At 49.5% G+C, this 57,671-nt stretch carries 55 protein-coding genes and 4 pseudogenes (1 of these 59 running past the window's edge); 38 read left to right on the top strand and 21 right to left on the bottom strand.

The window, feature by feature from the left end; genetic code table 11:
- The 5 genes from B5G03_RS07985 to B5G03_RS07965 all read left to right on the top strand — a co-directional run.
- Positions 1-171: the end of an iron-siderophore ABC transporter substrate-binding protein gene (locus B5G03_RS07985; RefSeq protein ID WP_087181199.1), read on the top strand. Its footprint begins 894 nt before the window's first position; the window shows 171 of its 1,065 coding nt (coding positions 895-1,065); its start codon lies beyond the left edge, outside the window; the stop codon is at positions 169-171.
- Positions 168-1,166, top strand: a complete 999-nt coding sequence (locus B5G03_RS07980) for a FecCD family ABC transporter permease (RefSeq protein ID WP_087181198.1) — start codon at positions 168-170, stop codon at positions 1,164-1,166. The genes B5G03_RS07985 and B5G03_RS07980 overlap by 4 nt, the downstream gene beginning before the upstream one ends.
- Positions 1,163-2,182, top strand: a complete 1,020-nt coding sequence (locus B5G03_RS07975) for a FecCD family ABC transporter permease (protein WP_087181197.1) — start codon at positions 1,163-1,165, stop codon at positions 2,180-2,182. Before B5G03_RS07980 ends, B5G03_RS07975 begins: the two co-directional genes overlap by 4 nt.
- A gap of 219 nt (positions 2,183-2,401) precedes the next feature.
- Positions 2,402-2,752, top strand: coding sequence for a TnpV protein (locus B5G03_RS07970; RefSeq protein WP_071432524.1), 351 nt, complete (start codon positions 2,402-2,404; stop codon positions 2,750-2,752).
- A gap of 13 nt (positions 2,753-2,765) precedes the next feature.
- Entirely contained in the window at positions 2,766-3,041 is a 276-nt protein-coding gene (locus B5G03_RS07965) for a DUF6809 family protein (protein ID WP_002596150.1), read from the top strand.
- A 66-nt stretch (positions 3,042-3,107) separates the two neighbouring features.
- Here the strand turns inward: B5G03_RS07965 and B5G03_RS07960 are convergent, their stop codons facing one another.
- Genes B5G03_RS07960 through B5G03_RS07950 form a run of 3 tightly spaced genes read right to left on the bottom strand, consistent with a single transcriptional unit; the run spans position 3,108 to position 5,933 of the window.
- On the bottom strand, positions 3,108-4,136 hold the full coding sequence (locus tag B5G03_RS07960) for a virulence RhuM family protein (RefSeq protein WP_087181196.1): 1,029 nt from the start codon (positions 4,134-4,136) through the stop codon (positions 3,108-3,110).
- Positions 4,133-5,053, bottom strand: a complete 921-nt coding sequence (locus B5G03_RS07955; protein WP_087181195.1) for a DNA gyrase inhibitor YacG — start codon at positions 5,051-5,053, stop codon at positions 4,133-4,135. The genes B5G03_RS07960 and B5G03_RS07955 overlap by 4 nt, the downstream gene beginning before the upstream one ends.
- A 31-nt stretch (positions 5,054-5,084) precedes the next feature.
- On the bottom strand, positions 5,085-5,933 hold the full coding sequence (locus tag B5G03_RS07950) for a hypothetical protein (RefSeq protein ID WP_087181194.1): 849 nt from the start codon (positions 5,931-5,933) through the stop codon (positions 5,085-5,087).
- A 261-nt stretch (positions 5,934-6,194) separates the two neighbouring features.
- Here B5G03_RS07950 and B5G03_RS07945 point away from each other — a divergent pair, with 261 nt between their 5' ends.
- The 8 genes from B5G03_RS07945 (at position 6,195) to mobQ (ending at position 13,322) form a co-directional block, all read left to right on the top strand.
- Positions 6,195-6,398: a transposon-encoded TnpW family protein gene (locus B5G03_RS07945; RefSeq protein ID WP_007885061.1), complete on the top strand. Its 204-nt coding sequence runs from the start codon at positions 6,195-6,197 to the stop codon at positions 6,396-6,398.
- Position 6,399: 1 nt separating this feature from the next.
- Positions 6,400-8,319, top strand: coding sequence for a recombinase family protein (locus B5G03_RS07940; protein WP_087181193.1), 1,920 nt, complete (start codon positions 6,400-6,402; stop codon positions 8,317-8,319).
- 68 nt (positions 8,320-8,387) lie between these two features.
- Positions 8,388-9,008 (top strand): CHC2 zinc finger domain-containing protein, encoded by a 621-nt coding sequence (locus tag B5G03_RS07935; protein WP_087181192.1) that lies wholly within the window; start codon positions 8,388-8,390, stop codon positions 9,006-9,008.
- Entirely contained in the window at positions 8,986-10,365 is a 1,380-nt protein-coding gene (locus tag B5G03_RS07930) for a DNA primase family protein (RefSeq protein WP_087181191.1), read from the top strand. Before B5G03_RS07935 ends, B5G03_RS07930 begins: the two co-directional genes overlap by 23 nt.
- Positions 10,366-10,559: 194 nt before the next feature.
- Positions 10,560-10,745, top strand: a complete 186-nt coding sequence (locus B5G03_RS07925; RefSeq protein WP_087181190.1) for a hypothetical protein — start codon at positions 10,560-10,562, stop codon at positions 10,743-10,745.
- 20 nt (positions 10,746-10,765) lie between these two features.
- Positions 10,766-10,975 carry an LLM class flavin-dependent oxidoreductase gene (locus B5G03_RS07920; RefSeq protein ID WP_430661831.1) on the top strand — a complete coding sequence of 70 codons (210 nt, stop codon included), beginning with the start codon at positions 10,766-10,768 and terminating at the stop codon, positions 10,973-10,975.
- Between the two features lie 4 nt (positions 10,976-10,979).
- The gene (locus B5G03_RS07915) at positions 10,980-11,186 is read left to right on the top strand and encodes a hypothetical protein (RefSeq protein ID WP_002596142.1); all 207 of its coding nucleotides are present in this window, start codon (positions 10,980-10,982) and stop codon (positions 11,184-11,186) included.
- Between the two features lie 429 nt (positions 11,187-11,615).
- Positions 11,616-13,322, top strand: coding sequence for a MobQ family relaxase (gene mobQ, locus B5G03_RS07910; protein ID WP_087181189.1), 1,707 nt, complete (start codon positions 11,616-11,618; stop codon positions 13,320-13,322).
- A 19-nt stretch (positions 13,323-13,341) separates the two neighbouring features.
- Here mobQ and B5G03_RS07905 read toward each other — a convergent pair whose 3' ends face one another.
- The 5 genes from B5G03_RS07905 to B5G03_RS07885 all read right to left on the bottom strand — a co-directional run bounded on the left by B5G03_RS07905 (position 13,342) and on the right by B5G03_RS07885 (position 22,374).
- On the bottom strand, positions 13,342-16,497 hold the full coding sequence (locus B5G03_RS07905) for a type III restriction-modification system endonuclease (protein ID WP_087181188.1): 3,156 nt from the start codon (positions 16,495-16,497) through the stop codon (positions 13,342-13,344).
- Between the two features lie 6 nt (positions 16,498-16,503).
- Positions 16,504-17,022 (bottom strand): hypothetical protein, encoded by a 519-nt coding sequence (locus B5G03_RS07900; protein ID WP_009860794.1) that lies wholly within the window; start codon positions 17,020-17,022, stop codon positions 16,504-16,506.
- 7 nt (positions 17,023-17,029) lie between these two features.
- Complete coding sequence (locus B5G03_RS07895; RefSeq protein WP_071432510.1) at positions 17,030-18,979, bottom strand: site-specific DNA-methyltransferase; 1,950 nt, start codon at positions 18,977-18,979, stop codon at positions 17,030-17,032.
- Positions 18,963-19,529 carry a hypothetical protein gene (locus B5G03_RS17040; protein ID WP_140401657.1) on the bottom strand — a complete coding sequence of 189 codons (567 nt, stop codon included), beginning with the start codon at positions 19,527-19,529 and terminating at the stop codon, positions 18,963-18,965. Before B5G03_RS17040 ends, B5G03_RS07895 begins: the two co-directional genes overlap by 17 nt.
- Before the next feature lie 175 nt (positions 19,530-19,704).
- Complete coding sequence (locus B5G03_RS07885; protein WP_242962349.1) at positions 19,705-22,374, bottom strand: SNF2-related protein; 2,670 nt, start codon at positions 22,372-22,374, stop codon at positions 19,705-19,707.
- 237 nt (positions 22,375-22,611) lie between these two features.
- Here B5G03_RS07885 and B5G03_RS07880 point away from each other — a divergent pair, with 237 nt between their 5' ends.
- Entirely contained in the window at positions 22,612-23,400 is a 789-nt protein-coding gene (locus tag B5G03_RS07880) for an ABC transporter ATP-binding protein (RefSeq protein ID WP_087181186.1), read from the top strand.
- A 496-nt stretch (positions 23,401-23,896) separates the two neighbouring features.
- Positions 23,897-24,328: pseudogene (locus tag B5G03_RS18175) on the top strand (transposase); the annotation flags it as partial.
- Between the two features lie 73 nt (positions 24,329-24,401).
- Here the strand turns inward: B5G03_RS18175 and B5G03_RS07875 are convergent.
- The 4 genes from B5G03_RS07875 to B5G03_RS07860 form a co-directional block, all read right to left on the bottom strand.
- The gene (locus tag B5G03_RS07875) at positions 24,402-25,214 is read right to left on the bottom strand and encodes a class I SAM-dependent methyltransferase (protein ID WP_087181185.1); all 813 of its coding nucleotides are present in this window, start codon (positions 25,212-25,214) and stop codon (positions 24,402-24,404) included.
- A gap of 301 nt (positions 25,215-25,515) precedes the next feature.
- Entirely contained in the window at positions 25,516-26,031 is a 516-nt protein-coding gene (locus tag B5G03_RS07870) for a hypothetical protein (RefSeq protein ID WP_087181184.1), read from the bottom strand.
- A gap of 232 nt (positions 26,032-26,263) precedes the next feature.
- Positions 26,264-26,488: a peptidase M50 gene (locus B5G03_RS07865; protein WP_087181183.1), complete on the bottom strand. Its 225-nt coding sequence runs from the start codon at positions 26,486-26,488 to the stop codon at positions 26,264-26,266.
- 43 nt (positions 26,489-26,531) lie between these two features.
- Positions 26,532-27,251: an L-2-amino-thiazoline-4-carboxylic acid hydrolase gene (locus B5G03_RS07860; protein WP_087181182.1), complete on the bottom strand. Its 720-nt coding sequence runs from the start codon at positions 27,249-27,251 to the stop codon at positions 26,532-26,534.
- A 430-nt stretch (positions 27,252-27,681) separates the two neighbouring features.
- Here B5G03_RS07860 and B5G03_RS07855 point away from each other — a divergent pair, with 430 nt between their 5' ends.
- Positions 27,682-28,131, top strand: coding sequence for a zinc ribbon domain-containing protein (locus tag B5G03_RS07855; protein WP_087181181.1), 450 nt, complete (start codon positions 27,682-27,684; stop codon positions 28,129-28,131).
- A 181-nt stretch (positions 28,132-28,312) separates the two neighbouring features.
- Here B5G03_RS07855 and B5G03_RS17030 read toward each other — a convergent pair whose 3' ends face one another.
- The 3 genes and pseudogenes from B5G03_RS17030 to B5G03_RS07845 all read right to left on the bottom strand — a co-directional run bounded on the left by B5G03_RS17030 (position 28,313) and on the right by B5G03_RS07845 (position 30,514).
- A complete protein-coding gene (locus B5G03_RS17030) occupies positions 28,313-28,492 on the bottom strand; it encodes a hypothetical protein (protein WP_132587393.1) in 180 nt (59 codons plus the stop codon).
- Between the two features lie 132 nt (positions 28,493-28,624).
- Positions 28,625-29,426: pseudogene (gene zupT / locus B5G03_RS07850) on the bottom strand (zinc transporter ZupT).
- 701 nt (positions 29,427-30,127) lie between these two features.
- On the bottom strand, positions 30,128-30,514 hold the full coding sequence (locus tag B5G03_RS07845; protein ID WP_087181180.1) for a metal-dependent transcriptional regulator: 387 nt from the start codon (positions 30,512-30,514) through the stop codon (positions 30,128-30,130).
- A gap of 231 nt (positions 30,515-30,745) precedes the next feature.
- Here B5G03_RS07845 and B5G03_RS07840 point away from each other — a divergent pair, with 231 nt between their 5' ends.
- The 13 genes from B5G03_RS07840 to bioA all read left to right on the top strand — a co-directional run bounded on the left by B5G03_RS07840 (position 30,746) and on the right by bioA (position 43,123).
- Positions 30,746-30,958, top strand: a complete 213-nt coding sequence (locus tag B5G03_RS07840) for a FeoA family protein (protein ID WP_087181179.1) — start codon at positions 30,746-30,748, stop codon at positions 30,956-30,958.
- A 115-nt stretch (positions 30,959-31,073) separates the two neighbouring features.
- The gene (gene feoB / locus B5G03_RS07835) at positions 31,074-33,077 is read left to right on the top strand and encodes a ferrous iron transporter B (RefSeq protein WP_087181178.1); all 2,004 of its coding nucleotides are present in this window, start codon (positions 31,074-31,076) and stop codon (positions 33,075-33,077) included.
- Positions 33,077-33,253: a FeoB-associated Cys-rich membrane protein gene (locus tag B5G03_RS17025; protein ID WP_140401656.1), complete on the top strand. Its 177-nt coding sequence runs from the start codon at positions 33,077-33,079 to the stop codon at positions 33,251-33,253. The genes feoB and B5G03_RS17025 overlap by 1 nt, the downstream gene beginning before the upstream one ends.
- A gap of 267 nt (positions 33,254-33,520) precedes the next feature.
- Positions 33,521-33,886, top strand: a complete 366-nt coding sequence (locus B5G03_RS07830; RefSeq protein WP_058964343.1) for a metal-dependent transcriptional regulator — start codon at positions 33,521-33,523, stop codon at positions 33,884-33,886.
- A 42-nt stretch (positions 33,887-33,928) separates the two neighbouring features.
- A complete protein-coding gene (locus tag B5G03_RS07825) occupies positions 33,929-34,849 on the top strand; it encodes a helix-turn-helix domain-containing protein (RefSeq protein ID WP_087181177.1) in 921 nt (306 codons plus the stop codon).
- 172 nt (positions 34,850-35,021) lie between these two features.
- The gene (locus tag B5G03_RS07820) at positions 35,022-35,294 is read left to right on the top strand and encodes a DUF6110 family protein (protein WP_058964341.1); all 273 of its coding nucleotides are present in this window, start codon (positions 35,022-35,024) and stop codon (positions 35,292-35,294) included.
- A gap of 69 nt (positions 35,295-35,363) precedes the next feature.
- A complete protein-coding gene (locus B5G03_RS07815) occupies positions 35,364-37,475 on the top strand; it encodes a heavy metal translocating P-type ATPase (protein ID WP_087181176.1) in 2,112 nt (703 codons plus the stop codon).
- A 107-nt stretch (positions 37,476-37,582) separates the two neighbouring features.
- Entirely contained in the window at positions 37,583-38,380 is a 798-nt protein-coding gene (locus B5G03_RS07810) for an alpha/beta fold hydrolase (RefSeq protein WP_087181175.1), read from the top strand.
- A 310-nt stretch (positions 38,381-38,690) separates the two neighbouring features.
- A complete protein-coding gene (locus B5G03_RS07805; protein ID WP_087181174.1) occupies positions 38,691-39,659 on the top strand; it encodes a biotin--[acetyl-CoA-carboxylase] ligase in 969 nt (322 codons plus the stop codon).
- A gap of 19 nt (positions 39,660-39,678) precedes the next feature.
- Complete coding sequence (locus B5G03_RS07800; protein WP_087181173.1) at positions 39,679-40,233, top strand: biotin transporter BioY; 555 nt, start codon at positions 39,679-39,681, stop codon at positions 40,231-40,233.
- Between the two features lie 10 nt (positions 40,234-40,243).
- Entirely contained in the window at positions 40,244-41,212 is a 969-nt protein-coding gene (gene bioB, locus B5G03_RS07795) for a biotin synthase BioB (RefSeq protein ID WP_087181172.1), read from the top strand.
- A complete protein-coding gene (bioD, locus tag B5G03_RS07790; RefSeq protein WP_087181171.1) occupies positions 41,205-41,909 on the top strand; it encodes a dethiobiotin synthase in 705 nt (234 codons plus the stop codon). The genes bioB and bioD overlap by 8 nt, the downstream gene beginning before the upstream one ends.
- Entirely contained in the window at positions 41,906-43,123 is a 1,218-nt protein-coding gene (gene bioA / locus B5G03_RS07785) for an adenosylmethionine--8-amino-7-oxononanoate transaminase (RefSeq protein WP_087181170.1), read from the top strand. Before bioD ends, bioA begins: the two co-directional genes overlap by 4 nt.
- A gap of 26 nt (positions 43,124-43,149) precedes the next feature.
- On the opposite strand, the pseudogene B5G03_RS07780 reads toward bioA, so the two are convergent.
- From B5G03_RS07780 to B5G03_RS17835, 3 genes and pseudogenes are all read right to left on the bottom strand, one after another.
- A pseudogene (locus B5G03_RS07780) lies at positions 43,150-44,100 on the bottom strand (recombinase zinc beta ribbon domain-containing protein); the annotation flags it as partial.
- Positions 44,096-44,296, bottom strand: a pseudogene (locus B5G03_RS17840) (hypothetical protein); the annotation flags it as partial. The pseudogenes B5G03_RS17840 and B5G03_RS07780, both read right to left, overlap by 5 nt.
- Entirely contained in the window at positions 44,245-44,703 is a 459-nt protein-coding gene (locus B5G03_RS17835) for an ABC transporter permease (RefSeq protein WP_343286894.1), read from the bottom strand. The gene B5G03_RS17835 and the pseudogene B5G03_RS17840, both read right to left, overlap by 52 nt.
- 856 nt (positions 44,704-45,559) lie before the next feature.
- On the opposite strand from B5G03_RS17835, the gene B5G03_RS07765 reads away from it, so the two are divergent.
- Positions 45,560-46,057, top strand: a complete 498-nt coding sequence (locus B5G03_RS07765; RefSeq protein WP_087181168.1) for an alpha/beta fold hydrolase — start codon at positions 45,560-45,562, stop codon at positions 46,055-46,057.
- Positions 46,058-46,360: 303 nt separating this feature from the next.
- Here B5G03_RS07765 and B5G03_RS17020 read toward each other — a convergent pair whose 3' ends face one another.
- Positions 46,361-46,618 carry a hypothetical protein gene (locus B5G03_RS17020; RefSeq protein ID WP_140401655.1) on the bottom strand — a complete coding sequence of 86 codons (258 nt, stop codon included), beginning with the start codon at positions 46,616-46,618 and terminating at the stop codon, positions 46,361-46,363.
- Between the two features lie 206 nt (positions 46,619-46,824).
- On the opposite strand from B5G03_RS17020, the gene B5G03_RS07760 reads away from it, so the two are divergent.
- The 8 genes from B5G03_RS07760 to B5G03_RS07725 all read left to right on the top strand — a co-directional run bounded on the left by B5G03_RS07760 (position 46,825) and on the right by B5G03_RS07725 (position 55,983).
- Positions 46,825-49,500, top strand: a complete 2,676-nt coding sequence (locus B5G03_RS07760; protein ID WP_087181167.1) for a sensor histidine kinase — start codon at positions 46,825-46,827, stop codon at positions 49,498-49,500.
- Positions 49,493-50,191: a response regulator gene (locus tag B5G03_RS07755; protein WP_087181166.1), complete on the top strand. Its 699-nt coding sequence runs from the start codon at positions 49,493-49,495 to the stop codon at positions 50,189-50,191. The genes B5G03_RS07760 and B5G03_RS07755 overlap by 8 nt, the downstream gene beginning before the upstream one ends.
- A 306-nt stretch (positions 50,192-50,497) precedes the next feature.
- The gene (gene kdpF / locus B5G03_RS18170; protein ID WP_140401662.1) at positions 50,498-50,575 is read left to right on the top strand and encodes a K(+)-transporting ATPase subunit F; all 78 of its coding nucleotides are present in this window, start codon (positions 50,498-50,500) and stop codon (positions 50,573-50,575) included.
- A gap of 21 nt (positions 50,576-50,596) precedes the next feature.
- On the top strand, positions 50,597-52,339 hold the full coding sequence (locus tag B5G03_RS07745; protein WP_087181164.1) for a potassium-transporting ATPase subunit KdpA: 1,743 nt from the start codon (positions 50,597-50,599) through the stop codon (positions 52,337-52,339).
- 12 nt (positions 52,340-52,351) lie between these two features.
- On the top strand, positions 52,352-54,412 hold the full coding sequence (gene kdpB / locus B5G03_RS07740; RefSeq protein WP_087181163.1) for a potassium-transporting ATPase subunit KdpB: 2,061 nt from the start codon (positions 52,352-52,354) through the stop codon (positions 54,410-54,412).
- 18 nt (positions 54,413-54,430) lie between these two features.
- Positions 54,431-55,072: a potassium-transporting ATPase subunit KdpC gene (gene kdpC / locus B5G03_RS07735; protein ID WP_087181162.1), complete on the top strand. Its 642-nt coding sequence runs from the start codon at positions 54,431-54,433 to the stop codon at positions 55,070-55,072.
- A 20-nt stretch (positions 55,073-55,092) separates the two neighbouring features.
- Positions 55,093-55,503, top strand: a complete 411-nt coding sequence (locus B5G03_RS07730) for a hypothetical protein (protein WP_087181161.1) — start codon at positions 55,093-55,095, stop codon at positions 55,501-55,503.
- A 93-nt stretch (positions 55,504-55,596) separates the two neighbouring features.
- Positions 55,597-55,983, top strand: coding sequence for a hypothetical protein (locus tag B5G03_RS07725; protein WP_140401654.1), 387 nt, complete (start codon positions 55,597-55,599; stop codon positions 55,981-55,983).
- Between the two features lie 351 nt (positions 55,984-56,334).
- Here the strand turns inward: B5G03_RS07725 and B5G03_RS07720 are convergent, their stop codons facing one another.
- Together B5G03_RS07720 and B5G03_RS17405 are read right to left on the bottom strand one after the other, a co-directional pair.
- Positions 56,335-57,195 carry a hypothetical protein gene (locus tag B5G03_RS07720; RefSeq protein ID WP_087181159.1) on the bottom strand — a complete coding sequence of 287 codons (861 nt, stop codon included), beginning with the start codon at positions 57,193-57,195 and terminating at the stop codon, positions 56,335-56,337.
- A gap of 227 nt (positions 57,196-57,422) precedes the next feature.
- On the bottom strand, positions 57,423-57,671 hold a 249-nt coding region (locus B5G03_RS17405; RefSeq protein ID WP_087181158.1), incomplete at its 5' end, for a DUF6809 family protein.

Genomic DNA, 57,671 nt, shown 5'->3' with positions numbered 1-57,671 from the left:
CAGGAAGATGCCTTGATGTCGGAAATTCCTGCTATTAAAAATGGCGCTGTAGTGCTCATAGATAGTTCTTCCCGTCTTGCAGCATCCACAACACCGACCATTTTGTCTATTCCGGCAACCATTGACGAATATCTTGCTGTTTTGGCACAAGCTTGTGAGAAAGTGAAATGAGTAAAAGAAAAAGCCCAGTTATTTTATTCATGATGATAGTCCTTTTGCTTTTTTGTGCGATCGTATCGCTTGCCTACGGAGTAAAATCCGTAGGCATTCGCAGCGTTATAGGCGCATTTTTTTCAAATGATGCCCCATTATTAGAGGTCAATATTGTCAGCGCTCGCATACCAAGAACAATATTCGGCATCCTTGCTGGTGCAGCACTTGGTGTTTCAGGGCTGCTGATGCAGTCGATTACCCGAAATCCCATTGCTGACCCAAGTATATTGGGCGTAAATACTGGTGCATCTCTTTTTGTTGTATGTGGCATCGCTTATCTGCATATCAACAATGCAAACCACTACATTTGGCTAGCATTCAGTGGAGCTTCACTTGCAGCACTTGTTGTGTACGGGCTTGCCTCCATTGGTTGCGGGGGGGCAACGCCTATCCGGCTGGCTTTGGCCGGTGCCGCTGCCTCAACAGCGCTACAGTCCCTTGTCAATACAGTTATGTTACCGAACTCACAGGTTATGGATCAGTTCCGCTTTTGGCAGGTTGGCAGCATTGGAGGTGCATCTTTTGAGGATATCCGGGTGGTGTTGCCCTATCTGATAGGAGGATTTTTGTTGGCATTTTTACTTGTGCCATCGTTAAACGCTATGGCGCTGGGCGATGATATGGCTACCGGACTTGGCGTGAATGTTGCATTGGTTCGTGCACTGGCGGCGTTTAGCGGTGTACTTCTATGTGCATCGGTCACAGCACTTGCAGGGCCTATCAGCTTTGTTGGTCTTATGGTCCCGCATTTGGTTCGTATGCTTGCTGGCCCTGACCTAAAAAGGATTATGCCGTTATCAATGCTTTGTGGGGCTTGTGTACTCTTATTGTCTGATGTTCTCGGAAGAATTGCCGGAAAGCCCGGCGAACTGGAATCCGGGATCATCACATCCTTGATTGGTGCCCCTATTTTTGTTGCAATTATTCGAAGGGTAAAGGTGCGTTCTTTATGACCGATAAAAGCATACCTGTGATTGGATACTATAAAAGAAAAAAACGATACTACATCACGGTGTTCGTGTTGCTTATATTGGTACTTATGCTTGCCTGTACGATGATGATTTATGGAAACACAATATATTCCCCCAAAATAGTTTTGGAAGTGCTAAAAAGCAACGAAACAAAAGGGGCCGCATTCACCATAAAAACGCTTCGGTTACCCCGTATGTTTGCAGCTCTCTTTTGCGGAATTTCTTTTGGCCTGGCTGGCAATACCTTTCAGAAACTGCTTGGAAATCCCCTTGCCAGCCCGGATATCATTGGTATCACTTCTGGGGCAAGCGTTGCTGCGGTATTCGGTATCCTCGTATTAAAATTGAATAGTAGTATTGTATCGGTTTTAGCGGTTATATCGGGATTGCTCGTTGCTTCTACCATCTATTTTTTAGCACACGACAACCGTTTTTTCAACGAAAAATTGATCCTTACTGGAATCGGAATACAAGCTTTTTTAAATGCTCTCATTTCATGGATGTTGCTGAAAGCGTCAGAATATGATGTGTCTAGCGCATTAAGGTGGCTTAGCGGGAGTTTGAACGGAGTAACTTTAGAGCAAATTCCACCACTTGCAGTGGTGGTGTGCATCGTATTTGGGGCCATGTTACTTTTGAATCGGCATTTGGAAATCCTGCAACTGGGAGACTCCCATGCAAAAGTGTTGGGGTTGAACATCACAGCGGTGCGGCTTGGATTGATTTTATGTTCGCTGCTTTTGATTGCATTTGCCACTTCTGTAACGGGACCGATTGCATCCGTAGCATTTCTATCGGGACCAATTGCATCCAAAATGTGTAGAGGAAAGAACAATCTCATTACTTCAGCATTGATTGGGGCGATTCTTGTTATGATTTCGGACATGATCGGGCAATATGCCTTTCCCTCTCGTTATCCTGTAGGCGTTATTACAGGAATTCTCGGTGCCCCATACCTGATTTGCCTTCTTGTTCGCATAAATAGAAAAGATGTTTAAGAAACGCTGTTTTTAACAAACGAATCGGATATTTGCAAAAATAGGAGTCTTACAAGATGAAGTCTCATGATGTAATGTATAGAGGGTGGAATACACCAAAAAACATTACATCATGACTGGCGGCTCATTTGTGGCGAATGAAAAGACAGTTATGATAAAGGAGGGATGCCCTCAAACCTACCATAACTGTCAATCACATTCCCTCGAAAGGAGCTTTGTATGGAACTGACTTATACCCAATGCGGCGACTATTTCATCCCCGATCTTGTGTTATCGGACACCAAAGAGTATCATATCGGGAAATATGGCCGGTTGCGCCGTGCCTACTTAAAAGAACACCGGCCCATTCTGTATACCGATCTTATTGTCACTGAAAAGCTGTTTCCCCATTTGGAGGAAATCGACACCGCCTGCCGGGAGCGGCTGGAAATTATCGAAAAAGCCATGATGCAGCAAGAGGGCGTCACAGAAGCCCTGAAATCTGCCGACCAGATGGCATGGGTGCGCTCCATGAACTCCATCCACAACAGGGCCGAGGAAATCGTCCTGGCGGAGTTGGTCTACTGTTGAGGGAGGGAACGCAATGATTTTGGAAGCCATGTATAACGGGGAGTTTTATCCCTGTGAAACCGTTGTTCCCACATCCCCGGAATACCGCAAGGCGATCCAAACCTGTGCGGCGTTGATGGAGCAGTTATCCCAGCGGCTCAGCAAAGAGGACTATGCGCTGGTGGAGGAACTCCGGGCGCAGAACGCTATCGCCCAGTGCGAGGAAAGTGAAAGCCATTTCAAGTATGGATTTTCGGCGGGGTTGATTGTCCAGCAGGAAGCCCATGAACAGCTGCAAAACAAGAAATAAGCGATGGCCCAAAAAGCCCACGCAGCCGGAAAGAGAACCGGAGGCGTGGGCTTTCTGTGTATACGGTTATTCTGTCTGATCAGCCGAAGTCTCTGCAACCAGTCGGTCAAAGTCGCTCTGATAGGTCCGATCCTGCAATACCCGGAACTTTTCAAACTCTTTCTCGGCAAAGGCTTTGGCAATGGCAGCGGTCACCTTGCCTTTATCATGCAGAATATCTTCCTCGTTGAACTGTAAAAATGCGTCAAGCCGCTTGACCCAATCGGCCATATACATGACATTTCCCCGGCGGGCCTGCCGTTCCGCATAGTCAAGGTACATGGTGACAATTTCGTTCAGGTTCCGCATTTCTGTTTCGTTCAGATAGTTTTTGGCAACGGTGACATCGGATTTGCGGATGCGGCCTTTGGGGGCGTTTTTCCATGTGGTCAGGCCCATATTGGGCTTGGTGCTGTCGGCACGGCCATATACGATCTCGGCAGCTGTATGGTGGGTGACCGCATAGTGGAGCTTATTCTGCACCGTTGCGAAAAACTCCTTTGTGATGGGGCTTTCCACATCGTAGTCGGCGCTGCACTGGGAATAGATGTCCGTGATTTTCTGGTAAAATCTTCTCTCGCTGGCCCGGATGTCCCGGATACGCTCCAGCTGTTCCTCGAAATAATCTTTGCCGAAAAAGTTCTCCGGCTCTCGCAACCGTGCGTCATCCATCACATAGCCCTTGATGATGAACTCTTTCAACACCCTGTTCGCCCAAATGCGGAACATGGTCGCCTTTTTGGAGTTCACACGATACCCCACAGCGATAATGGCGTCCAGATTGTAATAGTTGGTCTGATACCGTTTCCCGTCCGCCGCAGTTGTTTCCATTTTGGAAACAACTGAATCCTCGCTCAGTTCGCCGGATTCAAAAATGTTTTTCAGATGCTTGGAAATGGCCGCTTTCTGTACCTCGAACAGCTCTGCCATTTTTGCCTGTGTCAGCCAGAGATTTTCCTGAAAGAGCAGGATTTCCACCCGCACTTCTCCGTTTTCGGTCTTGTAAAAGAGGATTTCTCTGGTTTCATACGGGGTCAGTCCCTGTTCCTCACTCATTCCTCGTCACCTCCATCCGTCCGGTTCTTTCCCCGGCTCTTGTAGACATTGTACTGGTTCTTGCACCGTGGGCTGCAAAAGGCGGCGTTGGACCGGCTGCCCAGGAACACCTTCTGGCAGTGCTTGCACAGGCGCAGGGGCTGGTCACCGTCCACCAGCATGAAGCTGAACATCATCTGGATGCCCAGCAGCAGGGAGTGAAAGTCCCAATAAATAGTGGGCTTATCCAGCAGCTCGATGTGGTAGCTGGGGGCGATCCCACCGAACGCAGCCATAGCCTTGCGATACAGCCCCCGTGCGTCCTCGTCGATGGAATCATAATCATTGTAGTATAAAATGGCCGTGGTCAGCGTAAAGGCCCAGTCCTTGAACTGCTGGGCAACCCAGTCATAGGGTTCCGCATATTCCCGCTGGAAGCTCATGTTTTTCGCCATCGGCTCGTCCATGAAAGTCATGGTCAGGGCAACCATCGTCCGGTCACCGGACACATTCCACGTGGATTCTATGCCTTTCTTCACCAAGTCCAGCTGGTCAAAGGGGTAAAACAGGGACAGATATTGGTCCGTCGCCATGGTTTCTTCCTTGATAAAGTGGTTTTTCGGCAGGTACACCGCCTCATAGTCCATAAAAGACGGCGTGGTGGGCAGGGCGGTCATCAGCCCCAGCAGGCCGTACCGGGTGACAAACTCCATCACTGCCTTTTCCACTTCTGCTTCCGGCTTGCGTCCCATCATCAGCATCCCTACATTCAGGGCATCCAGCACAATGTTGGGGACCTCTTTCAGCGGATTGTAGACATCCGGCTTTGCACTCTTGCCGGGGGTGATGTACTGTTTGCCATCTTCCGCTGTTTTCATCTCATAGTGATCGTACCGAACCCAATGGGAACGGGACTGTTCAAACAAATTTTTCATCATACACGCCCTTTCTCCTTAATCGTCCCAATTATCAGGGGCGGTTTTTCTTTTTTCTGCGCTTGGTCTTATTCTCCCGCCGGATCACGGCGTCCTTGCCCTGTTTTCTTGCGATTTTCGAGTATTCCTCTAAAAACTGGCGTTCCCGCAAGGTCAGGCTGCCGCCATGCTCCTGCTTACCGCACAGATGGTCATACATCTGGCGCTGCAATTTTTTGTGGATAGTTTTCCGCAGCTTGCGGATGTTGCGGTCAGACTGCCCACGCACAGCGGCAAGCCGGGTGGTGCTGTACAGCCGCAAAGAGAGAAAATATAGAACTTCCTTGTGTTCCTCGCTCAGTTCCTCCACCATGCGGGAAACAAAGGCATCGGCGGTCAGATTGTGCATCTCATAGGGGCAGTCAAACAGGATGTCCAGAAAGTTTCCGGCCATCAGCTGCCGGTATGCGGGATTGTTCATCCAGCGGGGAATAAGTTTGGGTTCCGGCACTGCCTGATATTCCAGCGGCACATCACCACGGAGGTTTTCGTGGTCCCGTTCCCGGCGCTCCCGGTTCCGGTCCAGCTTGTTCCATTCCTCCACCACGACCCGGAAATCCTTCTCCGTGCGGGCGGCTTCCTCCAGCCGCCGTATGGCCTCGGCCCGCATCTCCCGTTTCAGCCGCTTATCGCTGACCGGGGCGGCTTCTTCTTCCTCGTCCTCCAGCTCCGCTTCATAGTCAATGGGATGCTCGTCCTGCTCCAGCTCACTTTCCAGCTCGGCCAGACGTTCTTCCGCAAGCGCCTGTTCCAGCGTTTCTTCCGTCCCTGCGCCTGTCCCATCGTCCCATCCGGTGAAGCCACCCTCGGTATCCAGAAGCGCGTCATCAGACAGATACGCCATGACCCCACCTCTTTTCAAAAAATATTTTGCGATTTTTCAAAAATGGTTCCGTTTTGCACCCCGGATTTCTCCTATTAGTGAAAGAGTAATCTGAAAACAAGTTACTTAGATTACATTTGCTCGTTCACACAGGAGAAAGGGGGCTTTCGCCATGTTCAGGCTTGACATAAAAAAGAAGTAACACAATCGCAGGTTACAAACAACGGAACCATAACAACAGTATACACCGGATGCGCCGAAAGCGCAAGAAAGAGAGGTTCTATGGCAGATAAAAACGCCGTGTTTCTGACCCGGCACATTGGCAACACCACCTATAAAGTTCGTGTCTACCTCAGCGAAACCGCCGAGGAAACGATGGAAGATAAAATTCTGCGGCTGATCCGCAATGACGGGCTGGCAAACCAGCCGGAATGTGGTATAATGGAACTGCCACAAATGAGCCGTCCGTCTGAAAGGAGCGCCTGATATGGCAAACAGACAGACGGAAGAAAAAATCACTGCGCTCTATGAGCGCCTGTCCCGTGACGATGACCTCACGGGCGACTCGAACTCCATTCTGAACCAGAAACGTTATCTTGAAAGCTATGCAGCACAGCGGGGCTACACCAATATCGTCCACTACACAGACGATGGGTGGTCCGGCGGCAACTTTGACCGTCCCGCATGGAAGCGCCTTGTGGCGGACATCGAGGCGGGAAAGGTGGCCCACCTGCTGTGTAAGGACCTAAGTCGGATCGGCAGAAACTATCTGCAAACCGGCTTTTACACCGAGGTAATGTTCCGGCAGAATGGGGTTCATTTTGTCGCTGTTGCCAATAACATTGACAGCGAGGAACAGGACAGCGGCGAGTTTGCCCCCTTTCTCAATATCATGAACGAATGGTATCTGCGTGACCAGTCCAAAAAGGTTTCGGCAGCATACCGTGTCAAAGGCAAGGCAGGCAAGCCCACCACCAACAATGCCATCTATGGCTACAAAAAAGACCCGGAGGACAAGGACCACTGGCTGGTGGACGAGGAAGCCGCCGCTGTGGTGCGGAGAATCTTCCTGCTTGCGGTGGAGGGGCATGGCCCCTATGAGATTTCCAAGATACTCACACAGGAAAAGGTGGAGTGCCCCGCCTATTATCTGGCCCGCAACGGCAGAGGCAGCCGGAAGAACACCGTGGACACCAGCCGCCCCTATGACTGGTACGGCTTCACGGTCAGTTCTATGCTGACCAAGCCGGAGTATATGGGGCACACCGTCAATTTCCGTTCCTCCAAAAAGTCCTACCGGGATAAGCGGGTAAAAAATGACCCGTCCGACTGGCTGATTTTTGAGAACACCCACGAGGCCATTGTTGACCCGGAAACCTGGCAGCTCGCCCAGCAGGTGAAACGGACGGTGCGCCGGACAGATACCACCGGCGTCGCCAATCCCCTGACCGGCCTTGTGTTCTGTGCCGACTGCGGAGCCAAGATGTATAACCACCGGGGCAAACGCAAAAAGGACGGGCGGGAGTATGGAACCGACTTTTATAACTGCTCCACCTACACCCTGACCTTTGAGCGGGAAACGCAGATGTGTTCTTCTCACACGGTCAGCACTAAGGCTTTGAATGCCCTGATTCTGGAAACCATCCGCACTACCGCCAGCTATGCCATCCAGAACAAGGAGGAATTTATTCAGAAAGTTCGCAGCATTTCACAGGTTCGCCAGCAGGAAGCGGCAAAGGAGCTGAAACGCAAGGTCGCCAAGGAGCGCAGGCGCAGCGCCGAGCTGGATGTGCTGATTAAAAAGCTGTATGAAACCTATGCCATGGGCAAACTGGAAGAAAAACGGTTCGAGCTGCTGTGTGCCGAATATGAGAAGGAACAGGCCGAGCTAGAACAACTGCTTGCCTCCGAGCAGGCACAGCTGGACCAATTCCATGAGGACACGGACCGTGCCAGCCACTTTCTGGCGCTGGCACAGAAATATACGGATTTCACCGAGCTGACCGCCCCTATGATCCATGAATTTGTGGAGAAAATTCTGGTTCATGCCCCGGACAGAAGCACCGGGGAACGGGTGCAGGAAATTGAGATTTATCTGAATTTCATCGGGAAATTCGAAGTGCCCATGCCCGAACCCACCGAGGAAGAACTGGCTGCGGAGGAAAAGCGCCGTCAGAAGCGTATCCGTGACCATGAAAAATACCTGCGCCAGAAGGAACGCAAACAGAAGATTGCTGAGGGGCTGATCGTTCCGGGCGAACCGTATCAGCTGGTGTGCCAGTGCTGCGGAGCGCCGTTCCAGTCTGTCCGCCCCAACGCTAAATTCTGCAAACCCGCCTGCCGGGAGAAGTTCTACCGGCAGGAAAAGCGGAAAGCCAAAGAAACGGAAACATCACAAACTGCATAAGGACTGTGGCCTGCCCAAATAAACCGGGCAGGCCGCTTTTTTTATGCCCTGAAACGGAGGGATTTTTTATGACACTCTTTGAACTGGTAAAACAGAATATTTGTGTGCCGGATGCGGCGGAACACTATGGGCTGCAAGTCAACCGAAACGGGATGTGCAGCTGTCCGTTCCATGAGGACCGGCACCCCAGCATGAAGCTGAACGAACGGTATTTTTACTGCTTCGGCTGCGGAGCCACCGGCGATGTGATCGACCTTGTGGCGAGGTTATTTGACCTGAGCAGCTACGAGGCAGCGCAGAAGCTGGCACAGGATTTTGGGATTGACCCGGACAAGCCCCCTGCGGCAGCGGTCCTGCCCAAACCGGAGCGTCCCCTGCTGACAGCATACCGGCAGGAAGAAGTGCGCTGTCTGCGGGTGCTGTGTGATTATCTGCATCTTCTGGAAAGCTGGAAGGTGCAGTACGCACCCAAGACACTGGAAGATGTTCTGGATGACCGGTTTGTGGAAGCCTGCCAGATGCTGGACTATGTGGAGTATCTGGCGGATTTGCTCATTGCCGCCGAACTGGAACAGCGGGTAAAAATCGTGGAAATGCTGAACAAGGATGGCCTGATTGCCGGTTTGGAGGAACGGCTGGACAGGCTGAAAAAGGAGGACGATGCCCATGAAAAACAAAGCGCAGCTTGACGGGATGCCCGTCTGGTTTGATGGAAAAAGCATCAACGAAGCCCTGTTTTGTGAGGAGTTCTTGCAGACGCACAAGATCATCTTCACAAACGGGGCTTTTTTCACGCCCGAAGGCCGTGTGACAGACGAACTGCCCCTGCGGGGAGAGATTTTTGAGGAGCTGAAATGCTGTGCGGTCAGCAACATTCCCCGCAAAATCAGCAACATCGTGGAGCTGATGAAGCTGGCGGCGCTGGCGGAGGATTTTCCCCCGGAGCCGGATCGGATTCATCTTTCCAATGGCACACTTTTTCTGGACGGAACCTTTGCGGAGGGAAAGCCGAAAATCGTCCGCAACCGTTTCCCCGTGGCCTACAACCCCAACGCCCCAAAGCCTGTTCTCTGGCTGCAATTTCTGGATGGCCTGCTCTACCCGGAGGACATCCCCACCTTGCAGGAATATATCGGCTACTGCCTGATTCCCAGCAACAAGGGACAACGGATGATGGTCATTAAGGGCAGCGGCGGCGAGGGCAAGTCGCAGATCGGCGCTGTTCTGGGAACTTTGTTCGGCTCCAACATGAAGGATGGCAGCATCGGGAAAATATCCGAGAACCGTTTTGCCCGTTCTGACCTGGAACATATCCTCCTGTGCGTGGACGACGATATGCGGATGGAAGCCCTGCGCCAGACCAACTATGTGAAATCCATTGTCACCGCCCAGGGCAAGATGGATTTGGAGCGCAAGGGCAAGCAGAGCTATCAGGGATGGATGTGCGCCCGGCTACTGGCCTTCTCCAACGGGGATTTGCAGGCGCTGTTTGACCGGAGCGACGGGTTTTATCGCCGCCAGCTGGTGCTGACCACGAAAGAAAAACCGGCTGGCCGTGTGGATGATCCTGACCTTGCCGAGAAGATGAAAGCCGAGGTGGGGGGTATTCTGCTGTGGGCTTTTGAGGGATTGCAGCGGCTGGCCGCAAACAACTTCAAGTTCACCGAAAGCGACCGCACCAGAGAAAACCGGGAGGCAGTCAAACGGGACAATAACAATGTCTATGATTTTCTGGATTCTGACGGGTATGTTCGCCGGAAAGCCGATCTATCTGCCAGCTCCAAAGAACTATACGAGGCATACCAGATTTACTGCACCGAAAACAACCTGCCTGCCCTGAAGCTACGCAGCTTCAGCGAAGCCCTGATCGCCTGCCAGAGCCGCTACAATCTGGAATACTGCAACAATGTGACCAACGCAGCCGGACGGCGGGTGCGTGGATTTCTGGGAATTGAGGTATTAGTGAGAAATCATATATCAGTGTTTTCCGGTGATTCGATGCGTACGTACGTACCGGAAGATGTGCCGGAGGAATGGCGGCGCTGAACCGTGTACGTACGTACGCTTTGATTGACCGTTGTTCTCCCTTTTATAGCATATAGCAATTCGGCGGCTATGGCAGTCAGAATCACCCGTCAAATCCCCATGCAAAATCAAGGCAAATGGGAATCGAAAAGTATTTGACGGTTGGAAGAAATCATTTTGCGAAACCGTGCTTCTCGCCCCGGTGAACCGGGTGCATGGAATCATGGGAAAATGCACGGCTTCAAGCCAAATCACACGGAACGGTAAAGTCGGAAGGTGCGGCCTATGGACAGGACATCGCACCGGCAATTCTGAACGGATTTGGTGACAAGGGGATTGTTCACGACACAGCGAAGCAGTTATGCCAGACGGCGTACCGGCTTCGCTTTTTTATCAAGTAAATTTAGGAGGATTTTTGATGATGACGGTACGCAACGAGATTAAGGCACAGATCGTCCGGGCCGGATACACCATGCAGGAGGTAGTTGACCGGCTCCATGAGGAATACGGCTGGTCGGACAGCGTTTCCAACCTGTCGGCCAAGCTCCAGCGGGAATCCATCCGCTACAAGGAGGTTGTGGAACTGGCCGATGTGCTGGGCTATGACCTGATCTGGCAGAAACGGAGGTAATCCCATGACAAGTGAAGAAAAGAAACTGTTGCAGGCAAAGCACCGCTTGGAGGAAGCCCAGGCACGGGACCGGGTGAAGGAGCGAAAAGCCCGGACAAGGCGGCTCATTCAGGAGGGCGCTGTACTGGAAAAAGTGCTGCCGGAAGTACAGGCGGTAGGGCTTGATAATCTGGAAGAGTACCTGCGGCGAAAGCTGGCAGGACACGATTGAAAACTGCTGGGAGGTCTCCGGGAAACCGGGGGCCTTCCTCTTTTTTATCCCGAAGGGCGCACTTACTCACCACCTGCTAAAGCAGGCGGTGGTAGCCCTCCCGTTGGTCGGGCACGTGCGCTCTCCGAGGGGGATTGCGGCTCCTGCGGGAGCCGCTGGACAAGGCTGCATTTCTGCCAAACTGCCAGCCTTGCCCATGCAGTCGACGCAGGGGTTTCCGTTTTGGAAGCCCCTGTTCATGGGGTGGTATATTGCCACCCCATCCCGCCGTCTGCCTGTGTCAACCTGCCACCGGCAGCTTGACACAGATACAGGGGTGGAACGAATCGTTCCGCCCCTGCTGGTGGTGCGTCGTATTTCACGACGCACTGAGCGAAAACAAGGGTGCCCTGTTTCGGGGCACCCCTTTCAGAAAGGACAAGGTGATTTATGGCGATTTATCATTTGGAGGCCAAGATGGTCAGCCGTGGAGCCGGGCGCTCCGCTGTGGCTGCTGCGGCCTATCTGAGCTGTTCCCGGATGCTCAACGAGTATGACGGGGTGCAGCACGACTACACCCGCAAACAGGGCCTTGGGTGGCGGCAGGTTTTTCTGCCAGCCACGGCCCCCGCAGAGTGGCTGGATCGGGAAAACCTGTGGAACGCCGTGGAGGAAACCGAAACCGCAAAGGATAGCCGCCTCGCCCGTGAATTTGTGGCGGCGTTGCCCATAGAACTGAGCCGAGAGGAACAAATCCAGCTCCTGCAAGATTTCATCAAGGAGCAGTTCGTGGCAGACGGGATGTGCGCTGATGCTGCCATCCATGACCCATATCCTCCCGGACACAATCCCCATGCCCATATCCTGCTGACGGTGCGCCCACTGGATGAAAAGGGAAAATGGCAGTACAAGACTGAGAAAGAATATCTCTGCATCAAAGACGGCGAGGAACGGGGCTTTACTGCCGCTGAGTTCAAACAGGCACAGGCCGACGGATGGGAGAAGCAGTACCAGTATAAAGTAGGCAAAAAGAAGGTGTATATGACCCCGTCCGCAGCGCAGGCACAGGGTTATGAAAGGATATCTAAGTATCCCAAAAGCACCAAATATGGCAGGCAGAATCCCATCACGGAACGATGGAACAGCGACGAGCAGCTTGTCCTCTGGCGTCAGGCATGGGCGGATGTGACCAATCTTCATTTGGAGCGCACTGGGCACGAAGAACGCATCGACCACCGCAGCCATGCTGAGCGTGGCCTGCTGGAGCGGCCTACGGTCCATGAGGGTGTGGTTGCCAGAGCTATGGAGAAAAAGGGTATCATCTCTGACCGGTGCGAACTGAACCGGCAGATCAAGGCGGACAATGCCCTGCTCCGGGAGCTGAGAGGACAGGTCAAAAAGCTGGCGCAGGCAGTCAAAAATACCATCCCGGCACTTGCCGATGCCATGGAGAATCTGCGTAAAAATCTACTGCTGTTCTGCTATCAGCTGGGGTATCTCCGCAAGGGTAAGGAACGCCTGAACACTTCGCTGAATACGCTGCGCCCAGCCCTCGCACAGTACAATCAGGTTGCAAAGGACATTCGAGATAAGACGAAAGAGCGCCGCAGCCTGCTTTCCGAGAAAAAGGCGCTCTCTGCTGTCCATGTGTTCCGGCACCGGGAACTGGCGGCTAAGATAGCGGCTCTGGCGGAGGATTTGGAAGAACTGCGTTCGGAAAAGAATCTGCTTCTGGCGTCGTTGGCATATACCGAGGAAGATGCTGCCGATAAATTTCCTAAAGACATCGCTGCCATGGAGCAGAGCCTGAAACGGCTGGAAGAACAGAAACAGAAATATTCCGCCGAGTTGGACGCTGCCCTGAACGAGTATGCCGGGCTTCGGGAGCAGGCCCAGGGCTTCGACCCAGTGCAACTGTATGAAGCAAGACAGGCCATCCGCCCCGGCAAAGAACAGGAAGCGGAGAACCAGGCACAGCAGGTTTACGTTGAGAAGTACAGCCCACTTCTGATGTTTGACAGTAAAAAGGCGGTGTCCCGGATGCTGGACGAGGATGCAGAGCGGCTGGCCGTGCGGAGAATGGTGCGCCAGACGCAGAAGGAGCAGCAGATTTCCAACAAGGGAAAGCGCAAGAATCAAGGACGAGATGTGAGATAAAAAGCTCTTTCTATCTCTGTCAAATGCGCTTGCGCAGCTCCGTCCAACTGGTTGCAGTCTCCAGCTCCACACCTGCATCCAGTGCTTTGAAATGCTCCTTGCCGCAGTGGATTTTTAGCTGCTCACTGGTTTTCAGGTGCATAAAGCTGGTGTCACCCTTGGTTTCCAGGACGAAGTACAGCTTTTCCTCACCGTTCTTATTCAGATACACAGCCCAGTCGGGGTTGTACGTGCCAATGGGGGTTTCAATTTTGAAGCGGCTGGGAATCTTGAAGAACATCTTCACATCCGGGTCGTTGTCCAGGGCCACCGCCACCGGCTTCTCTACCGTGGAACTGTCGTAAACCACATAGTCATAGACGCTGTGTTCCACCTTTACGGCGTTTCGATCCAGGTTAGCAAGCAACTCCGTGGTGTCGAAGATTTCCTGCACATAATATTCCTGGCCATCCAGCTTCACATAACGGATACCGTCGATAGCCAAGGCGTGGCGGTGGCTGCGGATTAGCTCTACGGCTTGCTCCAGAAATGCCTCCGGATTGTTGAGGAAATCGCCACACCGTCCGCTCTCTACCAGAATCCGATTGACGGTAGCCGGGGTCAGCAGCGTTTCATCGCTGATGGCGGTAATGATGTCCGGCATGGCCTGATAGTCGTTGGCAATCTCCATTGTCCGCATTTCCCGTTCCATGTGGCTGATCCCGGACTGCTGGATGTGAATATCGGCAGTCTGGGACACCAGACGGGTTTTGGGGATATGGGGCATTTCCTGAAAGGCTTTGACGCAGTTCTTCACCAGCTGCTCTGTGTCAATGCTCACCCGGTAGGCGGTTTTCTGCTTGATCTTGCTCCACAGCTCCAGGAACTCCGAGGAGAGCATGACCTGCTTGTTGAGATGTACCACCACATCGCGGGAGGCATCCCGCACCGGGGGCTTCCGGTCAGCATTGGCGATAATCTGCTCAAAACGCTCTCTGGCAGCTTCATATTTTTTCGGCAGGTCAAGGGTTCCGTTCTTCAAAGCGTTCTTCATGGTATCCTTGACCTTACCGGTGCTGGTGATATACCCCTTCTGCTCAAAATGCTCCAGCAGCTCCGTAGCTTCCTCGTGGGTGACGGTATGTTCCTCTACGGTAGTGATTGTACTGGTGATTCCAATAATTGCCTCTGCTGCCTGTTCAGCGGTCGCACCGTTTTTAATTTGGCGCATGACTTCCGTTACGGGGCTGGGCGGTTCGGTGATTTTCCCTGATTCCAATTCCGCTGTAATTTTTTCTTCCGCTGCCGTCATTTCGGGGTCGGCCATCCATTTGTCAATGGAGCCGTCGTCCATCCAGGTTTTTACCAGCTCGTGGGCCTCTTCTCTGTCAATCGTATGCTCACGGGTAACTTCTTCCTGATAGGTCATCCCAGCAAACAAACTGAGCTGGAGTACACCAAACTTGACGCCAGTTTCGTCCTCGATCTCTTTCTGGAGGGTGGAAGCAAACTCGGAAAAGCTCTCGTTGGCCATGACGTGAAGGACATTGATATTCTTGTCCTCGATGCGTTCACCGTCCTGGTTCACGCACAGGCGCAGGCCACGGCCCACCTTCTGGCGGCAGGTAAAGGTGGACTTCTGCTCGATCAGGGTGCAGACCTGAAACACGTTGGGGTTGTCCCAGCCTTCCCGCAGCGCCGAGTGGGAGAAAATAAACCGCAGCGGACACTCAAAGCTGAGAAGCCACTCCTTGTCCCGCATGATGGTGTTGTAGGTGTCATCGTCGGCCTGGGTGTCGCCCTTGGTGTCCTTCAGGCGTCCTTTCTTGTCCTGAGAGAAGTAGCCGTTATGTACCTTGCTCACATCTGTGGTGAATCGCTCTCGGAGGAGCGCATACTTGGGCTTTGCGATCAGCTCCTGATAGCACTCCTCAAACATAGTGGCGTAGATGCCGGGTGTGCCGTCCTCGTGGCGGTACTTGTCCACCTTATCGATGAAGAACAGGGACAGTACCTTGATCCCCTTGTCCAGATACCGCAGCTCTTTGTCAAGGTGGGTTTCGATGGTGCGCCGGATTTGCGCCTTCTTGACGATGTTCTCGTCCACGTCTCCAATGGCCTTGCCCAGCTTGACCTCCTGGGTATTGCCAAACTCGACATGTTCAAAATCGGGAGTGCAGTCAATTCCGGTAACGGTGTAGCCTTCGTACAGTTCCCGCCCGCCGGACAGCAGGAATAAATCGTCGCCCGGCTTGACAGTCATGGCCTTGCGGGTCACGGCTCCGGTCTTGCCCTTCACATCCAGTTCCACTCTGGCCTTAAAGCCCTTGTCGTTGCTGACGGAAAGCAGCCGCACATAGGCTTGATTGAAGCCACCGGCAACCTGATTGGAGGATACGGCGATCTGCTTGACCAGCCCCATCTGGTAGGCGTCTACCGGAGTCAGGCGGTAAAGCAGATTGATTTTTTCTCGGTGGGTGGCGGAGTACCGCAGCACACACAGGGGATTGAGCGTGGCAATGGCTTCCTTGGCCTTGGGGGTGTTGTCTACGCTCTGGGGTTCATCGATGATAACGATAGGGTGTGTGTTCTGAATAAAGCCCATAGCCGTTTCACCGTTGAGCCGATCCTGCGCTTGATTAATGATGTTCTCCGCTTTCTTGAAAGCGTCGATGTTAATAATCATCACTTCGATATTGGAACTGGTGGCAAATTGCCGCACGTCGGACAGCTTGGCAGAGTTGTAGATGAAGTACCGGCATGGCACGTTGTCGTATTGCAGACCGAAATGCTCCTGCGTGACCTGAAAGGATTTGTAGACGCCCTCCCGGATGGCCACCGACGGCACCACGATAACAAACTTGGTGAATCCGTACTTGCGGTTCAGCTCAAAGATGGTCTTGGTGTAGACGTAGGTCTTGCCGGTGCCAGTTTCCATCTCAATACAGAACTGGCAGCCTTCCGCTGTGGGGGTCAGGGGCAGGTTATTCCGCTTCTGGACGGTGTGCATATTGGCGGTCAATGTTTCCTGGTCAATGTAGAGAGCATTGCCCTGGCCCAGCTCATTTAAGAAATTGGTCTGGGCTTCCTCCATGACGGAGAAGGTGCTCCGTGTTTTCTCCTGGCCGGCAAACAAATCCACCACAGCGTTGACTGCATCCATTTGGAAGGCTTGATTCTTGAATTTCAGTTTCATGCCTGTTCACCTCTTAAATAACCGCAGGAACAGGGTATAGTTCCATAAGAGATTATCTGCTTCAATGGAGTGCTGAATATTGATAATCTCATATTTGATTCCAACAATATTTTTGCTGTCCATGTAGAGTTTGAGATTTTTATAGCTCTGCACAACATCAAGTTGATTTAGTATCCCATTGTCAAGCACCTGATCTATTTTTGAAGTTAAGTTCCGATATATGTCTTGATTTCCTGTTTCACAATACAGGGCTGCTCGTTCGTAGGCGGTTTTTAGTGCTAATAGTGCATCTTTGCGTATGTCAATCTGCATTTTTCGCACACCAACAATAATTACTTCGTATATCGTAAAGCAAAAAGCAATCCGCTCAATCCAAAGCCACAAAGTATTACCGCTGGAGATAGGGGAAATGAATGTAGAAAGACAAGCAAGTAAAAATGGAATACCAATGTATTCGATTGTTCCAAGTAAGCAATGTACAATGGTTTTTGTGATTACATGAAACCATTTTAGAGTGTTATTCATATCTTTCTCACACCAGTTTCAGCTCAATCCCATGATCCCGCAGGATATAGTAGGCATTAGCCATAGCGGTATCGTCAGCAAAGCTGTCACGGGAGATGATGATTTTTGCCGGGGCATATTCGGTCATCTGCTCCACGTCCTCGGGCTGCACATCCTCGGCCAGACAGACCAGCAGCAGGCAGTCATCGCCCACGCCATAGACAGTCTTGTTATTGATGGAGAACGGTGTCACGGAGTAGGTCAGCGGCACACCCAGTTTGAGCATGATTTCATAAATCATATCCAGGTCGGTGCGCTCCGGCTTCACCCGATGAATCATGCTGTTCATCCGCCGATACAGCAGGTCGAGCTGCTCGTCCTCAATGGGGGTGGCGTCCCAGGTTTCCAGATTGGAGGTGTCCAGCTTGAAAACACGGAAGCCCACATCCAGTTTTGCTGCCATTTCTTTTTTTGCATTGATTACCTCTGGACTTTCTTCCCACTCCGCATAAGCAAATCCTTCAAGTGAATCATGCTGATCTTGATGGCGTTTCATTGCACGAACAAACAAACCGGAACTTTCAAGCGCATCTTTTAGCATTTTACCAGCCCGCCGGATTCGCTCCTTACCGATCTCGCAGATATTCTTGTACCCGGTCTTGTATGCCTCGCTCTTTTCGTCGCACAGTTCGGGAAGCTGTACCAGAATAAAGCGCCGATTTCCACCGTCCTCAGCGTTGAGCTGCATCACTGCATGGGCGGTAGTAGCAGAACCGGAGAAGAAGTCAAGGATGATGTCATCCGTGTTAGACACTTGGGAAACTAATTGCTTAATAACCTCGACTGGCTTTGGAAAATCAAATAAATACTTATTAAACAATCCTCCAATTTCCTTGGTTGCAGTATTTGTATAAACGCCAGTGCTGAAAACAGATGAAAAACCAGGAAGATTGTCTGACAGCTCGTTCAAAAATGATTTTTTGCGCGGCCGCCCATCTGGGTTGTCGGGCCAAATAATCCTGCCCTCTTGAATGAGCCGATTCATGGTATTTCGATCATATCGCCAGCCTTTTTCGGGGCATCCGTAGTTTCTTCCATCTGCCGGATTGATTAAATCATAGTGCAAATTTGGACGAGCATCGGCAGTAGCAAGTCCTACCATGTTAGCACTTGTCCAAGGGCCACGGGGGTCATTGTCAGGATTCTTATATTGTTCTGTTTTTCTGTCGGTTCCACGGAATACCCGGTGTCCGAATTGCTTTGTATAACACACTACATACTCGTGGTCTATTGAAACACCGGTAATGTTTCGATTATCTTTGTTCTGCCTACTCTGCCATATAAACTGCGCCACAAAATTTTCTTCACCAAAAATCTCGTTGCATAGTTTTTTAAGATTATCTATCTCAACATCATCAATAGAGATAAAAATCACACCATCATCCCGCAGGAGATTTGCCGCCAGCCTCAGACGGGGGTACATCATATTGAGCCAGTTGGTGTGGTAGCGGCCCATGGTTTCCGGGTTGCTCTTGGTGGTCTGCTGGGTTACTTCCTTGTACCGTGCCATGGGATCGGCAAAATCATCGGCATAGACAAAATCGTTGCCGGTATTGTAAGGCGGGTCGATGTAAATCATCTTCACCTTGCGGTAATAAGCCGTTTGCAGCAGCTTCAAGACCTCCAGGTTGTCACCCTCGATGTAAAGGTTTTGGGTGGTGTCCCAATCTACGCTTTCCTCTGGACAGGGACGCAGAGTGCCGGTGGAACGCTTCTGGGCCAGCCGCAGGCAGTCCGCTTTGCCCTTCCACTCAAACTTGTACTTCTCAAAATCGTTGTCGATGTACTCGCCGCACAGAGAAAGCAGCTTGTCAATGTCCAGCTTGCCCTCGCTGACGCACTCCGGGAACACCGAGCGCAGCTTGTCCAGGTTGGTTTGTTCTATGTTCATGGATAAACCATCAATCAGATTGTTCATGCTGATTCTCCTCTTGCATTTCTTTCCTTATTGCTGCCTCTAAACGGTCAAACATTGCTGCATCCCGCTTATTTAGTTTCTTCATAACAATTACCATTACGATAATTACAGCTACTACAATCAAGCACAGTAGAACTAAAAACGGCAAAATACTCACAGGATTTTCTTTACGTGTAAGAATGATCTGATTAGAGGGATTATTGATTAAATTTAACTCGCTGATCCCCTCTAAGCGATAATCGAAGTTAATAAGAGGGATACCTCCATCACTTATTATATCAACCGTAAACATTTCTCCTGGATTAAGCAAAAAATTATCAATGGTCAGTTTCTGATTGCTAAAACTACTATTTTCGACGACTTCTTCCCTGATATACTGATTGGAGCAATCGCCTATATTAACCGATAATATCTCGTCTGTTTCCCCAAAAGCAATAATAAATGGCCGCAAAAAGTCACTATTTGTTATTGGGTAAGCTCCAGTATTTTGAATTACAATCGAAGTTATGCACGGTTTTGAAACCTCACGTTCTCCGTACAATAATTTCAAGTTACTATCGTTTCCCAGCATCAGTACAAGACTTTTGCTATTTGTCGTTATACAACTAAGCTCTTTCTGCGGAAGTGTCACAGGCTGTTTGGAAATCCAGATTGTAAGGCAGATGCTTCCGATAGCCACAAGAAAACTGATTATATTAAAAGCAACCGAATATTTGTTGTAAAAATCAGTTATTTTCTTTCGCATTCTTATCAATCACCACCACAAATTCTCTCTGCACCCTTGCCGTCAGCTTTTCTTTGTCGGCAAAAGATTTCATTTTTTCTTCCAGCTCCATATCCAGCCGCATGGCGTCAAAGAACTGGCTCTCCTGGTGCTTCATATATTCCTGCCGAAGCTGGTTGATTTTCTTCTGTGCAGCCAGACGTTTCAGCCGGTCGCCGGTGACGGCCTCCAGCTCCGCTTGCGCCTGCTGTACCTGGCTGTCCAGGGTGTTCAGTTCTCGGCTCAATGCCGCCTTATTAGCGGACACTTGCTGCTTCATCCGCTCCATTTCCTCGGCCTGGGCAGGCGAAAGGCGCTCCAGTTGCTCCGCCATCATCTTATCACTCGGCACCAGCCGATCCAGCGGGTGGGGGCGGCTGGTTCCTTTTAACCAGTGGGGGGATCTCCGCTCATCCTCCGTGCTGCTCTCCACCGGCAAGTCAAAGATGCTGCGGCAAGCTGCATCGTCCAGGGCCTTGCCGCTATCCGTCAAACCGCACAGTACGGCGTGTTCTGTGCGGCTGGAGCCTGAAACCAGGGTGACAGTATAAAGGGCTATCTGGCACGGCTCCTGCACCGTCGGGATGGTCAGCACTCCCTCGTTGGCACACTCCAGCTCGTGGAGAATCCCACGGCCTATGATACTGGACAGGGTAATCTGTCCGGCCTTGGGTTTGAAGTCTTTTGCCATGCCGTACATCTTCTGGCTGCGATAGGGCCGGTTCCGGCTCCCCGTCCAGTAGTAGAACAGCACCGGCAGTTCCCGGTACTCCGTGGCCGTGATCGTACGGTTGGATTCGTCAATCACAAAACGGCAATCATCGTTCTTTTCATTATAACGAGTAAAAAACCATTTGGTAATCTCCCAGAGGTCGTTGTTCAGCTCCTGTCCACGGCGATTCACATACTTGGGATTGATCTTCACCTTGTCGGCCAGTTCCTTGGTGAAGGTGGTAAACAGAATATCCTCCGCTGCGGAGACGGTCTGCCGGTTATCTTCCTCGTGGGTACTCAGGGTCTGGCGGTATGCCTGCTCAATCTGCGCCCTGGGCCGCAACCGCTGGGCAATGACCGGAAAGGCTGCTTTTACATCATCTGTAAAACCGCCCAGCACGTCATCGGTAATACCAAAGACACCGTCTGTCACCAGCATCCGCTTGTTGACCAGCTCCAGCTTGCGAACATCGGCAAAGTTGTTCTTGTCGATAAAGGCCACTGACAGCACATCGTTTTCCTGACCCAGCCGGTGGCAGCGGTCGATACGCTGCTCCAGCTTTAAGGTGTTGTACAGCAAGTCGTAGTGGATGATGAAAGCAGCCTCCTCCAGATTGAAGCCCTTGGCACCGTTATCGGTAGAAATCAGCACCTCGCCATCCTCCTTGAACTGGCGGATCACGGAGTAATCGGCGCTGCCGTTGTAGGCCAGAGTGCGGTACCGGCCAGAAAGAAGATTCTGGAGCATCTTCTGGGTTTCCACGCTCTCGGTGAAGATAACCGCTTTCTGTTTGGCTCCCGTTTTCTTCATAAGGGAAAATCCCTGTTTGAGAACGGTCAGCAGCTCACCGGCCTTGGCATCCTGGGGAATGCTTTCGGCTACGGTTTGAATCTCTTGCCATTGGCTTAGTTCGTCCGCTGCGTTTTCCAGCCCCTGGAGCCGCTTGACGATACCTTTGATGGTTTGCAAAATTGCTGCCGTAGAGGAACCCAACAGGCCAAGTAACCGCAGAGCCAGGTCATATTGGTTCATTTCGGGAAAGGCTCTCTTTTCCGTCTGGTTGATGTAGGCGTACAGCAGCTCATAGAGCTGCCGCTCTGCCTTGCCGGGGGTGTACTCCACGGTCAGCAGCACACGTTCCGTCACCTTGGCGTAGTGCTTGGCCTGGGAACGGAGGGTACGGAAACAATAGCGGCTGACCTGTTCGCTGAGTTCCGAGTAGTTCTCTGGTCGGCGCAGATACCGGGCCAGAAACTCTTTTTCTCCCGGCAGCAGCGTTTCGTCGATGAACCAGATCAGACCGTATAAGTCCATGATGTTCTTTTCAATGGGAGTGCCGGTCAGCAGCAGCTTGAAAGAATTACCGGCGATCCGCTTGAGGGCCTTGGCCTGCTTGTTGTCCTCCTGGTAGACCGGGGACAGGGCGTTGGCCTCTTCAAATACCGTCAAGTCCCAGTTGACCACCTTTGCAGCCTCCTCGTTGTCGGCGGCAAAGTCGTAGGTGGTTACGACTATGGCATCCTGGATAAAGGCGTTGGGATGGTCGGGGGCGCTGTGGGCCTGCCATTCTTTGCGGCTGGTCAAAACCACATAGGGAACGGTATAGAATCGATCCAGCATTTCCGTCCACTGGTGCAGCAGGTCGGCATTGGGAATGACCAGCAGAATCCGGCTGCATCCCTCCAGCCACTTTTGATTGATGACCAGCATGGCCTCGTGGCTCTTGCCCATACCGGCTTCATCGCACAGGACAGCACCTTTCTGATAGGGGGAACGCAGGGCAAAGCTGGCCGCTGCAATTTGGAACGGATAGATTTCAATGTCCGATGATGCAAAGACCGGAATAAACTGTTCTGCTTCCGGCAGTTGTTCCAAAAGCCGGGCCTTGTAATAGGCATGAAACGGTGTTTGCGGCATGGCAATTCCCCCCTTTTTCTTTTATTTACACTCCTTTTTATTATGGCAGATATTGACGAAAAACGCAACGACGATTGATTCCTTTATTTAAGGGGAAAATGTCATTTCCAAAATAAAGACCACAGTCAGTGCCGGACTGATTGTGGTCAAAAAGCATTATAAAAATGTGATATTGTTTATGCCTTAATTCGTTGCTGAATGGTAAAACACCCTTGACAAATCTCTTTCCATACATTGATGGTCGAACATTTGGATGTCGGATATTCCGATAAAACGATTATTTCCAATGTAAGCCTGGCCATTCCTCAAAATAAAATCAGCGTCATTCTTGGCGCAAACGGGTGTGGAAAGTCAACTCTTCTGAAAACTATTTCCAGACTTTTAATGCCTCAAAAAGGGCAAATTATATTGGACGGGAAATCCATATCAAAAATTCCACCCAGACAATTGGCAAAAACGCTGGGGCTTTTGCCGCAATCACCAATAGTCCCGGAAGGTATTCAGGTGATGGACCTTATATGTCGGGGGCGTTTCCCATATCGCCAGTTTTTAAAAAGTATGACAAAAGAAGACTTTGATTCTGTGAACGAAGCAATGGAAATTATGGGAATCACAGACCTCGCAGATAGAGCCGTAGACGAATTATCCGGCGGTCAACGGCAACGGGTGTGGATTGCATTGTCATTGGCTCAACAAACGGATATCTTGTTGCTGGATGAACCAACCACTTTTCTGGATATCGCCTATCAGGTCGAAATTCTGGATATGCTAACCGATCTTAATCGAAGGCATCAAACCACCATTGTCATGGTATTACATGATATCAATTTGTCGGCACGCTATGCAGACCATTTGTTTGCCATGAAAAATGGTCAACTTATAGCTCATGGCATTCCATCTGAAATCATTACCTCTAAGTTGATGAAAAATGTATACGGTTTGGATTGCGAAGTAATCAGTGATCCTGTATCTCATGCGCCAATGATTCTTCCAAAAGGAAGACATCATGTGTTCTCTGACAACTGATTACGGAAATGACTAGGCGTAATACCACGCCAGATTTAAATATATTTGCAAACGCGGCCGAGCTTTTGCGAGCCAATTTCAACAACAATCTCGATAATCGTATAATCTGTGTTGCAGAATAATCTGGTAGAAATGAAGGAGTTTGCATCCCTTGTGATTCTATCACGCACCTTAATTGATCTTCTCGGTATCGTTCTGCGTTATCTTTGAATTTCCTATATGGATAGGTATAACGGGCGTCTTTGTCTTCGTCAGATGTAGGAAATGGAATTTCTTTACTGCTTAAAAAATATGCCAAGAATTCGTGACAAAGTGCTTTTTTTGCAGGACTGACGCCATTCTCTTTTGCTTCAAAAATCATATAAACGCTGCTCATAGAATAGGTTTCATGAGCAGCGTTTTTGTGTTCTAAATGATGATATTAGGAAAAATACCCTTAAAAAATCTCGTTCCATTGCGGTGTCGTCTCACTTTATGCTAATGGATACGGTAAAGTGAGACCACAATCATTGAGCGGTATCGCCGTCGTGAAAGCAGCGTTCAAGAAGTTCTCATTGCAATGTATCTGGCAGGAGTATCTGTGCGGCATGTGGAGAGATATTACCGAGGCCCTATGGACAAGCGAAGTATCGCTTAGACTATCAGCAAACTGAACAAAAAAGTGTACGTCTATGTTGAGGAACGAGAGGAACCATACTCTGCAAAGCGGACGTTGTCCGCATGTCTATATGTATGGAATCTACCTGGGCCGCAACTGGGGCGGAGAGTTTGAAAATGTAGGCATGGAGGTAAACTAGGATGGCTATCGCGAGATTCTTGCGCAGCCGAGAAGGAGAGAGATGACAAGGACGGCTGGATCCGATTTCTTCCAATGGTGCGTGGCCGAGGTCTAAATGAAGTCAAACTGGTAGTTGAAGACAAGTACCTTTATGCTAATAGGCAATACAAATATATCTGCCGGATATTTTTGACGAAATTCTGTGATATTCATTGTTGCTTTCTCACTTTAACAAATTCAGCTGTATCATTTTCACCATGCGCAAAGCATCAGAAACTGTCATGCTGATTTTTGTAGACAATTTCAGACCATTCCTGGGGATGTGGTAATAGTATGGTTCCTCCGCAAGAACCTTGACTTTACCGCCGATTTTTTTAGTCAGCTCCGTTGCCGAATCTACATAGAAAAACATCTGCGCATCGGCATGGCCCAATTGCTTCATGTATTTTTTTCGCATCATAGCCATGCCACTTTTGTTTACAGTATCAAAAACAAGCGTTATCTCTCCATATTGCTGTAGTGTTTGCAACAGGCCTACAACCTTGGCCTCCTCAAAATAATGGAACAGTCCCCCGGCGGTGACCAGAATCGGCGCATTTGGTACATCGGTGCGAACTTGTCTGATCCAGTTCTCTGCAAAGGCGTCTCCGGCGAGGTAAGTTTCCCTCTCCGGCTCCGGAAGCAGCTTCCGTCGATACTCCATCACATGAGGCAGATCCACAGCATACCAATGTGTATGCCCGTTGTCACAGCGATAATAAGCTGTCTCCAGCCCGCAGCCGAGTTGGACGATTACGCCGTCCGGACTGTGTTCCAGAAAGGCCTGAACGGTTCGATCCATATTGTAGGATCGGACGGCGGAGGCCAGCAGGGTATACTGGCTCTGGCCGCCCTTTCCAAGCAGGTCGGTCGGAAGCTTATTTTTCAGTTCCAGCGCCTTTTGATCGTACAAAACATTTGGACAGTGCTCACTGGCATAGATTCTGCCCAGCATGGGGACAAACAGCGTGTCTTCTACAACACCTAACTTGGACATGGTTATCCTCCTGTTTAAGTCTTGATGAATTCTGTAATCAATTTGAATAATCATCCGTCCGCGCCAAGTGCCCGCCGGCTAGGTCTGTCATCGCCGTGAGCTGGGCGACAGATCAACCAGATCACGCTTTGTAAGCCGGAGAGAAGGTGGCACCGCTCTTGCCTGTAAAAGTTACTGTGGAGAAGAGGCGGTGAGTGTTGCAAGCGTCATAAAGAATCTCCTCGCAGAAAAGATAAAATGTGATTTCCTGGATTAGATATAGCGCCGGGCGGGTGGCTACAATCTTCTGCACCTCATAAGTTCACCAAAATATATTGAGAAGCAGCCCTAGTCCCGCTTGAGCTACTGCCAGGATGGGACACATCAAAAACGGCCATTGGAGAAGGTGCTCCGGCAGAGCGTAGTTCTTCATCCAGTTTTTGAACGTATAATCAGGATGTCCCTCGGTGCCGGGGATGACGAACCGGTTTTTTGCCTTCTTTTGAATCAGCCAGAAATCCAGGAAGAACAAATCACAGAAATTGACCATCATCCACTGGATATACCCAGTCAGGGTCAGACACCAGAATCGTGTTGTCCCGCCATCCAAAGCACTGATCGCACCAAAAAGAAGAAGGGGCAGAAGTTCTCCGAAACAGATCCAAAGCCAGTAAGAACATTTTTCTGTCGAGGTAGGCGGCTCTTTCGCTGCCTTGATGATGGCGGGGGGATAACAAGGGAACATCAGCCTGGGACAATACAGCGCTGCCAACCCGGCGAACAGGTTAAAGTAAGCTGCCATGGCGAGCCCATCTAAAAAAGTGCGCATCCAGTTCATATGCATCCCCTTTCATCTACAAGGGAGTTGTTTAACTAGTTGTTGCTAACCATTTGTGCGTTAAGCACCATGTCTTATCTCGCCGCCCAAGTGTAGCTTATTAATCCGATAGCAAGCTCAGAAGAGCAGGGGAGAACTGGAATCATAACCCTCACAAGAAGAAGCGACATGTTTATGTCCATTGGTTCTACTGTTTTACCGCACAACTCAGTTTCCGATATGCGAAGACCAGTTAATCTGTTATATTGTCTGTCAGGATAAAAAACAATCCGCAAACGAACAGTACAAGAAACAAAATTGCAGGAAGGGATAACCCGTTTTCAAAAATACTTATGATCATTCTTCCCGGTGGTGTTACCCATGCGTTTGCTGGGCTTTGCATCGCAACCATCATCGTTCCAGTAATTCCAATCGTACCACTCAGTGTCAAAAATCCGCCTTTAATCACTCTTTTCATAATGGTTTTCTCCTTTTATGGTACTCCTAACGCGAGGAAAGAATCATTTCAGTGGATCAGATTCATCTAAAATATGCGGAGGCCACACAGCAGGAATTGCTGCGCCGCGTTTCATCTTGAAGTCGCACACGTCATCCCCGGTTGCACAGGTTTTTTCCCGGTACAGAGCAACACCAAAGGCATGGAACATTACATAGTCCAGATTGCACATGTAAGGAAGATACTCCATGTAGCCTCTCGCTTTGCAAAACTCATAGATGGGGCAAACCTGGTTGTGATAGATGACGGGGTACTCTTCTGTGGGGGTCATGGTCTGCGTTACAAAGCTTCCCGGGTTTCTCGCAGCGTTTTCCGCATTCTTTCTGTCTTTGCGATGCAATGCCTTGTTGACAAGATCAGGGCAATGGTTGAACACTCCACCAATCAGCCGGCGCAACGGTCGGGGAACTCTGTCAAAGTACCGCTCATAGAGGGTGGTGGACAGACGTCCCCAGTCTTGGATGGAAAGACCGTATCGTTTTCCCACAACACCAATGGCAATAAAGAACATACAGCCAGTTAGATTTTTCGTTCCGCTGCTTCTGTCGCCGCCGATAAAAGTAAAATGTTCCAGCATCTCCTGCTCGTAATACTCCCAAACCTCAGCGAAAATCTGGGGATAGGGCTTTCGGAAAATCTCCTCCAGTTCAGGCTTGATAAGTTTCAGATAATTGTTCATTTCCCGCTGGAGCTTATTCTTGCTTTTTTGATAATACGTGTGCATATAACTGCCTCCGTATCACTGTATCTTTCAGCGATGTTTCCGGTTGACGGTTGCCTATTGCTAACCATCTTTACTATACTGCATTCTTGCGTTGCAATCAATCGCTTTGTTGAGGTTTTGTCACCAAGAACAAGTGGGGATTTTTTCGACAGGGGCCTTTGTCATGGATGGCTGCTGTCGCTCACCACCGGATATTTTTATTATAAAACGGATGGTATCCGTTCAGTAATTTTCAATAAATTCATCGCAGTGAGTGGTTTGGGTGCGTTTTTCCAATTTCGCTGTGACCGCAACGACAGAAGTCGTCAAATCCAACTTAAAGTATACATATGTCTTGTTAGTTCGTTTGTGGGAACAGGGGTAGAGCAACGGATGGTTGCTTTGCTTTTGGTTCCTGCTGTGGTACAATCCAGGTAAGGTGGTGATTGACATGGATACAAAAGAAATTCTTCTGGAACTACGCACTAACCACGGACTCTCCCAAGAGCAGCTGGCGCAGCAGGTCCATGTGACCCGACAGGCGGTTTCCCGTTGGGAGACTGGCGAAACAGTGCCCAATACAGAAACTTTGAAGCTGCTTTCCAGGCTGTTTGATGTGTCCATTAATACGCTGTTGGGCTCGCCTCGACAGTTGGTCTGTCAATGCTGTGGCATGCCGCTGGAGGACACCAACATTAGTCGGGAGCCGGATGGTTCCTTCAATGAAACATACTGCAAGTGGTGCTATGCAGACGGAAAATTTGTTTACACAAGCCTTAACGAACTACTGAATTTCCTGGAGAGTCATATGTCCAATGAGACATGGTCACCGGACCAGGTCAGAGTCTATTTAGAAGAGCGGCTGTCGAAGTTGAGCCATTGGAAAAAGCCCGAGACATGAACATTCCTATGAGGGAAATACGATATCATTGGTGTGTAAATACAGAAGCGCAGGCATTAGGGGGACAATGTCTGCGCTTCTGTATTTGCGTTAAAGTTATTGTTTTATAGCCCTGAACACAGCAGAAAAGCAATTTGTCAGGAAAGCATTTTATTCACAGCAGTCTCCAAACGATGTAGAATCATTGGGACGCTTCGTTCGCGTTGCTTTCATGCTTATGACAACACTTTCGGCAACCGTGATTTCCATCGTGCCCACAGCGGCAGTGACCATCAGGATTAAAGGGGTCAAAATGAAACAAATCCACTTTTTCCGCAGGAACCGGAATATTGACCATGGGGATGCCTTTGTATTCAAACATAAAAACACTCCTTGCTTGTAACTCATGGTATTTTTGCTCTGAAACTAGAGTTATGCTTGAGCTTAGATAAAGGATAGCTGTTATTGGATCAAGCACATAATTTGTAAAACTGTATGCTTCACGGTAGGACTTTTACAAAAACAGTAATAGACTGATCGCCATAACGACCATGCCTGAAATAAGACCGTAGAGAGATAGATGGTGCTCGCCATATTCCCGGGCAGCCGGAAGAAGTTCATCAAAGGAAATAAACACCATGATACCTGCTACGCCGGCAAACAGGATCCCAAATACAGAGGCGCTCATAACGGGGCGCAGAACCAGTCAGCTAAGAAGAGCGCCTAAGGGCTCTGCGAGTCCTGAAAGGAAAGAATAATAAAAGGCCTTTTGCCGTGAACCTGTGGCCTGATAAATGGGAACGGACACTGCGATTCCCTCCGGAATATTATGAATTGCAATGGCTACAACAATAGGGATGGCTGTTTTTGGTTCCTGCAAAGCCGAAAAATGTGACAAGGCCTTCCGGGAAGTTGTGTATTGCGATTGCAAGCGCAGTGAAAACACCCATACGCATCAAACGCTCAGGCTGTATAGAACCCATCTCCGAGTCCTCCATGAGTCTTACTTCGTGTGGATTTTCTGTAGCTGGAATCAGTTTGTCAATTATCGCAATCACCAGCATACCGCCCCCAAAAGCTGCAACCGTTATCCCGCTGCCTAGTCGAGTGCCCATCTCGGCGATCAGAGCATCCTGTACTTTGAAAAATATCTCGATCAATGAGACGTAAATCATGACACCAGCAGAGAATCCCAGAGAAATCGACAAAAACTTGCGATTGGTGTGTCGGCTGAGAAATGCGATGTAGCTGCTGATTCCGGTACTAAGTCCAGCTAGCAGCGTAAGAAAAAGGGCGAGCAAAACGGTATGGTCCAAAGTATACCCCCTTCCCAGCTAGTTAGCAATAGCTAACCGAATTAAGTATATCACTTTGAATATAGTATGTCAACGGTTGACATTTCTAAAAACGGGATATGTTTAAATGTATTTGCGGTCTTATCTGTTCCTTTGCAAGATAAAAACAAGGTGGTCTCAGCATGAAAGACTCCGTCGGATGAAATTCACGGAGCGATTTGTTTCAAATAAAATGAGGACATATCGTGTTATCGGATTTGTCTGGATTTATTGTTGTGGTGCCAATTCTGTATTATTGCTTCGATGGAAGAAATCTTAATAAAAAGAGACTGTCTGCTAGTAAAGTGTTTTGAAATTATCGGCTTTGGATTGTGAGAGGAAAGATACGTGACGAAATATCGAGCAGTTTGTCTCCTGCAGCCAGAGAGATAGCGAATGGATGGGTTGTTGCCTGAGAGAATACAATAAAAGAAGTCGGACAGCGGTTATGCTGTCCGACTTCTTTTATTGCTTTATTCTAACGACTGGTACCGGTGAATTTTATTAAATTCATAAATCGCCCGTGATCTGCTTCAAGCATCAGACGGTTCTCGGCTGCATCCCAAATCCAGAATTCGCATTTCTATTTTATGGGCAAGTCGTGCATGAGCTTCTCGGCAGGTATCCAGATATTTGGACCCAGCATATTTTCACGTAAAAAGGGAATGAGTGACGCTCATGGGCTATTCCTTCGCCTTTTTTTCCAAAGACTGCTTCACGTGTTGCTGAATTGCAGAAAAGGATGCTGCACTGATCACATGCTCGATTCGACATGCATCTTCCGTTGCTGTTTTTTCATCTACACCTAAGCGCATCAGCATCTCAGAAAGGACGGTATGACGCGTGTACATCGTTTGCGCAATCTCCAGGCCGGCTTCCGTCAATTTGATTGCACCATCTAAATCCACCAGAACATATCCGTCTTTCTTCAGAATGGACAGAGCTCTGCTGACGCTGGGTTTAGAGTATCCCAAATGCTCCCCAACATCAATGGCGCGCACAAGGCTTTTTGTTTTTGAGAGAATATAAATCGTCTCCAGATACATTTGACCGGATTCATGAATCGCCATAGGTACCCCCCTGTCTGTGTATTGATTTAATTTTTTTATTATACCACAAACAGCTATCAAGGTTCAAATTGATTCATGTTTTTTGATTCATCGAAATTTGTTGTTGATTTCATCTTGACAACATAAGAAGGATGATGTATTATTTGGGAGACCGGTTAGAATGTGCTAACCGATTTTTATCGTACATTGGTTGCTTTATGCTAACTGATATTTTGATGACAGGTGAGAAGAATGACTTTGAAGGATGCCTTGGAAGGAAAAGAGTATTTCGTCCGGCAAATTAATACGGATGATGAGGAATTGAACGCGTTTTTATTTTCTCTTGGGTGCTATGAAGGGGAGCCGATTACAGTGATCGCCCACTTGAAAGGTGGTTGCGTTGTTTCTATCAAAGACGGGCGCTACAATATCGATAATCAACTGGCCGAGGCAATTCTAATCTGATATTGCCTCGCCCAGTCCATAGAAGGCATAGGTTGCTGCACATGTCGGTTAGCATAAGACAACCGCTGTGTGTTGTGATAAAAAACAGCAAAACAGAATAGAGGAGGAAATTACCATGCGTATTGCCTTAACCGGCAACCCGAACTCCGGCAAGACCACTATGTACAACGCTCTGACTGGGCGAAACGAGAAGGTGGGTAACTGGGCCGGCGTTACGGTAGAAAAGAAAGAGTATCCCATTAAAAAAGTATACTCCAGCGGCACGGAGGAACTGATTGCGGTGGATCTGCCTGGTGCCTATTCCATGTCTCCCTTCACTTCTGAGGAGAGCATTACCAGCTCTTATGTGCGGAACGAGCATCCGGATGTCATTATCAACATTGTGGATGCTACCAATTTGAGCCGCAGCTTGTTTTTTACCACTCAGTTGCTGGAGCTTGGCATTCCGGTTGTAGTTGCGCTGAACAAAAGCGATATCAACGCCAAGAAACAGACCAAAATCGATACTGCGACTCTTTCCGCCAAGCTGGGCTGCCCGGTATTGGAAACCGTATCTACCTCCGCAGAAGGATTGAAGGCCGTGATAGACGCTGCCGTTGCACTGAATGGAAAGGTGCAGAAAGCTCCTTACTCTCAGGGCGATATTGATTTGACTGACAAAAAAGTCGTAGAAGATGCAGATCGCAAGCGGTTCGGGTTTGTCAATCAGCTTGTGTCGCAGGTAGAGAAGCGCAAGGTGCTCACCAAGGAGAAGGGCACCAGCGATGCGATTGATGCTGTGCTGACCAACAAGTTCCTGGGAATTCCCATTTTTGCGGTTGTAATGTTCCTGGTATTCCAGATCAGCCAGACCTGGGTGGGTCCCATGATTGCCGATACATTGGTGGGTTGGATTGAGACCTTCCAGGGCTTTGTGGCGGACTCTCTGGCCGATGCCAATCCGCTGCTGACCGCTCTGCTGGCAGACGGTATCATCGGCGGCGTGGGTGCTGTGGTGGGCTTCCTGCCTCTGGTTATGATCATGTATTTCCTGATCGCTCTGCTGGAGGATTGCGGCTATATGTCCCGCGTTTCTGTGGTTCTGGACCCCATCTTCAAAAAGGTTGGCCTGTCCGGCAAGTCGGTCATTCCCTTTGTTATCGGCACGGGCTGCGCTATTCCTGGTGTCATGGCCAGTCGAACCATCCGCAACGAGCGCGAGCGTCGAGCCACTGCCATGCTGACTCCCTTCATGCCTTGTGGCGCCAAGATTCCCGTGATTGCGCTGTTTGCTGGCGCTTTCTTCGAGGATGCAGGTTGGGTGAGCTTTACCATGTACTTCACCGGTATTGTTCTGATCTTCCTGGGGGCGCTTCTCGTGAATAAGATTGCCGGTTACAAGAATCGGAAATCTTTCTTTATCATCGAGCTGCCTGAGTACAAGGTTCCTTCTCTGCTCTTTGCCTTCAAGGCCATGTGCGCCCGCGGCTGGGCTTATATTGTAAAGGCTGCCACGATCATCCTGCTGTGCAATACTGCCGTGCAGATTATGCAGACCTTCAACTGGAGCTTCCAGGTAGCAGAGACCGCTGATAGCTCTATTCTGGCTTCCATTGCCCATCCCTTTGCATACCTGCTGGTGCCCATTGTCGGTGTCCTCAGCTGGCAGCTGGCTGCCGCGGCCGTCACTGGTTTCATCGCTAAGGAGAACGTGGTTGGTACTCTGGCTGTTTGCTTTGTTGGTCTGGAGAACCTTATCGACACCGATGCTCTGGAAATGATGGAAGGTGCCGGCGCTGAGGTAGCAGGTGTTATCGCTATTACAAAGGTTGCTGCCTTGGCCTATCTGATGTTCAATCTGTACACGCCTCCCTGCTTTGCCGCCATTGGTGCCATGAATTCTGAGATGAAGAGCGCCAAGTGGCTTTGGGCTGGCATCGGTCTGCAGCTGGGTACCGGTTATACTGTGGGCTATCTCGTATACCAAATCGGTACCCTGATTACCACTGGTTCGGTGGGCGTAGGCTTTATCCCTGGTTTGGTTGCAGTGGTTGCTTTTGCTGCTGTACTGGTTTATCTGTGCACGAAGACTGAGAAGGACCTGAAGCGTGAATATGCGCTGAGTGGAGCAAATGCGTAATGATTGATTACATTTTAATCGCAATCATTTTGGTGATTGTTGCAGCAGCAGCTTTTTATGTTTACAAAGCCAAAAAAAGCGGAAAGAAATGTATTGGGTGTCCGGATGGCTGTTCGGCATGCAATGCAAAAAAGAATGGTTCCCATTGCAGCTGCGGCGAGCATAAACATAAGTAATACAGGACAAAAAGCTGCGGTTCTCCAATAGGGGGAGCCGCAGCTTTTCTTAGAAAGATCACAACAAGAACCCGAAGAGAAAACATATCTGTATCTTAATATAAAAGACTAGCTTTCGCTTTGACAGTCATATGGAGAAATGATACCATGGCAATGGTTAGCCAATACTAACTATTGCTTTTACCTTGATGTTAGTTTGAACTAACCGCGTGGGCTTCTGATGAATCCTGCGGCTATAAATTAAAGAGCAGAAGGACGGGAGGTTTTGTGAAAAGCAAACGTGCCACAGAAGACTATGTAAAAACTATTTACCAGCTGTCACAAAAGGGAAAGGTTCGTTGTTGTCAGATAGCTAAATGTTTGTCTGTGTCCCGGCCTACGGCATTGATGTCGATTAGAATTCTTTCGGAAGAGGGGCTGGTATATCAGGATGACCTCAAAAATATTTATCTGACCGAGAAGGGGATAAAATTGGCGCAAAAAGTGGAGGCCAAGCATCGAGTACTATATGAGTTGTTGGTTATGGTTGGAGTTGATGAAGAAATCGCTTCCAGAGATGCATGCAAAATGGAACATGGGCTTGGAGAAGAGAGTTTTTTGGCTTTGCAATCGCTGGTCAGAGATCCTGATTAAGTGACTGAGTGTTTTGCACTTATTTGGAAATGAGGACGGGGTATGTTAATTGAATGTCTGAAGAAGGATATACAGGCAAGTGCAGTCCGGCTCGATGATATACCAGGGATTTACATCTGTCGGTTTAAAGGGGCGGGAGTATCCGATAAAATTGTACTCCCTTTTCCTATGGAGAAAACTCCAAGGCTTGTTGAAGCTCTCTTTTGCACTGAAGGCGAAATCATCATACAGCGTGCGAACGATATTCCGTACAGGGCGGTAAAAGGAAATGTTCTGCTTTTGACTAATATGACAGAGTATACTTCGATCAATATCAGCAAAAACATGCAAGGAATTCTGGTAGCAATCGATAACTGCCGAATTAGCAAACAATTTTTTTCTCTCTGCGATATTTTAAAATTAGACCTGGAACAATTAAAATCTGAAATGAGGGAGTGGCCTGAGAGTATAATAATCGTTAACAATAGCTGGACACAGTCACTGTTTGAGCTTTTGAATTTAATGCCTGAGGAAGCGGCCGGAAAGTATTGCTTTTTAAAATCTTTGGAACTTCTGTATGTTATGTCTGCAAGGAGTTGCGGAGAAAGCAGTAATGATCGGGCTGAAGAAAGTAGATGTATGTGCCGAATTGTATTGGATGCCAAACGATATATGGAGGAGCACTTATCTGAGAAGATTACCATAATTCAATTAAGCAGAATACTTTCTGTTTCGCCTACCTATTTGAAAGCGGAATTTCGTCGCATACATGGAATGTCTATTCACCGCTGGCTGATAGAATTACGTATGCAAAGAGCCGAAGAATTGATTTGCTGTACGGATCAGCCTATTTACCAAATTGCACAGGAAGTCGGATACGAGGGGATGAGTCAATTCAGTGCGGCTTTTAAAAAACATTATGGTGTTACGCCGGGACAATTTAAAAAAATGTCAAAAACCATAACAAGGTGTCTGTTTCAATAATGACAGGTAGAAAAGGTCCATGTATAATAATTGGACATTCAATACTCATTTTGATGCAAAAGGAGTGATCGCGGTGAAACAACATCGTTTCTGGGCCTGGGGTGCAGTAATCTGCATGATCATGGTCATGGTCACGGGCTATAAGCGGAAATAATAGAAAGGAAGAATTAAAATGGGGATGTATTCTAAACTGGCTTGCTTTGTGGGCGGTGCTCTGTTTGGCTCTTTTGGAGTCAAACTTCTGGCAAGCAAAGATGCAAAAAACGTATATGTGCATGCAACTGCTGCAGGATTGCGCATGAAAGATTCCGTAATGGAAACGGTTACTAATGTGCAGGAGAATGCAGCCGACATTCTTGCCTCTGCCAAAGATCTCAATGAAGAACGCGCCGCTAAGGAAGCTGAAGAGAATGCAGCAGCCAAAGTGGAAGACGTGGAAGCCTGACATCAGCAGAGGGAGCCGCCCCACGCGGCTCCCTTTTTTCATGAAGGAGGATAACAAGGAGGATAACTCATGAATGCAACAATCTTGCACGAGAGTCGTGGTCGAATCCGTGTCAGACTGCAGCAAAGGCGAATGACTCTGGAACAGGCAGATCAGTTGGAAGCCTGGCTGCAGAGTAGGGGCTGGGCAAAGAGGATCACTGTCCATGAACGCACCTGCTCTGTAATTGCGTATTATAGTGGAGACAGGCAGACGGTTTTGGACGATATTCGTCGTTTTTCCTGGGAAGATGCAGAAAAAAATGTGAGTTTGCCAGTTCACAGCAGTCGAGCCTTGAACCGGGAATTTGAAGAAAAATTAGTGGGCAAAATTGTGTTGAAGGCAGCATGCACGCTGTTTTTGCCGTCCCCATTACGAATTGCTCGAATTCTCTGGCATATGGTTCCCTTTGTGCGGCGCGGTTTGCACTGCCTATTACGGCGGCGAATTAAAGTGGATTTATTGGATGCTCTGTCGATTTCGATTTCTGCTTTCCGAGGAGATTTTGGAACCGCCGGAGCGGTGATGTTCCTGCTTGAAGTGGGAGAGCTGCTCGAGGAATGGACCCGAAAAAAATCCATGGAGGATCTGGCCCGGTGTATGTCACTCAACGTTGATCGGGTTTGGCTTCGTACTGTGCAGGGGGAAGTACTGGTTCCCGTGTCTCAGGTACAGCCGGGAGATGCAATCGTTGTGCGCGCAGGCAGCGTTATCCCTATGGATGGTATTGTTCTGGAAGGAGAAGCAACTGTTAATCAGGCTTCGCTTACCGGGGAGTCCATACCGGTTGCCAAACGAGCCGAGAGTGCTGTTTATGCGGGTACCGTGGTGGAGGAAGGCGAATGCGTTCTGGAAGTAAAACAAGCATCCGGACAAAGTCGCTACGATCAGATTGTACATATGATTGAACAATCCGAGCACATGAAATCGGCAGCTGAAAGTAAGGCGGCTCATCTGGCGGATAAGTTGGTTCCTTACACTTTTTTCGGTAGCCTGTTGAGTTTTGCCTTAACGCGCAATGTAGCGCGTGCTTTGTCGGTTTTGATGGTGGACTTTTCCTGTGCGCTAAAGCTGGCAATGCCTTTGGCGGTTCTCTCTGCTATGCGAGAGGCTGGCAAAGCTCATGTTACAGTTAAGGGAGGAAAATTCCTGGAGGCGGTTGCAGCAGCAGATACTATCATTTTTGATAAAACTGGCACGCTCACTCATGCTTGTCCCCGGGTAGCGAAGGTTATTCCCTTTGGAGGGAATAACGAAAATGAAATGCTTCGTCTTGCTGCCTGTCTGGAAGAGCATTTTCCGCATTCCATGGCGAACGCGGTAGTGGAAGAAGCAAAACGACAGGGTCTGACCCATGAGGAATTTCATTCGAAAGTAGAATATCTGGTGGCTCATGGTATTGTGAGTACGGTGGATAGTAAGCGTGTATTGATTGGCAGTGCGCATTTTGTTTTTGAAGATGAGGGATGCAAAATTCCGGAAGGGGAGCAGGAACGATTTGCGATACTTCCGGAAGAATACTCTCATCTGTTCCTGGCGGTAGGAGGGCAACTGGCGGCTGTACTATGTATCTCGGATCCCCTGCGAGAAGAGGCTGCCGATGTACTCCGTGTACTGCGAAATATGGGTGTTAAGCAAACGGTGATGCTTACGGGCGATAGCCAGCGTACAGCGGCTGCAATAGCAGCTCAGTTAGGTGTGGACGAGTTCAGAGCAGAGGTATTGCCTGCAGATAAGGCTGAGTTTGTCGCACGCTTGCGCAAAGAAGGACATACGGTTTTAATGGTAGGGGATGGAATCAATGATTCTCCCGCGCTTTCTGAGGCGGATGCAGGAATTGCCATCAGCGATGGTGCGGCATTAGCCCGAGAAATTGCAGATATTACCATCGCTGCTGATAGTCTTTGGGAGCTGGTAGAGCTGCGTCATGTTGCGATGGAGCTGATGCGGCGGATACATTCTAACTATCGTTTTGTGATTGGATTTAATGGCGCACTTATTGCATTGGGGGTAATGGGCATTTTGCCGCCAGCGACTTCCGCTACGTTACATAATTTGTCCACATTGGGTGTAAGTTTGAGAAGCATGAGTCCATTGCCGAAAGTACAGAAAAATGTGGATACAATCATAAGTGGCGGTTAATATGAAGGCTGTGGACACAGGCGATATCTGCGATATCAAACCATTCGACAGGCTTTCGCGTGTATGATATAGTAAGAGCAGAACAACGCTGAAGGTGTGGTGACAAAATGAGCGTAACAGAGATAAAACTCACTTTGGACGATACATATATGAATGTGATTCATTTTGGCAGCGGAAGTGAAACGGTAATTATCATATCGGGAGTCAGTCTGACTGGCCTGGAGGGTCAGGGGGAAGCAGTAGCCGAGGCATATCAGCTGTTTTCGGCGCAATATTCTGTCTACCTGTTCGAGCGCAAGAAGACCCTGAAGGAGGGGTATCACGTTGAAGATATGGCAGAGGATGTTTCCCGGGCAATGGAGCTGCTCCATTTGGATTCTGCATATGTTTACGGCGTTTCACAGGGAGGGATGATCGCGCAGGTCCTTGCGATCAGACATCCTGAAAAGGTGAAGAAGCTGGTGCTGTGTTCTACCATGAGCAGACCCACAAAAACCATGGAAAGGGTAGCGAAAACCTGGCTGGAGCTGGCTGGTAAGCAGGATGTGGTGGCACTGAATCGAAACTTTTTTCAGGTTGTGTACTCCACGTCTTTTCTGGAAAGTGTAAAAAGTCTTCTCCCTTCACTGGAAAAGGCCGGAAGTGCGGAGGATTGCGCCCGTTTCTGCATTCTGGTGAAGGCTCTTTTGCATTTTGATGTGTACGAACAATTGGGGCAAATCAAATGTCCTGTACTGGTGCTTGGAGATAAAAAAGACCGGACAATAGGAGTAGAGGGCTCTTACGAAATCATGGAAAAGTTGGGCTGTCCCGGTCATATATACGACCAATACAGCCATGCTGTATATGATGAAGCCTCTGATATAAAGGGGAAAATCGTCGCTTTTTTAAGTGACTCTTTTTGAAAATATCCAACGAAGGGGAAGCAAATGATCCGGGAGCGTTTCGGAAAAGGCGTGAACCCCATAAAGAACTGATTTGATCGTTGCAGGGCAGCATGGCCGAAAGGTGATGCCGCCCTGCTTTTTTGTAATCCTGTATGCGTCTATTCCATAGAAACATCGGTGAACCAATTGAATATTAGAATTGTAAACCTATATATTTTAACTGGTTGACGAATATGGAGAGGAGATGGTATACTAGGTATTGTTTTTAGAAAGGGGAAATGAGAACCGCCATCCATTTCGAGATGGAGCTTCTCATACGTGGAATAAAATGACGACCAAAGAAAAGCTGCTGGAATTATTCGAATCCAGCAGAGATGTCTATTTATCCGGCGAGGGTATTGCTCAGAAGCTCTCCGTCTCCCGAGCTGCTGTCTGGAAAGCGGTCAAAGCTCTGCAAAACGAGGGTTATCCGATCGATGCCGTAACAAAGAAGGGCTATTGTCTTTCCAATCAAACAGATATCCTGTCGGCACAGGGCATCCGTAAATATCTGCGTTCTGAGATTCAAAATAATGAAATCTGCGTGATGGATGTGGCGGAGTCCACCAATGCTTCTGTGCGGGATAAGGCCAATATGGGCAAACCGGAAGGCTATATGATCCTTGCCAATGAGCAGACCGCAGGTCGTGGCAGACTGGGGCGAAGCTTCTTTTCTCCCAAGGATACCGGTATATATATGAGTTTGCTTCTGCGTCCGGGAAACTACTCATCCAAACAGGCTGCCCGAATCACCACGATGGCTGCGGTTGCAATCTGCGAAGCGATCGAAGAGGTATCTGAGGAAAAAGCAGAGATCAAATGGGTGAATGATGTTTTTGTCCGTGGTAAAAAGGTTTGCGGCATTCTGACAGAGGGAGCCTTCAATCTGGAAAGCGGGTTGCTGGATTATGCTGTGCTTGGGGTTGGAATCAATGTTTATCAGCCGCAGGGTGGCTTCCCGGATGAGTTGTCTCCCATTGCCGGAGCTGTTTTTCAGGAAAAACAGAACGACGCAAAAAACAGACTTGTTTCCACCTTTCTGAACCGGTTTTACGGTTACTACCATGCGGGCGATTCAACAGATTATGTGGAAGAATACCGGAAGCGAAGCTTTGTGATCGGCAAACAGGTTACTTTAACGGCATTCAATGAATCCAAAAACGCCGTTGTTGTTGGTATAGACGAGGAATGCCGTTTGCTTGTGAAATATCCGGATGGCACACAAGAGTGTTTTTCGTCCGGTGAAATCAGTGTTTGAGTTTAAAACAGGAGGCTATATGCGCAAAAACAAGACAAAAGAGTTGGTGCTGTGCGCCCTTTTCGTTGCTTTGATCGCCGTGGGTGCGTTTATCAAGATTCCGGTCCCGGTGGTTCCGTTTACGCTGCAGCTGCTGTTTACAATGCTGGCGGGACTTCTGCTTGGTGGAAAGCTTGGAGCCTTATCCGTCTGTGCATACATTTTTATGGGGCTTATCGGTCTTCCGGTGTTTGCGGAAGGCGGCGGATTTGCCTATATCCTGAAACCGAGCTTTGGTCATATTATCGGCTTTGCAGTCGCATCCTATGTAACAGGCGTCATTGCCAACCAGGTTTCAAATCCGGGCTACAAACGTTTGCTGGCAGCAAACTTCGCAGGTCTGGGCATCGTTTACCTGTTCGGAATGGTGTATTATTACCTTATGAGTAATTTCTACCTGGGTACGCCGATCGGCCTGTGGCCGTTGTTTCTGTATTGTTTCCTTCTTGCAGTGCCGGGGGACATTGTGCTCTGTATTCTCGGAGTGTTTCTTGGAAAACGAATGATTCCAATCATCAAAAGCAACAGAGCGTGAGGGGACGAAAATGAATCTGAATGAACTGACAGCTGAAGTTTTAAGCGGAAAGCAAATTACAAAAGAAGAAGCGCTGTTTTTATATCAGCAGCCTCTCGCTGAGTTGTGCGAAAATGCCGATCAGATCCGCCGGCATTTTTGCGCCAATCAATTTGACATCTGCACGATTGTCAATGCCAAAAGCGGAAACTGTTCCGAAAACTGCAAATTCTGTGCGCAGTCCGCTCGCAACCATACCGGTGCGGCCACCTATCCGCTGCTTGCGAAGGAAGAGATCGTGGCACAGGCAAAGTGCAACCATGATCAGGGGGTTCTCCGCTATTCCATTGTTACTTCCGGCCGGCATCTTTCGGACAGGGAAGTGGAGGAAATGTGCGAGGCTGTCCGGGAGATCAAAGAAAAGGTAGGGATCTCGGTCTGTGTTTCCTTTGGCCTGCTGAAGGAAGAACAGTTTCGGAAGCTGAAAGAAGCCGGTGTAACAAGAGTACATAATAACCTTGAAACCTCCCGCAGAAATTTTCCGAACATTTGCACGACGCATACATTTGACGATAAAGTGCAGGCGATTCGGGCGGCACAGGCGGCAGGACTTTCTGTGTGCAGCGGCGGCATTATGGGGCTTGGTGAAACGGTGGAGGACCGGATCGACATGGCGTTCAGTCTGCGAGAGCTGGGAATTCGCAGTGTGCCTGTGAATATGCTGAACCCGATCCCCGGAACGCCGTTTGAAAACAACCGTAAGTTGACGGAGGACGATATGCGCAGGATCGTTGCCGTTTATCGGTTTATCCTTCCAAAGGCTTCGATTCGCCTTGCGGGCGGAAGAGGATTGCTGCCGGACAAGGGAAAAAGCTGTTTTACCTCAGGGGCAAATGCGGCGATTTCCGGCGATATGCTGACAACTGCGGGAATCACGACCAAAACCGATATGGCGTTGCTGAACGAACTGGGATATGAGGTGAAGATCTGCAATGAGTAAGAGTCTGTTTATCACCGGAACGGGAACAGATGTGGGCAAAACCTATGTGACGGGACTGATTGTTAAAAAGCTTCGTGAGGGCGGTCGATCCGCAGCTTACCACAAGGCGGCAATGAGCGGCAACGAGCGTCGGCCGGACGGCAGCCTGATCCCCGGCGACGCCCTGCAAGTGAAAACAATGTCCGGGATCGAACAGCCGCTGGAAGAGATGTGTCCGTATGTTTATGAAACAGCGGTTTCTCCTCATCTGGCAGCAAAATTTGAGGGGAATCCCGTTGAAATGGACTGCATTCTGGACCGTTTTGACCATGTGTGCCGCAGCTATGATTACATCACGGCGGAAGGCTCGGGCGGAATTCTCTGCCCGCTTCGGTTTGACGAGCAGAAAATTCAGCTGGAGGATTTCATCAAAGCCCGCAGCCTGGCCTGCCTGATGATTGCCGATGCAGGCCTCGGCACCATCAATGCAGTTGTGCTGACCGCTGAATACATGAAAGCCCGTGCAATGCCGGTGAAGGGCATTATCTTCAATCATTACGAGCCGGGAAATCCGTTGCATGAGGACAATCGGCGTATGTGCGAAACAATGACAGGATTGAAGGTGGTAGCCTGTGTCAAAGAGGGTGACACGGAGCTGGATATCCCGCTTGAATTGCTGGAGGAACTCTACGAAGAGAATGGAGGCACCGAGAAGTGATCTGGTTTCCATACGAACAGATGAAAACAATGAAGGCTCCTTATAAAATCATCGATGCGGAAGGTGTTTATCTGTATACCGAAGATCAGAAGCTGATCGATTCCGTGTCGTCCTGGTGGAGCGTGATTCACGGATATAAACACCCGGAACTCAATCAGGCCATTGAAACACAGCTGAAAAAATTCGCTCATGTCATGCTGGGCGGATTGACACATGAATCTGCCCGCAAGCTGTCGGATAAACTCCAAAGCTGGCTGCCGGGGGATTTGGACTACTGCTTTTTCTCGGATTCCGGCAGTGTTGCGGTAGAGGTCGCACTTAAAATGGCGCTGCAATATTACATGAATCGGGAAGAGATGCAGCGCACCATGGTGCTGGCATTGGAGCACGCCTATCATGGCGACACATTCAAAACCATGGAAGTAGGCGATGATGAGGATTACCATTTTGTTTTAAAAGCATATGGTGAAAGCAAAAACGTTGTTCACATTCCCACCGAAATCGCGGCACTGGAGCAGGCATTTGCAGAGTATCACGACCGGCTGAACTGCTTTATCGTTGAACCCCTGCTGCAAGGGGCAGGCGGTATGAGGATGTACGATGTTTCCTTCCTGAAACGGGCAAGAGAGCTTTGTGATCAGTATGATGTGCTGCTTGTTTTCGATGAGGTCGCAACCGGCTTCGGACGCACCGGCAATCGTTTCGTTACCGACTTGGTTTTGCCGGATATTCTCGTGCTCGGTAAGGCTTTGACCGGTGGATACATCGGCCATGCTGTCACCGTTGCAAACCGAAAAGTGTACGAAGGCTTTTTTGATGATGCCCCCTCGCATGCATTGATGCACGGGCCTACCTTTATGAGCAATGCGCTGGCGTGCAGTGCGGCCTTGAAGTCGATTGAAATCTTTGAATCGCAGGATTATATGGGCAAGATCCGAAAAATCGAAGAAATCACCCGGCGGGAAATGGAAGGCTTTTCCGATCCACGCATTAAGGAGATTCGGATGATGGGTGCCTGCGTGTGCATTGAGGTCTATGATCCCGGTACGATCAAGGGGTACCAGAAATTCGCGTATGACCGGGGAGTGTTCAGCCGCCCGTTCCTGAATTATCTGTATGCGATGGTTCCCTATGTGATTCAGGAAGAGGAACTGGTAAAGGTCCTGAACACAATGAAGCATCGGTGTACAAGGGGTACAAACGAGATAAAATAGAAATGAGGGGCGATAGAGCGGAAATGTCAGATTTTCCACTCTATCTGAACACGGTCGCTGGTGGCCTTGATTGTAGAAATCAAGCCATCGGCGGCTTTTCTTTTGTCGTCAAAATCTATGTTCTCCCAGTTGTCGAGATAATAGGACAGTTTCTTTATCTGCTGGGGCGATATGGTTTCGACGCTCAAATCGGCTATTGCTTTTGAAATGGTCTGCCGGCGGGTGTCCAGTTCTTCGATTTTCTTGTTGGCGTAGGCAAGCAAGGTCGCATTGGCTCCGGTCAGCGTGTCCAGCAGCTTTTCAATTTCTGCCTCCACCTGTGCCAGCTCTACTTGATAAGCTGTCAGCTTCGGATTGACCTTTTCCTCTTGGCCGTGAAGTATCTGAAAATCTTTGAACTTCTCCTGCATGGCCGAGAAAATGAATTGCTCAAATTCTTCTTTGCGGATTTTCCCGCAGCCCGGACAGCCTTTGTTTTCCGTCCGTTTGGTGCAGCGGAAATAGCCTGTGCTGTTTGGTACATGGGTGGCTTTCAGCGCATACCCACAATGCCCGCATTTGATTTTTCCGGCCAGCCAAGTGTTTTTCGGTTTCCGCCCTTGCTGGAAGGTGGTATTTGCCATGAGCTTTTTCCGGCATTTCAGCCATGTGTCCGAGGGGATCAATGCTTCATGGGGAGCGATAACAAGTATCTGGTCTTTTAGGCACCTGTCCTTGTCCTCCTTCACATCCCGCCCCTGATAGAGATAGCAGCCGTTTGTTCCGGCAAAATCGGAAGCGTCATTGACAATCGCTGCGCCCTGGCTCTTGAAAAACTCGTACAGTTCCAAGTCGGCCTGTGCGTAAACAGGGTTCCGTAAAAGCTGGGAAAGGAAACTCCGAACCATTGACTTTTCGTAAATCTTGATACCCTGTTCCTCAAAGTAGCGGGTAATGTCTCCGAAAGAGGTTTCCGGCTCGGCGTACATCTCAAACATAGGAAAGCTGGTGGGGGCTGATACCGAGCTGCTTCGCCAAAATCTGGCGGTCGCCCTGTGCCTGGGAGAGCAGAACAAGGAAATCCGAGTTTTCAAAGATGTTCTCGATCTCCGGGCTGGCAAGGAAGTCCTTCACATTCTGCGTTAAGGCACTGGGTACGCAGCCTTTCTTACGGAGCATTTTCCAGATGGATACACAATCGTCTCCCGGCTCAGAAGCTGGTACATTCTTTTCGGTGTGAAGTAGCAGACCGCCAGTACCGCAAGAGCGATAACAGCCGCAGGAACGACGGGATAGGTAAAGATGGCAAAATCCACCTGTTGCTGAAACAGGCCGAAGATGCCGCACGCGATCAGATTGCCAAAAGAGAAGACAAGGCCAAGTGTTATAACTGTATAACAGAGCCCTTCGCCGATCAGCATTGCGCGAATCTGTCTGCGCTCCATCCCGATGGATTCCAGTATGGCCAATTCGCGTTTGCGGGCTACCACACTTACCGACATGATATTCACAAAATTGAGAATACCAATCAGAGCGACCACGAGAGAGATGCTGCCGCCGAGACTCAGGATAGCTGTTTTGGCGCGATTGAGCTCAGCCATGGCTTCCGCTCTGGATGTGAGGGAGATGGCGGAATTCTCCTCGGTGAGCTGCTGCAGTGCAGTCAGAACCATCTGTTCATATCCGCTGGAGACATTCAGTTCAAGCTGCAGGGCTGCCGGGTCACCAAACCATTTCTGCATTGCTGTATTCGATACGACGATTGTAGGAGCAAGGCTGGCACCAACTCCCTTGTAATCGAAGGGCACAAAGCCGCCAAGAGAAAGTGTGATTTCCGAACGGTCTGACAGCGAGCTTCCTTCCCGAGAACAGGGGAAGATCGTGAGATGCTGGATGCGGGAGAATACCTCCGGCTGGTCTGTGGCGATCAGTGCAATTTCTCCGCGTTCAAAAGCTTCCCGGTCGATTGGTTCTCCGAGCGTATTCTGGTACGCTTCCAGCGTTTCGCCGTCAACGCCGAGAATGAATCCGTTGAAGTTATTCGCGAGTTCCTGCTCGGATAATCCGGCGACCTGTTCCTGTAAGGGATGGTTGGCAATATATTCCTTGAACGAGGAAGAATATTCCAGTGTTGCCTCTTCCCAGGTCGTCAGATGGAGATCCTCCACGCCGGGAATGGCGCGTATCTGATCCCGCAGCGACGCGCTGATTGTTTGTGCCGGCCATGCGCGGTTTTTCAGTACAAAATCACTTTCAAAGGTGGAATCGATGTAGTTTGATACGTTGCTTCCTGATCGTAAAAATTAAACCATTCGACAGGCTTTCGCGTGTGTGATATAGTAAGAGCAGTATAAGATTGAAAGTGCGGTGGTAAAATGGGTGCAACAGAGATAAAACTTCCTTTGGACGATACGTATATGAATGTGATCCATTTCGGAAGTGGAAAAGAAACAGTAATTGGGAGTCAGTCTGACCGGCCTGGAGGGTCAGGGGGAAGCAGTAGCCGAGGCATATCAGCTGTTTTCAGCACAATACTCTGTTTATCTGTTCGAGAGAAAGAAAACCCTGAAAGAAGGCTATCGCGTTGAAGATATGGCGGAGGATATTTCCCGGGCAATGGAACTGCTCCATTTGGATTCTGCATACGTTTACGGCGTTTCACAGGGCGGAATGATCGCGCAGGTCCTTGCGATCAGATATCCTGAAAAGGTGAAGAAGCTGGTGCTGTGTTCTACCATGAGCAGACCCACAGAAATCATGAAGAGGGTAGGGAAAACCTGGTTGGAACTGGCTGGTAAGCAGGATGTGGTGGCGCTGAATCGAAACTTTTTAGGTTGTGTATTCCGCGGCTTTTCTGGAGAGTGTAAAGAATCTGCTTCCATCTCTGGAAAAGGTCGGAAGTGCAGAGGATTGCTCCCGTTTCTGTATTCTGGTGAAAGCTCTTCTGAATTTTGATGTGTACGAGCAACTGGAACAAATCAAATGCCCCGTACTGGTGATTGGAGATAAAAGAGACCAGACAATAGGGGTAGAAGGCTCTTATGAAATCATTGAGAAGCTGGGCTGTCCTAGTTATATCTACGACCAATATAGTCATGCCGTATACGATGAAGCCCCGGATATAAAAAGAAAAATCATCCAGTTTTTGAGTGACTCTCTTTGAACAAACAGGGTGGTTCCTACCAAAGGAACCACCCTGTTCACGTTTGCAATACACGATTCTGCCTTAAGAAATCAATAAGTTTCTGAAAATGAAAATCAAATGAAGAAATTCAATTTATCAAGTGCGATATTTAAGAAAAAAGCAGCGGTTGCCAATAAACAAACAAGTGCGATGGGCATTCCCCACAGGGCAGCAGCCCAGAACGCCAAAGGATGTTTCGCGAAACAAACAGAGAGTCCTTTTGTGAAAGAAGAAAACAGGAGGCTTTGAGAAGAAAATACGGTATGCTTTGTAAGCTGTCTTTCCTGCGTTGGATGAATTCTTTCTGCCGCGATATGGCTTGATTGCATCATAATAGCTGCACCTCTTTGACGCTTTTCATGGTCATACTATAGCACATAGAGGTCAAAGAAGCCGTTAGGAAACTATTTGGCTTGCTAAGATTTTGTTAAGACGGTTATCTTAATGGAATCTTAATGCGCTGATGAGCCTTCTTTACATTATTTCAAGGCAGAGTATGGTAAAATAAAGACAAAAATGAGAAGCGGGCGATGGAAGATTGGATAATTGGTACGAGTCGGAATACGAAAAAGCAGATAAACCGCGTCAAGGCCGTTTGAAGATATTTTTTGGCTATGCTGCTGGAGTGGGAAAAACTTATGCGATGCTGAAAGCCGCTCATCGTGCGAAGGACCAGGGAGTGGATGTTGCGGTGGGTTATGTGGAAAAGCATACCCGCCCGGATACATTGGCTCTGTTGGATGGACTGGAACAACTCCCCACATTGAAAGTGGAGTACAAAGGAATTATCCTGAATGAGTTTGACTTGGATGCGGCATTGAAAAGACATCCTCAACTACTTCTTGTGGATGAACTGGCACACAGCAATGCAGCGGGATGCCGCCACGCAAAACGATACCAGGATGTGGAAGAGCTGCTGAGAGCGGGAATCGATGTATATACAACGGTCAACGTGCAGCATCTGGAATCCTTAAACGATCTGGTTGCCTCCATAACACAGGTCGCCGTCAGCGAACGGATTCCCGACTCGGTGTTCGATTCAGCAGACCAGGTGGAGCTGGTGGACATTGAACCGGACGATCTGATCCTTCGGCTTCAAGCGGGGAAGGTTTACCAGAGAAATCAGGCTTCTCGTGCGTTGACTCACTTTTTTACCAGAGACAATCTGGTGGCGCTGCGTGAGATTGCGCTGCGCCGCACGGCTGACCGGCTGAGCCGAAATGCACAGCGGACGGGAAACGAGACGGCGGCGAAAGCAGGCGAGCATATTTTGATCTGTTTGTCCAGTTCGCCGTCGAATGCAAAGGTGATTCGTACAGCGGCACGGATGGCGGAGGCGTTTCACAGCAGCTTTACAGCGCTGTTTGTGGAGACGACCGAGACAAAGGAGCTGAAGGGCGAAAACCTGAAGCGTTTGCGCGGTAATCTGCGGTTGGCAGAACAGCTTGGCGCACAGATCGCCACCGTTTATGGAGATGACCCGGCGGTACAGATTGCCGAATATGCAAAGATCAGCGGTATCACAAAAATCGTGCTGGGCCGTACGAATCACAAGTCCACAGTTTTTTTGAAAAGCAAAACACTGGTGGATAAGCTGACGAAACTTGCCGGTGACATTGATGTATATATCATCCCAGACACACAGCCGCTCTATAAAAAGAAACTATCCTTCATTCATATAGAAGATCATAAATTCCGCTGGACAGATTTGATGAAGGTCGTTCTGATTACGGCGGCGGCCACCGGAATCAGTTTTTGCTTCTATACATTGGGGCTGCGAGAAGCAAATATCATTACGGTATATATCTTGGGCGTTTTGCTGACGGCAATCTGGACAAACGGACATCTCTATGGCGCGCTGGCATCGCTGCTCAGTGTTGTTTCGTTCAACTTCTTCTTTACGGTACCGCGCTTCACATTGGCAGCAAACGATCCGGATTATCCGGTCACTTTTTTGATCATGCTGGTAGCCAGTGTGATTTCCAGTACGTTGGCCACACGGGTCAAGAAGCAGGCGCGCCAGTCTGCCCAGAAGGCATATTATATGGAGCTGCTGATCAACAGCAACCAGAAGCTACAGCAGGGGCGCGATGAACAGGAGATCATTCAGATTGCCGCGGAGCAGGTGAGTGCGCTTCTGGACCGGCCAGTGCTCTATGCTTTGGCGATAAAAGGGCAGGAGCTTTCCTTCCAGGTATCGCCGCAAAGCGAAGCAAACAAGCAGCTCAGTACAATGACGCCGGAAGAAAAAGGAGTGGCAGATTGGGTAATAAAGAATAATAAGCATGCAGGCGCGACCACAAATACGCTCTCTCATGCGCATAATCTGTACCTCTCTGTGAGGGGAAATCAGGAAGTCATGGGTGTGATCGGTATTCCGGCAAAGTATTATCAGCCGCTGGAGGTTTTCGAGAAAAACCTGATGATTTCGATTCTGAATGAATGTGGCCTGATTCTGGAACGCAGGCGGCTGCGGGATGAAAAACAGAAAATCGCGCTGGAGACACAGCGGGAGCGGCTGCGCTCCAACCTGCTTCGGGCGATTTCCCATGATCTGCGCACACCGCTTACCAGCATCAGCGGAAATGCGGGTGTCTTGATGGAAAAGAGCATCGCGCTGACGGAAGAGAAAAAGCAGGAAATCTACGCGTCGATTTACGATGACTCCATGTGGCTGGTGGACCTGACGGAAAATCTCCTGTCCATTACAAGGATAGAAAATGGCACGATGCATCTGCAGATGAATGCAGAGCTGATTGACGACGTGTTGCGGGAGGCAATTGCGCATGTTGATCGCCAGGCTACCAGACATCACATTCAGGTGAACCTGGAAGATGATTTGCTGATGGCAAAAATGGATGCCCGGCTGATTGTTCAGGTAATCATCAACATTGTGAATAACGCCATCAAGTATACTCCGGAGGGGTCTCACATCTGCATTTCCGCTGAAAAAGAAGACAGAATGGTATGCATCCACATTGCAGATGATGGACCGGGCATTTCGGATGAGGCAAAGGTGCATCTGTTCGACATGTTCTACACCGCCGGAATTGGAAAAGCCGACAGCCGGAGAGGGCTGGGCCTTGGGCTTAGTCTGTGTCAGTCCATTGTAGAAGCACATGGCGGTGAGATTTTTGTGGAGAATAATGAGCCGCACGGAGCAGTATTCTCGTTTACATTACCTTTGGAGGAAGTGAATTTGGATCGTGTATAAGCCTAAAATTCTGGTGGTGGAGGATGATCCTGCCATTACCAATCTGATGCGAACCACTCTGGATACGCAGGAATATCAATATCATACGGCGAAAAATGGCGCAGAAGCATTGCTGGATGCGGTTTCTTATAACCCGGACGTGATCATATTGGATTTGGGCCTGCCGGATATGGATGGTGTGGAAATTATCCATAAGGTGCGTGGCTGGAGTATGGTTCCGATTATCGTTGTAAGCGCCCGGAGTGAGGACCAGGATAAGGTGGAAGCGCTGGACGCCGGGGCGGACGATTATCTGACCAAACCGTTCAGCATCGACGAGCTGTTGGCTCGATTGCGGGTGGCATTGCGACGCAGCCGTGCAGAGGAAGGTGCAGCCCAGACGCAGAGCAGCATATATCGCAATGGCGGAATTGTGATTGATTATGCGGCCGGCTGCGTATATATGGAAGGAAACGAAGTCCATCTTACTCCCATTGAATATAAGCTGTTGTGCGTACTTGCGAAAAATACGGGAAAAGTGCTGACGCACAATTACATTTTGAAAGAAGTATGGGGGAGCGTGCTGGCTTCCGATACACCCTCGCTGCGTGTGTTCATGGCAACCCTGCGCAAGAAAATTGAGAAAAATCCATCCGATCCCCAATACATTCAGACCCATATTGGCGTTGGATATCGAATGATCCGGCAATGATAGTACAAAATTGATTCAAGGCAGCTCTGATTTCAGAGCTGCCTTTTTGCGTCAAAAGACCTGGAATGTGCCCTTAATAAAGCGGCGCCAGTATCTTAACAGAACCTTTATACGGTGCCTAAAACGCTAAGACCAATTTCACAAAGAAGTTGATAAAATGATTTTGCAAAAACAAAAACAGGAGGATACCGTTATGATGGATCTTATTATGATCGCGGTTTTAGCGGGCTCTGTGGGTCTCATTTATTTGCTGATTGGCTGGTGCCAGAAGCAGGTAGACCGGAGCGAATAAGGAGGAATGAAGCCATGATCGTTCTTGGTGTAGTTGTTGTGTTCCTGGGTGGTTATTTGGTCTATGCTTTGGTACACCCGGAAAATTTTTAATACTTGCAGGAGGAATTGAGTATGCTGCAAATCATCTTGACCATTATCCTTTATCTGATAATGGTAGTTCCGGTGGGTACTTATGTGTATCATATTGCAGCCGGAAAACACACCTTTGCCGATCCGGTGTTTGACCGTGTGGACGGCGTTATTTTCAAAATTGGCGGCGTAGATCCTGACAGCCGGATGAGCTGGAAACGCTATGCGGCAGCACTGGTGGGAACCAATGCTATGATGATCCTTATGGGATATATTGTTCTCCGCATTCAGAGTATTCCGCTGTTCAATCCCAATGGAATCGAGGGAATGGAGGAGTCGCTCTCGTTCAATACCATCATCAGCTTTATGACCAACACCAACCTGCAGCACTATTCCGGTGAATCGGGTTTGTCGTACCTGTCGCAGATGCTGGTGATCATCTTTATGATGTTTGTTTCCGCTGCCACCGGTTACGCGGCCTGCATCGCGTTTATCCGTGGTCTGGCTGGGAAATCAAAGGACAATGTGGGAAACTTTTTTGTGGACCTGGTGCGAATCATCACCCGCGTGCTGCTGCCGTTTTCCATCGTTGGAGGCCTTTTGCTGGTATGGCAGGGCGTTCCTCAGAATTTCTCCGGCAATGTTGCCGTGGATACCATTGAAGGAACAAAACAGGCCATTGCCATGGGTCCCGTTGCCGCCTTGGAGATCATCAAGCATTTGGGAACCAACGGCGGTGGTTTCCTGGGCGCCAACTCCAGCACACCCATCGAGAACCCGACAATCCTTTCCAATCTGATCGAACTGTATTCCATGATGCTGCTTCCCGGTGCCTGTGTAATCACCTTCGGCAAAATGGTTCGTGACCGCAAGAAGCTGAAGGAACAGCCGGAAAAGACCGCACATAAGAGCCTGAGCGTTTGGGTGTATGGACGGGAAGGCCGCAGCATCTTTGCTGCCATGGGGATTCTTTTTGTGATTGGTTTAAGCGTGTGTTTCTGGGCGGAATCGCAGGGCAATCCCGCTCTGGCAGATGCAGGCTTGAGCCAGTCCATGGGAAGTATGGAGGGCAAAGAAGTGCGCTTTGGCATTGCGCAGTCCGCCTTGTTTACCACGACGACCACGTCGTTCACCACCGGCACGGTAAACAACATGCATGACACGCTCACCCCTCTGGGCGGTATGATCCCGATGCTGCACATGATGCTGAATGTGGTGTTTGGCGGTAAGGGCGTCGGCCTGATGAACATGATCCTGTATGCGATTCTGGCCGTGTTTATCTGTGGCCTGATGATCGGCCGGACCCCGGAATATCTGGGCAAAAAGATCGAGGGCCGTGAGATGAAGCTCACCGCTCTGTGCATCATCATTCATCCGCTGCTGATCCTTGCATTTTCTGCACTGGCGGTGGGAACACAGGCGGACCAGGCGGGCATCACAAACCCTGGATTCCACGGGCTTTCACAGGTGCTGTACGAATATGCTTCCTCTGCCGCAAACAACGGCTCCGGTTTTGAAGGCCTGGCGGATAACACCCTGTTTTGGAATATCACGACCGGTCTTGCAATGTTCTTCGGCAGGTATCTGTCCATCGTAATCCAACTGGCGATTGCGGGCTCTCTGATGAAAAAGCGGTTTGTCAATGAATCCGCCGGTACGCTGCACACCGATACGATGAGCTTTGCAGTGATTCTGGTGTTTGTGGTCTATATCTTTGCAGCGCTCACATTTTTCCCGGTGCTTGCACTTGGCCCCATTGCGGAGCATCTGACCCTTTGGGCGTAAGGAGGAACCCCTATGAGCAAAAAAAATCAGAAGCTGGTCACGCCGGATATATTCCGGCAGGCGCTGATCGGCTCCTTTGTAAAATTGAATCCCGTATACATGATGAAAAATCCTGTCATGTTCGTGGTAGAGGTCGGCTGTTTTATTACACTGCTGCTGTCCTTCTTCCCGGGGCTGTTCGGCGATGTGAGCACCGGCACGAACCTGCGGCTGTATAATATCATCGTTTGCGTGGTGCTGTTTATCACGGTTCTGTTTGCAAACTTCGCCGAGTCTGTTGCCGAAGGCCGGGGCAAGGCACAGGCCGCAAGTTTGAAGAAGACGCAGAAGGATACAAAAGCCCGGCTGCTGCTGCCGGATGGCACCGAAAAAGAGGTGCTGTCCAGCGAGCTGAAAAAGGGCGATGTGGTCATGGTCTGCGCCGGTGAAGTGATTCCCGGCGATGGCGAAGTGATTGAAGGCATTGCATCGGTGGACGAATCCGCAATCACCGGCGAATCTGCGCCTGTAGTTCGGGAGTCTGGCGGCGACTTCTGCTCGGTGACCGGCGGCACGACTGTTGTATCGGACTGGTTGAAAATTCGCATTACATCAGATGCTGGAAACAGTTTTCTTGATCGCATGATTGCGTTGGTGGAAGGTGCTTCCCGCAAAAAGACTCCCAACGAGATCGCACTGAACACGCTATTGGTGTCCCTGACCATCATTTTCCTGATCGTTATCGTTACGCTTTATCCCATCGGCATTTATTCCGGCGTTCAGCTGCAGACTTCTACTCTGATCGCGCTGGCGGTTTGCCTGATTCCCACCACGATCGGCGGTCTGCTCTCCGCCATTGGCATCGCGGGTATGGACCGCGTTACCCGGTTCAATGTGATCGCCATGTCCGGCAAGGCGGTGGAAGCCTGCGGCGATGTGGACACCATGATTCTGGACAAAACCGGTACCATTACTTATGGCAACCGTCTGGCCGCCGATTTCTTCCCGGTAGGCAGTGCGAACCGCAGTGATCTGATCCGCTGCGCAGCACTGACCAGTCTGCATGACGATACTCCGGAAGGCAAGTCCACGTTGGAACTGGCGCGTCACCTGGGAGATGACAGCCAGGAGACCAGCGGCTCGGAGTTCATCGAGTTTACAGCCCAGACACGGATGAGCGGCGTTGATCTGCCGAATGGTACGAAGGTGCGCAAGGGCGCGGCGGAAGCAATCGAGAAGTATGTGAAAGCGCTGGGCGGCACGATTCCTTCGGACCTGCATGAGCAGGTGGATAAGATTTCCAGCCTGGGCGGTACGCCGCTGACGGTATGTGAGAATGACCGTATTCTGGGCGTGATCTATCTGAAAGATACGGTAAAACCCGGCATGGTAGAACGCTTTGAGCGGCTGCGTGCGATTGGTATCAAAACCATTATGTGCACCGGTGATAACCCTCTTACCGCGGCGACCATTGCAAAAGAAGCAGGTGTTGACGGATTCATTGCCGAGTGCAAGCCCGAGGACAAGATCGATGTGATCAAAAAGGAGCAGGCAGAAGGCAAGATCGTTGCCATGACCGGCGATGGTACCAACGATGCTCCTGCGCTGGCACAGGCAAATGTGGGCCTGGCCATGAATTCCGGTACGACTGCTGCAAAGGAAGCGGCCAACATGGTGGACCTTGACAGCGATCCGACCAAGATTCTGGAAGTGGTTGAAATCGGCAAGCAGCTGCTGATCACCCGCGGCAGCCTGACTACCTTTTCCATCGCCAACGATATTGCCAAGTATTTTGCGATTATCCCTGCGATGTTCATGATTTCCATTCCTCAGCTCAAGGTGCTGAATATCATGAATCTGGCTACACCGAACAGTGCGATTCTGTCTGCATTGATCTTCAATGCAATCATTATCCCTTGCCTGATTCCTCTGGCGATGAAGGGTGTAAAGTACCGGCCCATGTCTTCCGGCAAAATGCTGGCCCGGAACATGCTGATCTACGGTTTGGGCGGTGTTGTTACGCCTTTTGTGGGAATTAAAATCATCGATACCTTGATTGCCCCTCTGCTCACTGCCATTGGTTCTGGACTCTAAGAAAGGATGCGAACTCCTATGAAAGAATTTTTACACGGCACGCGTCAGGCGGTTCTTGTTACAGTCGTTTTGATGCTGATCTGCGGCTTGCTTTTTCCCTGTCTGCTCACCGGTTTGTCCTCGGTGATCTTCCCGCATCAGGCGGGCGGCAGCCTGATTACCGTAAACGGCACAGCGGTTGGCGCGGAACATGTGGGCCAGGAATTCACGCAGGATTGCTATATGTGGAGCCGTCCGTCTGCCTACCACTACAATGTTTATACCGAGAGCGAAGACGGCAGGAAATACTATAACGACGGCACAGAATTCGGCGGCCTTGCTTCCGGCTCCAACAACTACGCCCCTTCCAATCCGGCGCTTGTTGAGCGCGTGGAAGCTGACATGGAGGCATTTCTGGCAAAAAATCCTGACGTTGAGCGGGGAGATATTCCGACCGACCTGCTCACGGCATCCGGCTCCGGTCTGGACCCGCACATTTCTCCCGAATCCGCCCAGATTCAGCTTCCCCGCATTGCACAGGCCTCCGGTTTGAGCGAGGAAAGCCTGCAGGAAATTGTGGAGCGCAACACGACGGGAAAACTGCTTGGAGTGTTCGGTGAGAAAACGGTGAATGTGCTGAAGGTAAACATCGAGATCGCGCAGGCCATGGGAACTCTGTAAAAAGAAAGGAGTGGCCCATTATGATGGAGATGCATGCGTTCCAGAACGCGAAACAGCTCGAGATTCCATCCCTGGTTGGGCCTGAAAAGCCCGCTGCACAAGATCTTCTTGCGTTTCTGTATGATATGAGTGTATGGACAAAGGCCAGCCCGCAGATCATTGTTGGCGGACAGAGAGAAAGTGATGTGCTTTATGCACTGTTTCGCGGTGTCGCATTCGTAGAGCTGGATTTTCGGCAGGTATTTGGCCCTGAGCTGGCAGTATTGATGCCGCGATGGAAAATTGATGCGTTTACCAATGCCGATTCAACGCAGGAAAGTGTATGGCTTGCCTTGGAAAAACAGGGCACAGCGCTGTATGGTGTGCAGAAAACGCTTTCCGGCCGCGCATCGGAAATGATGCAGGCGCTTTGTTTGCGGATTGTCTGCTAATCGCCAGACCAGGCCAGGACATTAAGAAGTTTGTTTCAATCAACGGATTGGAACAATGGGATTGCAGCGCTGGAATGGGAGTATCATGCGTTTTTGGAACAGGAGAAGATTCCAACCATTTGGCAAAATTGCTGCTTCTGTTATGGCGGCATACTGGAGAAGCTGAAATATTCCGATTGTGTCCAGGCGCTTGATTTTCAGCAGAAGAAAACGCTGTGGTCAGGTTTTTTGAGAGATCGGTTTGATTATGCGGAATTTGAGTGGGTTTATCAACTGATTTGTCAGAATCGCCTGAACGACCGTGTTGAATGGGAGCTTTCTCTGCACGCAGCATTGCAGGATCAGGGGGACACAGTTGATTTTGCTGAATCCGAGTTTAAACTGTATAATGGTCAAAAAAGACCTTGTTACTTCAATTTCGACAGCCATCAGTATGCGCAGCGTGCGCTGCTGAAAATTATGTTTCCGCTTAATTTTTAAAAGAAACAGCAAAGGGGGACGCATGAGATACATGCGTCCCTTTAAGCTGTGTAAAAGTAGGAATAAAAACTCGTGGTCCGATTCTGTTCCATGCAAATTAAGGAATAAAGCAACACGGCAGCAAGACCTTAATTTCCGCCAGGAGCTGTTGGAAAGACGAAATAAAAACGCCTGAATCATTCACACTGGATAGAATGTGCTGGCGTGGACGATAACGCAAAATGTAAGGTCTCTGAGTAAACAATAACGGTATGCTCAGAACAAAAAGGGCCGGCGGAGTTACACACACCCGCTGGCCCTTTTTATGCTGCTTGCATCGTCTTTTCGATTAGTGAACGGTGCATCTTTGAATCAGTAACTCGTACACCAAAAGTTCTGCAGGGATGTGTAACGGTCATGGATCAGAAGGTGATTCTGATCTGGAACAATGCCACACAAAAGCTTTGCTCGTTCCATCATCGAAAGGGGAGGAAGACCCTGTGCTGCTCGATAGCCAATAAGCTCGCAGGGAGTACCGTTCCGGAACACAAAAACACCTGCGGGCTTATCTGCGGAACCGTGCCAATCCAGCGCCGGGCTATCCGGTGTATCACGGATTTCTTGCTGGAAGAAATCCAGATCCGCTGCATCAGCGGAATCTTCTTCAGCAGGCATTTCTTTTTCCGCTTCGAAATCCCATAAGCCCATTGCATCCATTTCATCAAGTTCATACAGAAATTCCTCATCCGGAACAGAACGGATCTCGCAGACCAGTCCTTCTTCCTCATCAGGAGCTTCTACATCCTCCCATTCAGGCGAATCGGCCCAATCCTCTGTTACGTTTCCATTCTCAGCATGCGCACTCATGTTGATGCCCAGCAAATATTCCACTGCGCCCATATCAATTGTGAGCCGCGGATACATTGCGGCCACCTTATACAACCAGTGCAGCGGAGGGGCATTGAGGGTTTGAAATTCAAATACAACGGACTCGCATCCTTCTGTCCACTCCATATCCTGCAACGTTACATCGTCCAACACATCTCCATAACAGCCCCAGCATTCGTAAGGGTCTTCGTCCACATCGCAAGGCACAAGTGCCTCCAATGTAAAGCAAAGCTTCTGAGACTGTTTCTGCCCATTGGTCCGGTGTTTCAGCGTGGCATAAATGAATGTTTTCAGCTCTTCGCTGGGACCAGACACTTTCATCGATACACTGCATTTGTTTGCCATTATTGTTTACTCCTTTTCTTTTTAAAAATCATATAAAAAAGCCATTCCATGACAGTCCGGCAATGCCGGTGCAATCACAGAATGGCTTTTTATCAAAAATAATATTGCAATCTCCAGAGGGCGCACTTAGAGTGGGTAGTTTCGTTGCCCAAAATTCGCGTTGGATTCCTGCTTACCTGTATTATACGAATTACATCTGCTGATATCAATCAATCTTCTGAAAATTTTCAGAAGGTGTCATGTGCAGCTGTATCAACCCGCTTGCGGAGAATTTCCTGAACCTCCTGCATCAGCAGCAGTCCCGCGGAAAATCCGTATTGAAATGCATCGCTACATTCCGTATCACAGACAATCAGCGTCTGTTCCAGCATCTGGTCCACCAGCGCCATATCCTCCTCGCTCAGATTGTTCCGCAGGTCTTTCAGGAGCTGTTCAATCTCCTTGCCCGCCTGTTTGTGCCGGCTGTTTCCTTCCAT

The organism is Gemmiger sp. An50 (assembly GCF_002161595.1).
Taxonomy (GTDB): Bacteria; Bacillota; Clostridia; order Oscillospirales; family Ruminococcaceae; genus Allofournierella.
Note: the sequence above shows the minus strand (reverse complement) of the source record. Positions and strands in the feature narration are given on the sequence as shown.

Excerpts from the sequence above, each read along its gene's own strand:
- B5G03_RS07980 (WP_087181198.1), top strand. The coding sequence starts at position 168 with ATGAGTAAAAGAAAAAGCCCAGTTATTTTATTCATGATGATAGTCCTT.
- B5G03_RS07975 (WP_087181197.1), top strand. The coding sequence starts at position 1,163 with ATGACCGATAAAAGCATACCTGTGATTGGATACTATAAAAGAAAAAAA.
- B5G03_RS07970 (WP_071432524.1), top strand. The coding sequence starts at position 2,402 with ATGGAACTGACTTATACCCAATGCGGCGACTATTTCATCCCCGATCTT.
- B5G03_RS07965 (WP_002596150.1), top strand. The coding sequence starts at position 2,766 with ATGATTTTGGAAGCCATGTATAACGGGGAGTTTTATCCCTGTGAAACC.
- B5G03_RS07960 (WP_087181196.1), bottom strand. The coding sequence starts at position 4,136 with ATGAGTGAGGAACAGGGACTGACCCCGTATGAAACCAGAGAAATCCTC.
- B5G03_RS07955 (WP_087181195.1), bottom strand. The coding sequence starts at position 5,053 with ATGATGAAAAATTTGTTTGAACAGTCCCGTTCCCATTGGGTTCGGTAC.
- B5G03_RS07950 (WP_087181194.1), bottom strand. The coding sequence starts at position 5,933 with ATGGCGTATCTGTCTGATGACGCGCTTCTGGATACCGAGGGTGGCTTC.
- B5G03_RS07945 (WP_007885061.1), top strand. The coding sequence starts at position 6,195 with ATGGCAGATAAAAACGCCGTGTTTCTGACCCGGCACATTGGCAACACC.
- B5G03_RS07940 (WP_087181193.1), top strand. The coding sequence starts at position 6,400 with ATGGCAAACAGACAGACGGAAGAAAAAATCACTGCGCTCTATGAGCGC.
- B5G03_RS07935 (WP_087181192.1), top strand. The coding sequence starts at position 8,388 with ATGACACTCTTTGAACTGGTAAAACAGAATATTTGTGTGCCGGATGCG.
- B5G03_RS07930 (WP_087181191.1), top strand. The coding sequence starts at position 8,986 with ATGAAAAACAAAGCGCAGCTTGACGGGATGCCCGTCTGGTTTGATGGA.
- B5G03_RS07925 (WP_087181190.1), top strand. The coding sequence starts at position 10,560 with ATGGAATCATGGGAAAATGCACGGCTTCAAGCCAAATCACACGGAACG.
- B5G03_RS07920 (WP_430661831.1), top strand. The coding sequence starts at position 10,766 with ATGACGGTACGCAACGAGATTAAGGCACAGATCGTCCGGGCCGGATAC.
- B5G03_RS07915 (WP_002596142.1), top strand. The coding sequence starts at position 10,980 with ATGACAAGTGAAGAAAAGAAACTGTTGCAGGCAAAGCACCGCTTGGAG.
- mobQ (WP_087181189.1), top strand. The coding sequence starts at position 11,616 with ATGGCGATTTATCATTTGGAGGCCAAGATGGTCAGCCGTGGAGCCGGG.
- B5G03_RS07905 (WP_087181188.1), bottom strand. The coding sequence starts at position 16,497 with ATGAAACTGAAATTCAAGAATCAAGCCTTCCAAATGGATGCAGTCAAC.
- B5G03_RS07900 (WP_009860794.1), bottom strand. The coding sequence starts at position 17,022 with ATGAATAACACTCTAAAATGGTTTCATGTAATCACAAAAACCATTGTA.
- B5G03_RS07895 (WP_071432510.1), bottom strand. The coding sequence starts at position 18,979 with ATGAACAATCTGATTGATGGTTTATCCATGAACATAGAACAAACCAAC.
- B5G03_RS07885 (WP_242962349.1), bottom strand. The coding sequence starts at position 22,374 with ATGCCGCAAACACCGTTTCATGCCTATTACAAGGCCCGGCTTTTGGAA.
- B5G03_RS07880 (WP_087181186.1), top strand. The coding sequence starts at position 22,612 with ATGGTCGAACATTTGGATGTCGGATATTCCGATAAAACGATTATTTCC.
- B5G03_RS07875 (WP_087181185.1), bottom strand. The coding sequence starts at position 25,214 with ATGTCCAAGTTAGGTGTTGTAGAAGACACGCTGTTTGTCCCCATGCTG.
- B5G03_RS07870 (WP_087181184.1), bottom strand. The coding sequence starts at position 26,031 with ATGAACTGGATGCGCACTTTTTTAGATGGGCTCGCCATGGCAGCTTAC.
- B5G03_RS07865 (WP_087181183.1), bottom strand. The coding sequence starts at position 26,488 with ATGAAAAGAGTGATTAAAGGCGGATTTTTGACACTGAGTGGTACGATT.
- B5G03_RS07860 (WP_087181182.1), bottom strand. The coding sequence starts at position 27,251 with ATGCACACGTATTATCAAAAAAGCAAGAATAAGCTCCAGCGGGAAATG.
- B5G03_RS07855 (WP_087181181.1), top strand. The coding sequence starts at position 27,682 with ATGGATACAAAAGAAATTCTTCTGGAACTACGCACTAACCACGGACTC.
- B5G03_RS17030 (WP_132587393.1), bottom strand. The coding sequence starts at position 28,492 with ATGTTTGAATACAAAGGCATCCCCATGGTCAATATTCCGGTTCCTGCG.
- B5G03_RS07845 (WP_087181180.1), bottom strand. The coding sequence starts at position 30,514 with ATGGCGATTCATGAATCCGGTCAAATGTATCTGGAGACGATTTATATT.
- B5G03_RS07840 (WP_087181179.1), top strand. The coding sequence starts at position 30,746 with ATGACTTTGAAGGATGCCTTGGAAGGAAAAGAGTATTTCGTCCGGCAA.
- feoB (WP_087181178.1), top strand. The coding sequence starts at position 31,074 with ATGCGTATTGCCTTAACCGGCAACCCGAACTCCGGCAAGACCACTATG.
- B5G03_RS17025 (WP_140401656.1), top strand. The coding sequence starts at position 33,077 with ATGATTGATTACATTTTAATCGCAATCATTTTGGTGATTGTTGCAGCA.
- B5G03_RS07825 (WP_087181177.1), top strand. The coding sequence starts at position 33,929 with ATGTTAATTGAATGTCTGAAGAAGGATATACAGGCAAGTGCAGTCCGG.
- B5G03_RS07820 (WP_058964341.1), top strand. The coding sequence starts at position 35,022 with ATGGGGATGTATTCTAAACTGGCTTGCTTTGTGGGCGGTGCTCTGTTT.
- B5G03_RS07815 (WP_087181176.1), top strand. The coding sequence starts at position 35,364 with ATGAATGCAACAATCTTGCACGAGAGTCGTGGTCGAATCCGTGTCAGA.
- B5G03_RS07810 (WP_087181175.1), top strand. The coding sequence starts at position 37,583 with ATGAGCGTAACAGAGATAAAACTCACTTTGGACGATACATATATGAAT.
- B5G03_RS07805 (WP_087181174.1), top strand. The coding sequence starts at position 38,691 with ATGACGACCAAAGAAAAGCTGCTGGAATTATTCGAATCCAGCAGAGAT.
- B5G03_RS07800 (WP_087181173.1), top strand. The coding sequence starts at position 39,679 with ATGCGCAAAAACAAGACAAAAGAGTTGGTGCTGTGCGCCCTTTTCGTT.
- bioB (WP_087181172.1), top strand. The coding sequence starts at position 40,244 with ATGAATCTGAATGAACTGACAGCTGAAGTTTTAAGCGGAAAGCAAATT.
- bioD (WP_087181171.1), top strand. The coding sequence starts at position 41,205 with ATGAGTAAGAGTCTGTTTATCACCGGAACGGGAACAGATGTGGGCAAA.
- B5G03_RS17835 (WP_343286894.1), bottom strand. The coding sequence starts at position 44,703 with ATGGCTGAGCTCAATCGCGCCAAAACAGCTATCCTGAGTCTCGGCGGC.
- B5G03_RS17020 (WP_140401655.1), bottom strand. The coding sequence starts at position 46,618 with ATGATGCAATCAAGCCATATCGCGGCAGAAAGAATTCATCCAACGCAG.
- kdpF (WP_140401662.1), top strand. The coding sequence starts at position 50,498 with ATGATCGTTCTTGGTGTAGTTGTTGTGTTCCTGGGTGGTTATTTGGTC.
- B5G03_RS07745 (WP_087181164.1), top strand. The coding sequence starts at position 50,597 with ATGCTGCAAATCATCTTGACCATTATCCTTTATCTGATAATGGTAGTT.
- kdpB (WP_087181163.1), top strand. The coding sequence starts at position 52,352 with ATGAGCAAAAAAAATCAGAAGCTGGTCACGCCGGATATATTCCGGCAG.
- kdpC (WP_087181162.1), top strand. The coding sequence starts at position 54,431 with ATGAAAGAATTTTTACACGGCACGCGTCAGGCGGTTCTTGTTACAGTC.
- B5G03_RS07730 (WP_087181161.1), top strand. The coding sequence starts at position 55,093 with ATGATGGAGATGCATGCGTTCCAGAACGCGAAACAGCTCGAGATTCCA.
- B5G03_RS07720 (WP_087181159.1), bottom strand. The coding sequence starts at position 57,195 with ATGGCAAACAAATGCAGTGTATCGATGAAAGTGTCTGGTCCCAGCGAA.